General features: G+C 43.7%; 54 protein-coding genes, 1 other RNA gene and 1 riboswitch (1 of these 56 running past the window's edge). Of the genes, 27 read left to right on the top strand and 28 right to left on the bottom strand.

Annotated features, from left to right (window positions below; genetic code table 11):
* The 6 genes from prsK to NH399_RS18310 form a co-directional block, all read left to right on the top strand.
* Window positions 1-583 carry the 3' portion of an XrtA/PEP-CTERM system histidine kinase PrsK gene (gene prsK / locus NH399_RS18335; protein WP_253042638.1) on the top strand. Its footprint begins 1508 nt before the window's first position, so only the last 583 of its 2091 coding nucleotides appear in the window; the start codon falls outside the window, past its left edge; it ends in the stop codon at window positions 581-583.
* A gap of 10 nt (window positions 584-593) precedes the next feature.
* Window positions 594-1955: a PEP-CTERM-box response regulator transcription factor gene (gene prsR, locus NH399_RS18330; RefSeq protein ID WP_253042637.1), complete on the top strand. Its 1362-nt coding sequence runs from the start codon at window positions 594-596 to the stop codon at window positions 1953-1955.
* A 19-nt stretch (window positions 1956-1974) separates the two neighbouring features.
* Window positions 1975-4755: an XrtA/PEP-CTERM system TPR-repeat protein PrsT gene (gene prsT, locus NH399_RS18325; protein WP_253042636.1), complete on the top strand. Its 2781-nt coding sequence runs from the start codon at window positions 1975-1977 to the stop codon at window positions 4753-4755.
* Window positions 4756-4904: 149 nt separating this feature from the next.
* Window positions 4905-7658, top strand: coding sequence for an XrtA/PEP-CTERM system TPR-repeat protein PrsT (gene prsT / locus NH399_RS18320; RefSeq protein WP_253042635.1), 2754 nt, complete (start codon window positions 4905-4907; stop codon window positions 7656-7658).
* A gap of 511 nt (window positions 7659-8169) precedes the next feature.
* Window positions 8170-8928, top strand: coding sequence for a PEP-CTERM sorting domain-containing protein (locus tag NH399_RS18315; RefSeq protein ID WP_253042634.1), 759 nt, complete (start codon window positions 8170-8172; stop codon window positions 8926-8928).
* A 310-nt stretch (window positions 8929-9238) separates the two neighbouring features.
* Entirely contained in the window at window positions 9239-10000 is a 762-nt protein-coding gene (locus tag NH399_RS18310; RefSeq protein ID WP_253042633.1) for a PEP-CTERM sorting domain-containing protein, read from the top strand.
* 63 nt (window positions 10001-10063) lie between these two features.
* Here the strand turns inward: NH399_RS18310 and rpiA are convergent, their stop codons facing one another.
* The 3 genes from rpiA to NH399_RS18295 form a co-directional block, all read right to left on the bottom strand.
* Window positions 10064-10723: a ribose-5-phosphate isomerase RpiA gene (rpiA, locus tag NH399_RS18305; protein ID WP_253042632.1), complete on the bottom strand. Its 660-nt coding sequence runs from the start codon at window positions 10721-10723 to the stop codon at window positions 10064-10066.
* 118 nt (window positions 10724-10841) lie between these two features.
* On the bottom strand, window positions 10842-13385 hold the full coding sequence (locus NH399_RS18300) for a PKD domain-containing protein (protein ID WP_253042631.1): 2544 nt from the start codon (window positions 13383-13385) through the stop codon (window positions 10842-10844).
* Between the two features lie 175 nt (window positions 13386-13560).
* The gene (locus NH399_RS18295) at window positions 13561-14031 is read right to left on the bottom strand and encodes an EVE domain-containing protein (protein ID WP_253042630.1); all 471 of its coding nucleotides are present in this window, start codon (window positions 14029-14031) and stop codon (window positions 13561-13563) included.
* A 289-nt stretch (window positions 14032-14320) separates the two neighbouring features.
* On the opposite strand from NH399_RS18295, the gene NH399_RS18290 reads away from it, so the two are divergent.
* Window positions 14321-14476 carry a hypothetical protein gene (locus NH399_RS18290; protein WP_253042629.1) on the top strand — a complete coding sequence of 52 codons (156 nt, stop codon included), beginning with the start codon at window positions 14321-14323 and terminating at the stop codon, window positions 14474-14476.
* A gap of 110 nt (window positions 14477-14586) precedes the next feature.
* Here NH399_RS18290 and NH399_RS18285 read toward each other — a convergent pair whose 3' ends face one another.
* From NH399_RS18285 to NH399_RS18270, 4 genes are all read right to left on the bottom strand, one after another.
* The gene (locus NH399_RS18285) at window positions 14587-15195 is read right to left on the bottom strand and encodes a 5-formyltetrahydrofolate cyclo-ligase (RefSeq protein ID WP_256489689.1); all 609 of its coding nucleotides are present in this window, start codon (window positions 15193-15195) and stop codon (window positions 14587-14589) included.
* Window positions 15196-15216: 21 nt separating this feature from the next.
* Window positions 15217-15400, bottom strand: a non-coding RNA gene (ssrS, locus tag NH399_RS18280) — 6S RNA.
* Between the two features lie 9 nt (window positions 15401-15409).
* Window positions 15410-15724, bottom strand: coding sequence for a cell division protein ZapA (locus NH399_RS18275; protein ID WP_253042627.1), 315 nt, complete (start codon window positions 15722-15724; stop codon window positions 15410-15412).
* Complete coding sequence (locus tag NH399_RS18270) at window positions 15721-15927, bottom strand: TIGR02449 family protein (protein ID WP_253042626.1); 207 nt, start codon at window positions 15925-15927, stop codon at window positions 15721-15723. Before NH399_RS18270 ends, NH399_RS18275 begins: the two co-directional genes overlap by 4 nt.
* Window positions 15928-16058: 131 nt before the next feature.
* On the opposite strand from NH399_RS18270, the gene NH399_RS18265 reads away from it, so the two are divergent.
* The 6 genes from NH399_RS18265 to NH399_RS18240 all read left to right on the top strand — a co-directional run bounded on the left by NH399_RS18265 (window position 16059) and on the right by NH399_RS18240 (window position 23531).
* Window positions 16059-16643 (top strand): UPF0149 family protein, encoded by a 585-nt coding sequence (locus tag NH399_RS18265; protein WP_253042625.1) that lies wholly within the window; start codon window positions 16059-16061, stop codon window positions 16641-16643.
* 70 nt (window positions 16644-16713) lie between these two features.
* The gene (gene pepP, locus NH399_RS18260; RefSeq protein ID WP_253042624.1) at window positions 16714-18024 is read left to right on the top strand and encodes a Xaa-Pro aminopeptidase; all 1311 of its coding nucleotides are present in this window, start codon (window positions 16714-16716) and stop codon (window positions 18022-18024) included.
* Window positions 18025-18038: 14 nt separating this feature from the next.
* Window positions 18039-19298 carry a 2-octaprenyl-6-methoxyphenyl hydroxylase gene (gene ubiH / locus NH399_RS18255; RefSeq protein WP_253042623.1) on the top strand — a complete coding sequence of 420 codons (1260 nt, stop codon included), beginning with the start codon at window positions 18039-18041 and terminating at the stop codon, window positions 19296-19298.
* On the top strand, window positions 19291-20505 hold the full coding sequence (locus NH399_RS18250; RefSeq protein WP_253042622.1) for a UbiH/UbiF/VisC/COQ6 family ubiquinone biosynthesis hydroxylase: 1215 nt from the start codon (window positions 19291-19293) through the stop codon (window positions 20503-20505). Before ubiH ends, NH399_RS18250 begins: the two co-directional genes overlap by 8 nt.
* Window positions 20506-20655: 150 nt before the next feature.
* Window positions 20656-21654 (top strand): Fe(3+) ABC transporter substrate-binding protein, encoded by a 999-nt coding sequence (locus NH399_RS18245; protein WP_253042621.1) that lies wholly within the window; start codon window positions 20656-20658, stop codon window positions 21652-21654.
* A 233-nt stretch (window positions 21655-21887) separates the two neighbouring features.
* On the top strand, window positions 21888-23531 hold the full coding sequence (locus NH399_RS18240; RefSeq protein WP_253042620.1) for an iron ABC transporter permease: 1644 nt from the start codon (window positions 21888-21890) through the stop codon (window positions 23529-23531).
* On the opposite strand, the gene envZ is transcribed toward NH399_RS18240, so the two are convergent.
* Window positions 23528-24817 carry a two-component system sensor histidine kinase EnvZ gene (envZ, locus tag NH399_RS18235; protein ID WP_253042619.1) on the bottom strand — a complete coding sequence of 430 codons (1290 nt, stop codon included), beginning with the start codon at window positions 24815-24817 and terminating at the stop codon, window positions 23528-23530. The two genes, NH399_RS18240 and envZ, sit on opposite strands and share 4 nt — an antisense overlap.
* Before the next feature lie 61 nt (window positions 24818-24878).
* Window positions 24879-25598 carry a two-component system response regulator OmpR gene (ompR, locus tag NH399_RS18230; protein WP_305885103.1) on the bottom strand — a complete coding sequence of 240 codons (720 nt, stop codon included), beginning with the start codon at window positions 25596-25598 and terminating at the stop codon, window positions 24879-24881.
* Between the two features lie 483 nt (window positions 25599-26081).
* On the opposite strand from ompR, the gene NH399_RS18225 reads away from it, so the two are divergent.
* On the top strand, window positions 26082-28415 hold the full coding sequence (locus tag NH399_RS18225) for a Tex family protein (protein WP_253042618.1): 2334 nt from the start codon (window positions 26082-26084) through the stop codon (window positions 28413-28415).
* Between the two features lie 565 nt (window positions 28416-28980).
* On the opposite strand, the gene NH399_RS18220 is transcribed toward NH399_RS18225, so the two are convergent.
* Complete coding sequence (locus tag NH399_RS18220) at window positions 28981-29160, bottom strand: hypothetical protein (RefSeq protein WP_253042617.1); 180 nt, start codon at window positions 29158-29160, stop codon at window positions 28981-28983.
* 331 nt (window positions 29161-29491) lie between these two features.
* Here NH399_RS18220 and NH399_RS18215 point away from each other — a divergent pair, with 331 nt between their 5' ends.
* Both NH399_RS18215 and NH399_RS18210 read left to right on the top strand, forming a co-directional pair.
* Window positions 29492-30097: a Yip1 family protein gene (locus NH399_RS18215; RefSeq protein WP_253042616.1), complete on the top strand. Its 606-nt coding sequence runs from the start codon at window positions 29492-29494 to the stop codon at window positions 30095-30097.
* 144 nt (window positions 30098-30241) lie between these two features.
* A complete protein-coding gene (locus NH399_RS18210; protein ID WP_253042615.1) occupies window positions 30242-30769 on the top strand; it encodes a disulfide bond formation protein B in 528 nt (175 codons plus the stop codon).
* A gap of 10 nt (window positions 30770-30779) precedes the next feature.
* Here NH399_RS18210 and NH399_RS18205 read toward each other — a convergent pair whose 3' ends face one another.
* Complete coding sequence (locus tag NH399_RS18205) at window positions 30780-32726, bottom strand: PAS domain S-box protein (RefSeq protein ID WP_253042614.1); 1947 nt, start codon at window positions 32724-32726, stop codon at window positions 30780-30782.
* 383 nt (window positions 32727-33109) lie between these two features.
* Between NH399_RS18205 and rsd the strand changes: the two genes are divergently transcribed.
* Both rsd and NH399_RS18195 read left to right on the top strand, forming a co-directional pair.
* On the top strand, window positions 33110-33556 hold the full coding sequence (gene rsd / locus NH399_RS18200; protein WP_253042613.1) for a sigma D regulator: 447 nt from the start codon (window positions 33110-33112) through the stop codon (window positions 33554-33556).
* An 18-nt stretch (window positions 33557-33574) separates the two neighbouring features.
* Window positions 33575-33865, top strand: a complete 291-nt coding sequence (locus NH399_RS18195) for an antibiotic biosynthesis monooxygenase (protein WP_253042612.1) — start codon at window positions 33575-33577, stop codon at window positions 33863-33865.
* Between the two features lie 95 nt (window positions 33866-33960).
* Here NH399_RS18195 and fkpA read toward each other — a convergent pair whose 3' ends face one another.
* A complete protein-coding gene (fkpA, locus tag NH399_RS18190) occupies window positions 33961-34758 on the bottom strand; it encodes an FKBP-type peptidyl-prolyl cis-trans isomerase (RefSeq protein ID WP_253042611.1) in 798 nt (265 codons plus the stop codon).
* Between the two features lie 98 nt (window positions 34759-34856).
* Between fkpA and NH399_RS18185 the strand changes: the two genes are divergently transcribed.
* Entirely contained in the window at window positions 34857-35858 is a 1002-nt protein-coding gene (locus NH399_RS18185; RefSeq protein ID WP_253042610.1) for a WD40 repeat domain-containing protein, read from the top strand.
* 79 nt (window positions 35859-35937) lie between these two features.
* On the opposite strand, the gene NH399_RS18180 is transcribed toward NH399_RS18185, so the two are convergent.
* Window positions 35938-37581 carry a M28 family metallopeptidase gene (locus NH399_RS18180; RefSeq protein ID WP_253042609.1) on the bottom strand — a complete coding sequence of 548 codons (1644 nt, stop codon included), beginning with the start codon at window positions 37579-37581 and terminating at the stop codon, window positions 35938-35940.
* 187 nt (window positions 37582-37768) lie between these two features.
* On the opposite strand from NH399_RS18180, the gene NH399_RS18175 reads away from it, so the two are divergent.
* The 3 genes from NH399_RS18175 to NH399_RS18165 all read left to right on the top strand — a co-directional run bounded on the left by NH399_RS18175 (window position 37769) and on the right by NH399_RS18165 (window position 40324).
* Window positions 37769-39112: an adenosylmethionine--8-amino-7-oxononanoate transaminase gene (locus NH399_RS18175; RefSeq protein ID WP_253042608.1), complete on the top strand. Its 1344-nt coding sequence runs from the start codon at window positions 37769-37771 to the stop codon at window positions 39110-39112.
* The gene (locus NH399_RS18170; protein WP_253042607.1) at window positions 39112-39840 is read left to right on the top strand and encodes a 16S rRNA (uracil(1498)-N(3))-methyltransferase; all 729 of its coding nucleotides are present in this window, start codon (window positions 39112-39114) and stop codon (window positions 39838-39840) included. Before NH399_RS18175 ends, NH399_RS18170 begins: the two co-directional genes overlap by 1 nt.
* A 142-nt stretch (window positions 39841-39982) precedes the next feature.
* A complete protein-coding gene (locus NH399_RS18165; protein WP_253042606.1) occupies window positions 39983-40324 on the top strand; it encodes a hypothetical protein in 342 nt (113 codons plus the stop codon).
* A 165-nt stretch (window positions 40325-40489) separates the two neighbouring features.
* Here the strand turns inward: NH399_RS18165 and pdsO are convergent, their stop codons facing one another.
* Complete coding sequence (pdsO, locus tag NH399_RS18160; protein WP_253042605.1) at window positions 40490-41188, bottom strand: sortase-associated OmpA-like protein PdsO; 699 nt, start codon at window positions 41186-41188, stop codon at window positions 40490-40492.
* Window positions 41189-41478: 290 nt separating this feature from the next.
* On the opposite strand from pdsO, the gene NH399_RS18155 reads away from it, so the two are divergent.
* Window positions 41479-41847: a hypothetical protein gene (locus NH399_RS18155; RefSeq protein ID WP_253042604.1), complete on the top strand. Its 369-nt coding sequence runs from the start codon at window positions 41479-41481 to the stop codon at window positions 41845-41847.
* A gap of 8 nt (window positions 41848-41855) precedes the next feature.
* On the opposite strand, the gene NH399_RS18150 is transcribed toward NH399_RS18155, so the two are convergent.
* From NH399_RS18150 to NH399_RS18135, 4 genes are all read right to left on the bottom strand, one after another.
* A complete protein-coding gene (locus NH399_RS18150) occupies window positions 41856-42164 on the bottom strand; it encodes a DUF1272 domain-containing protein (RefSeq protein WP_253042603.1) in 309 nt (102 codons plus the stop codon).
* A 27-nt stretch (window positions 42165-42191) separates the two neighbouring features.
* Window positions 42192-43451 (bottom strand): HD-GYP domain-containing protein, encoded by a 1260-nt coding sequence (locus NH399_RS18145; protein WP_253042602.1) that lies wholly within the window; start codon window positions 43449-43451, stop codon window positions 42192-42194.
* A 116-nt stretch (window positions 43452-43567) separates the two neighbouring features.
* Window positions 43568-43655, bottom strand: a riboswitch (cyclic di-GMP riboswitch).
* Between the two features lie 142 nt (window positions 43656-43797).
* The gene (locus NH399_RS18140; RefSeq protein ID WP_253042601.1) at window positions 43798-44385 is read right to left on the bottom strand and encodes an FMN-binding negative transcriptional regulator; all 588 of its coding nucleotides are present in this window, start codon (window positions 44383-44385) and stop codon (window positions 43798-43800) included.
* Complete coding sequence (locus NH399_RS18135) at window positions 44382-45005, bottom strand: GNAT family N-acetyltransferase (protein WP_253042600.1); 624 nt, start codon at window positions 45003-45005, stop codon at window positions 44382-44384. Before NH399_RS18135 ends, NH399_RS18140 begins: the two co-directional genes overlap by 4 nt.
* Before the next feature lie 92 nt (window positions 45006-45097).
* Here NH399_RS18135 and NH399_RS18130 point away from each other — a divergent pair, with 92 nt between their 5' ends.
* Entirely contained in the window at window positions 45098-46549 is a 1452-nt protein-coding gene (locus NH399_RS18130) for a PLP-dependent aminotransferase family protein (protein WP_253042599.1), read from the top strand.
* Window positions 46550-46554: 5 nt separating this feature from the next.
* Here the strand turns inward: NH399_RS18130 and NH399_RS18125 are convergent, their stop codons facing one another.
* From NH399_RS18125 to NH399_RS18115, 3 genes are read right to left on the bottom strand one after another with little or no spacing between them, the layout of a single operon-like run.
* Window positions 46555-46986 (bottom strand): holin family protein, encoded by a 432-nt coding sequence (locus tag NH399_RS18125; RefSeq protein WP_253042598.1) that lies wholly within the window; start codon window positions 46984-46986, stop codon window positions 46555-46557.
* Between the two features lie 2 nt (window positions 46987-46988).
* A complete protein-coding gene (locus NH399_RS18120) occupies window positions 46989-47495 on the bottom strand; it encodes a glycoside hydrolase family 108 protein (protein WP_253042597.1) in 507 nt (168 codons plus the stop codon).
* A 21-nt stretch (window positions 47496-47516) separates the two neighbouring features.
* Window positions 47517-47831 carry a hypothetical protein gene (locus NH399_RS18115; RefSeq protein ID WP_253042596.1) on the bottom strand — a complete coding sequence of 105 codons (315 nt, stop codon included), beginning with the start codon at window positions 47829-47831 and terminating at the stop codon, window positions 47517-47519.
* Between NH399_RS18115 and NH399_RS25605 the strand changes: the two genes are divergently transcribed.
* Window positions 47816-48073 (top strand): response regulator transcription factor, encoded by a 258-nt coding sequence (locus NH399_RS25605; protein ID WP_371876096.1) that lies wholly within the window; start codon window positions 47816-47818, stop codon window positions 48071-48073. The two genes, NH399_RS18115 and NH399_RS25605, sit on opposite strands and share 16 nt — an antisense overlap.
* A gap of 3 nt (window positions 48074-48076) precedes the next feature.
* Here the strand turns inward: NH399_RS25605 and NH399_RS18105 are convergent, their stop codons facing one another.
* From NH399_RS18105 to NH399_RS18085, 5 genes are all read right to left on the bottom strand, one after another.
* Window positions 48077-48562 (bottom strand): hypothetical protein, encoded by a 486-nt coding sequence (locus tag NH399_RS18105; RefSeq protein ID WP_253042594.1) that lies wholly within the window; start codon window positions 48560-48562, stop codon window positions 48077-48079.
* 66 nt (window positions 48563-48628) lie between these two features.
* Window positions 48629-51739 (bottom strand): efflux RND transporter permease subunit, encoded by a 3111-nt coding sequence (locus tag NH399_RS18100; protein WP_253042593.1) that lies wholly within the window; start codon window positions 51737-51739, stop codon window positions 48629-48631.
* Entirely contained in the window at window positions 51736-53100 is a 1365-nt protein-coding gene (locus tag NH399_RS18095) for an efflux RND transporter periplasmic adaptor subunit (protein WP_253042592.1), read from the bottom strand. Before NH399_RS18095 ends, NH399_RS18100 begins: the two co-directional genes overlap by 4 nt.
* A complete protein-coding gene (locus NH399_RS18090; RefSeq protein WP_253042591.1) occupies window positions 53097-53735 on the bottom strand; it encodes a TetR/AcrR family transcriptional regulator in 639 nt (212 codons plus the stop codon). The genes NH399_RS18095 and NH399_RS18090 overlap by 4 nt, the downstream gene beginning before the upstream one ends.
* 111 nt (window positions 53736-53846) lie before the next feature.
* Window positions 53847-54527: a penicillin-insensitive murein endopeptidase gene (locus NH399_RS18085; RefSeq protein WP_253042590.1), complete on the bottom strand. Its 681-nt coding sequence runs from the start codon at window positions 54525-54527 to the stop codon at window positions 53847-53849.
* Window positions 54528-54719: 192 nt separating this feature from the next.
* Here NH399_RS18085 and NH399_RS18080 point away from each other — a divergent pair, with 192 nt between their 5' ends.
* On the top strand, window positions 54720-55274 hold the full coding sequence (locus tag NH399_RS18080) for a DNA-3-methyladenine glycosylase (protein WP_253042589.1): 555 nt from the start codon (window positions 54720-54722) through the stop codon (window positions 55272-55274).
* Window positions 55275-55276: 2 nt separating this feature from the next.
* Here the strand turns inward: NH399_RS18080 and NH399_RS18075 are convergent, their stop codons facing one another.
* Together NH399_RS18075 and NH399_RS18070 are read right to left on the bottom strand one after the other, a co-directional pair.
* Window positions 55277-55696, bottom strand: a complete 420-nt coding sequence (locus NH399_RS18075; RefSeq protein WP_253042588.1) for a hypothetical protein — start codon at window positions 55694-55696, stop codon at window positions 55277-55279.
* 646 nt (window positions 55697-56342) lie between these two features.
* On the bottom strand, window positions 56343-56903 hold the full coding sequence (locus tag NH399_RS18070) for a hypothetical protein (RefSeq protein ID WP_253042587.1): 561 nt from the start codon (window positions 56901-56903) through the stop codon (window positions 56343-56345).
* 160 nt (window positions 56904-57063) lie between these two features.
* Here NH399_RS18070 and NH399_RS18065 point away from each other — a divergent pair, with 160 nt between their 5' ends.
* Complete coding sequence (locus NH399_RS18065; protein WP_253042586.1) at window positions 57064-57306, top strand: hypothetical protein; 243 nt, start codon at window positions 57064-57066, stop codon at window positions 57304-57306.
* Window positions 57307-57671 lie beyond the last annotated feature (365 nt).

Below are 57671 nucleotides of genomic sequence, written 5' to 3'. Positions count from 1 at the left end.
ACATCGAGCCAACCCTGCATTTATTGACGATGCTTTTGGCACTGTCGAAAATGCAGTGCAAAAAATGCAACGAATGCTGGCTCATTTACGTAAAGATCGAGTCGATGCGATAACTACCGAAAGCATATTGGTGGCACCTGTTTTGGTTAATGTTTTGGATACTCGTAAAGTGCAGCTTCCGCACCCTCAAATCGTCGATTTTGACGAAAAGTTGAAAGTGCGAGCAGATAGTGAGAAGCTGGCTTCTGTACTAAATCATTTGATTCAGAACGCTCAAGAAGCAACCAATGACGATGGCGAGATAGAAATTAGAGTGACAGAAGAAAGCCATGATGTTTTAATCTCTATTAAAGATACTGGCTGTGGAATGAGCGAAGAGTTCATCAAAAATCGTCTCTTTAAGCCCTTTGATACCACGAAGGGGAATGCCGGCATGGGAATTGGTGTGTATCAAAGCAGAGAAACCATAGAAGGGTTTGGTGGCGCGCTGACAGTCAGCAGCAAAACCGGACAGGGGAGTCAGTTTATGGTGCGACTCACCAAAGCTGATCAAGAAACAACTAACAATAACAATACGGAATAAGGATTTGTCCGTGGAATCAACTGACAAACACATTTTGATCGTCGAAGATGATCCTGGGCTGCAAAGCCAGCTCAAATGGTGCTTCGATGATTTTGAAGTATTGGTCGCAGAAAATCGAAAAAATGCGATCTCTCATTTGCGCCGTTATGAGCCCGCCGTGGTTACGCTGGATTTAGGATTGCCTCCTGATCCTGCCAATGCCAGCGAAGGACTCGCTGCCCTACAAGAAATCTTAACATTAGCACCTCACACCAAAGTCATTGTTGTTACCGGAAATGATGATCGTGACAATGCATTGAAAGCCATTGCTCTGGGTGCCTATGATTTTTATCAAAAGCCTGTTGATCCAGAAATTCTCAATCTTATTGTAAAGCGTGCTTATGCGTTGGCTGAGTTGGAGCGTGAAAACCGAGTATTGAGCAAGCAGGTCAATGAATCACCTCTTGATGGTGTGATTGCCAATAGTCCTGCCATGATCCAGGTTTGCCGAATGGTTGAGCGTGTGGCACCTGCGGACGTCACAACCCTTTTACTTGGAGAAAGTGGTACGGGTAAAGAAGTGCTTGCAAAAGCGGTTCATGAATTAGGGCAGCGTTCAAAAAATAAACTGATTGCTATCAACTGTGCGGCTATCCCAGAGAACCTACTAGAAAGTGAACTTTTTGGTTACGAGAAAGGTGCTTTTACGGGAGCGGCTAAGCAGACCAAAGGAAAGATCGAGTATGCTCACAAAGGTACTTTATTCCTTGACGAAATTGGCGATCTGCCAATGGCGCTTCAAGCCAAATTATTACGATTTCTCCAAGAGCGTACGATAGAGCGAGTTGGTGGCCGAGAAGAAATTCCGGTGGACGTTCGTGTTATTTGTGCGACTCATCGCTCGTTACCTGAGATGGTCAAAGACGGTAGCTTCCGAGAAGATCTTTATTATCGGTTGAGCGAAATCACCATTGATATTCCTCCCCTCGCAGAGCGGGGCAGTGATGTTATTCTGTTAGCCAAAGCCTTTTTGTCTCGATTTAATAAAGAGCTTAAACGCAATATTAAAGGGTTTTCGACAGACGCGATTGAGGCGATGGAAAATTATCGCTGGCCGGGTAATGTGCGCGAACTTGAAAACAAAGTTAAGCGCTCCGTCATTATGGCAGACGATAGCCAAGTGACAGCAATGGATCTACAGCTCAATTTTACTGAGTCAGAAGATGTCATGCCTTTAAACTTACGTCAGGTGAGAGAAAAGGCAGAGACAGAAGCTATACTAAGAGCGATTACCATCAGTGACGGTAACATCTCCAAAGCAGCTGAAATGTTGGGGCTGACTCGACCGACGTTGTATTCACTTATGTCTAAATACCATATTGATCATCACTAACTATAAATAGGACGCGGCCATGAAGCGGAAGCAGTTAAACCTACTCGTTGCGACACTCTTGTCATCAGCCTTGACGGTACAGACTTCGTTTGCCAATGAGGCTCTAAAAAAAGCAGAAGACTTTTTAGCATCCAATGATCTAAAAGCAGCGGTTATCGAATTAAAAAATGCCATTCAGGAAGAACCCAAAAATGGTCACGCAAGATTTTTGTTAGGTGAAACCTACTTGCGGATGAACCAATGGGGAGCCGCAGAAAAAGAGCTGTTAAAAGCAGCAGAAAATGGTGTAGATAAATTAAAGTGGTTGCGTCCCTTGAGTCAGGTTTTTCATGCTCAAGGTAAAGTGAATGAAATAAAAGACTATATCAAAGCTGAAGATAAAGATTCACCAAAAGTTAAAGCCGAAGTGTTGGCCATTTTGGGTGCTGTTGACGATTTTAATCGTGATTTAGACAGCGCTGGTAAAAAGTTTTCTGAGGCTTTGAAACTCGACCCAGAAAACACTCAAGCCTATATCGGATTGGCAAGTTTGGCTTTCAGACAAAATAAGCTTGATGATGGTTTGATCCAGGTAGACAAAGCTCTGGCTCTTCAGTCTGATAATCAAGATGCTTTGCTACTTAAAGCACAGTTAAAAGCGGCAGGTAATAAAGTTGATGAAGCCATTGCCGTAATGCAATCAGCGATTGATGCTCATCCAAACTTTATCAAAGGACGCTTTTTGCGCGCTAACTTAAACTTGGCGCAAAAAGGCCTCGACGCGGCTAAAGTGGATGTTGATTATCTAAAACAAATATTACCCAATCATTTTCTTGTCGATGTTATTGAAGGCAAGTATTACCTGGTTAAAGAAGAGTTTGATAAGTCTAAAGAGATCTTAACGGCCGCATTAACAAAAACATCCAAGCCTCATCCTGAGCTGGAAAAAATGCTCGGTTTGATCGAAGTGTACGATAAAAACTGGCAGAAAGCAGAGTTCCATCTGAGCGCTGCAAAGCGTTTGAATCCCGGTGATTACAATATTTCTATTTTGTTGGCGAACCTTTATCGTACCAAGCTGAATAAGCCTGCTGAGGCGATAAAGCTTTATGAAATGTTAGCGAAGGTTATGCCTGGCTCACAGGATATTATTGTAAAGCTTGCTGATTCCTATAGCCGCAATGGCGAAACTGATAAAGCAACCGCTGTGCTAGAAAAGCAATTGAGCCAGTCAAATGATGACAGTGGTAAGTTGCAAACCATGCTGGCACAAACACGATTGACCACTGGTGATGTTGGTAAGGCTATCGAAATACTAGAGTCATCATCAGAGAAGGGTGAAGCATCTTTACAAAATGCCTGGTTGGGGATGTCTTACATCCGCGCAAAGAATTATGGTAAAGCCGAACAACTGCTTAACGAAGTTGTTGCAAAAAATCCTGATCAGGCATTGTTTAAAAATATTTTAGGTATTGCTTATCTGTCACAGCAGAAATACACCGATGGCCTCAAGCAGTTTGAAGCTTCGGTAAAGCTCAATCCTACCTATAAAGCCGCTCAGCTTAATATTGTGCGTACTTATATGACGCAAAAACAATATGATAAAGCGATTGCCTATCTCCATAAGGTTGATGATGTATTTGAGAAGAAAGACGCTCAAATATCTTATGGCCTGTTCCAGGCATATCTCACCAAAAAAGATATCGATACTGCTTCAACCTGGTTAGATACAACGCTAAAAAGAGATCCTGGCTTTGAAGCGGCGGTTATAGCGACTATCGACAAGCACTTGAGTAAGAATGACTTGTCTCAGGCAGTTGCTTTAGCGAACGAGTTTGTTGTTAACAAACCCGAGAGTGCAGAAGCTTTCTTCCAGTTGGGTCGAGTTTACCTGGCTTATCGAGATAATAGTGAGTTGAGTAAAGCCATTGAGGCTTTGCAAAAAGCAGCAAACTTAGGACCTAAAAACTTAAAGTATACGCGTATTTTAGCGAGTGCCTTCTTGCGCGAAGGTAACCGTTCTCGAGCACTAGATGCCTATGAGCGATTCTTGGTTCAGTCACCAGATAATGTTTTTGCTACAACCGCAAAGGTTCGACTATTAATTGCGGATAAAAAGTTTAATAAAGCGAACCGAGTTGTTGACAGTTTGTTACAAAAAGCGCCAACCAAAGCTATCGGTCTGGAGTTAAGTGGTGATGTATTATTGGCGCAGCAGAAAAAAGGTGAAGCCAAAGCAAAGTATCAAGCTTCTTTTAAAACGCAGCCGACGGCTCGTGTTGCTCAAAAATTGCATCGTGCTTATGTCGATTCTGCCGAAGTTAAGCAGGCCGAGTTGGTTCTTGATGAGTGGTTAAAGAGCAAGCCTGATGATATCAGTTCTCGCTTTATGCTTGCTGATTTTTATCAGCGTGAGAAAAAAGCGTCAAAAGCCATGAACCATTATCAAAAAATATTGGAGATACAACCGAAAAACGTATTTGCCATGAATAATCTGGCCTGGATGTACATGGAAGCAGGCGATAACAAAGCCGTTGCTTTAGCCGATAAAATTGCCGAAATGGGGCCAAAACGAGCTGATATTTTGGACACTGTTGGTTGGATATACGTCAAGTTTAAGCAACCTAAAAAAGGCCTTAAGTTATTAGAACAGGCTGTTGCTCTGGATGGCAACTTACGCGAAGTTCGCTATCATGCCGCAGTAGCGCATTTTGACTTGGGGCAAAAAAGCAAAGCCAAGTCGCTAATTGAAGAGCTTGTGAAGTCTGGAAAGCCCTTTATGGGGCAAGATGAAGCTAAAAAGCTACTGAAAAAACTATAGTACTACTAATTATTTGATGTTCTTTGTTATTACAGAGCTGTAGCAGAAAACTATCATTGATAATTTTTTGCTACGGCAAGGAACTGTAATAACTTTTTGGGGGATATGTTCCTCTTTTGTTTCCATTACTTTAAAGGGATGAGTCAGTTATGAAAAAGCAGCATAAGTTTATCGTTGCTTCAACTTTATCTATCGCACTTGGATTATCTGGGTGTAGCGATCAAGAACTTAGTATTGATGAGTTGAAAAGTAAGGCCGCAGAAGCCACAGCTGCAAAAGATTATAAAAGTGCAGTTATCTTTTATCGAAACCTCATTACCAAAGAAAATCTTGCCGAGTATCGTCTGCAACTTGCTGCCATTTATATGGACACATTTAACTATGCCGCCGCAGAAAAAGAATTAGAAAAGGCACGCGAGTTAAATGCTGCTGCAGCTCAATGGTTAGTTCCATTGTTAAAGAGTTGGTATGTTCAGAATGATACCGTAAAAATTCTTGCTAACTTTAAAGATTCAGACTTTAAATACGATGATCTAAAAGGTGACTTATCAGCTTTTAAAGCATTAGTTTATTTTAAGCGCAGAGAACTAGAAAAGGCAGCTCAGCAAATCACTGAATCATCGTCATTGTACGGAGATGGTCAAGTTTTGAAAATGGCTTTGGCGCAACAGCTGTTTTTGGATGGGAAAGCCGATGATGCCCTGACACTGTTAAACAAAATTGATAACCAATATCTTGATAGCGAAAAACGATTGCTTAAAGCGAGAATATTGAGCAACCAAAATAAACTTCGCGATGCTGAGAAAGAACTTGCAGCAGCTCATGAGCGCTATGTTTTTGATCCTCGCATTTTGGTTCGTCACACCAACATCTTGCTGGTGTTAAAAGATAATGAAGCCATCGAGAAAAACATCAAGGCATTGCAGCAACGCTTTCCTGGTAGTTTGCAAACCGTGTTGATGGATGCAAAATGGAAGTTTATTAATAATCAAAATGTTGAAGCCAGAGATTTGTTGCAAAAAGCGTTGGCGATCTCTCCTGAGCATCCTGAAGCGAACATGTTTATGGGCTTGGTTAGCGGTCGTTTAGAGCAATGGGACAAAGCGGCCAGCTACCTTGGCGAAACTCTAACGCGCTTCCCCGGTCACAAGAAAACAATTGAAGCTTTGGCTCAGGTTTATATGTTCGGCCTGAAGCAACCAGAAAAAGCCGTGCCAGTACTGGAGACTTACGCGCATCGCTTTAGCAATGACTTTACTTATCAATCGCATTTAATCGATGCGTTGATGGCCACGGCTCAGTATGACAAAGCCCTGAAATTGATTAATAGCCTACTTGAAAAGCGTCCTGATCTTAAGGCATTACAAGCCAGTAAAGCACTGGCTGTATTTCAATTAGGTGATCGTCAAAAAGCGGTTGATGCATTAAAAGGGATCTCGGGTTCAGGACTGGCATCTAATTTATTGTTGGTTAAGCTATACCTTCAGGATAATAAATTTGTAGAGGCCGATAAGCTGCTCAGAGAGTTAAAAGAAGGGAACCCAGATCATCCAATGGTGCTGGAGCTGGAAGCTAAATACGCACTGTCTGTCGGAAAAGAAGATAAAGCCTATCAATTGTTGGATCAAATTGTTACTCGCTTGCCAAAAACAAAAACGGCCTGGCAATTAATGGCAAAGATTCAGGTTGATGCCAAGAACCTGGAAGGTATTGATGATCTCATTAATCGTATGAGTCAAACATTCGAGAATGATACCGATGTATTGATGCTCAAATTAGAAAGTGCGCGTTTACGCAAAGATACTGCACAAGTTGGAGAGTTGCTGAATGCGATATGGGAAAAAGACAAAACTAAAGTGGCCGTGGGCCGTCGTTTGGTGAATAGCTATCTGGTGAGTGATCCTTATAAAGCAGAATCTGTTGCCAGAGAGATGCTAAAAAGTAACCCTAATAGTGCTGATGCCTTGTTCAATTTGGGTAAAGTAATGCTGCGGTTGCGCAACCTTGAGGAAGCTGTGCAGTACTTTATTCGGGCTAAAAATCTGGAAACCAATAATCCTGCACACTATCTGGCCTTGATTGAAACCTATTTGGCAAAAGATGAACCCAGTCGTGCTGATGACCTGTTTAATGAGGCTTTAATTAAGTTTGCCGATAACTCTATGGTTAAAAGCGCTTATGCAAAAGCATTGGCCCGTAAAGGAAAGTTTGACGAAGCTTACATTGTTGCGGCGACCTTGCCTGAGAAAAACTTATCGTTGCCTTTGATGGCGAATATTGCCTTATCAAGCAAAGATTTTGAGAAAGCGCTGGATTATGCTTCGCAGGCTCGTAAGTTAGGTGACTCAAAAGAGCTGGCTGTACTTACTAGCCGAATACTAAATGCCGATGGCCAGGCGCAAAAGGCGATAAAAAATCTAGAAGGCTGGATCACGAGCAACGAAGAAAATAGCGATATTAGTTTTCAGCTATCGAACTTGAGGCTTGAGCATAAGCAGCATAAAGAAGCGCTAAAAGGGTATCTGGAATTATTAAAGCAGCACCCTGAGAATATGGTATTGCTTAATAACATCACCTGGCTTTATGTTGAGTTAAAAGACCCAGAAGCACAAAAGTACGCGCAAAAGCTACGTGTGCTTAACCCTCAACCTCCTGTATTTATTGACACTATTGCTTGGTCTGAAATTTTATTTGGCGATCCAGCAAAAGGTGTGAGTGAGCTGGAGCAATTGTTTGCTCGTAAGATTTATTTTCCGGAAGCCAGCTACCACATGGCTATCGGTTACCTAAAGATCGGAAAGAGTGATCAGGCAAAAACCATTCTGGAAACGCTTAGCCGCAATAAAGGAAACACTCAAATTGCGCGTATGGCAAAAGATAAGTTAGCTGAATTATCTGGATAAGCACCCAAGTTACCCAGCCATGATAGCTGGGTAACTTTCTTTCACAGGCTATTGGATAAATTTTTGACAGGGGTTGTTAACGGTGATTATAAGGGAGCTCTCACTTTAAATTTAAAGCACATCGCCTTTGTGAGATAGCTATCGATTATGACCTATCTGTTGCTCAAATCTTTTCTTTTGATTTATTCACTGTATAAGAGGCCTACCTTTAATTGAGAGTGAATATTATTTTCTATCGTAAAAACAATAAGTTATGCTAAGCTACGAGAGCAAGCTACGAGAGCAAGCTATGAGCCGAGAGATAGTAAAGTAAGTCGTATTGGGAAATGAGTTAATTTAATGTCGATTAATTTTACAGGCATAGATTGAATTATGAACAGAGAAATAAAAAAGTCTTTAGAATCAATGGGTTGAATTGTTGGCACAGGCATTGCTTTATACTTGACTAACTAGACAACTGAGATGTTACGGTAAATATCGTAAACAGGGACAAACCAGGAGAAGCTCGGAAATGAAGAAATTAACGAAATTATTTATTGGAATGACTTTGGGTGCATTGTCTGCTATCCCAGCTAGCGCAACTCCAGTTTTTGGCGGTGGCTTGCAGGCTGGTTTAGATGCGGCTTCTCAGGACGGAACTTTCAGCCAGGACGTAAATGCTGATCAGTATAACCCTGACGAAATCTGGACACTGGACGCCGTTAGCTCTGGTAACGCAGTAATGATGTTTGAGTTTGCTGGTTTTGCTAACTCTAACACCATGGGTATCTACCAGATTGGTAACACTGGCGTAACGCTAGAATTATTCTCTGGTGCAGCTTCTCAAGGTTGGCATACAACTCTGTCTCAGACAGGTAACGTGTTCACTGCAACTTATTTCGATGAGAACGATGTTTTCATGGGACAAAGTTCAGCAGCATTAAACGCTAGTAACTTTGGTTTCTACCTAACCGCTGGCCAAAATACTTTCTACTCTCAAGCAGACTTGAACAGCGATGCAGCTGCTGACGGTACAACTGACCACTTGGTGACTTACCAAGGTGATAACTCTGAAATGATGGACCCAGACGGTGACGGCTTCTACGGTCAGTTCACTGACAACAACTTCATCTTGGCATGGGAAGATTTGGCATTAAACGCTTCTGACCGTGACTACTCAGACATGGTTGTTATGGTTGAGTCTTTCATTCCTGTTCCAGAGCCAGGCACTTTAGGTGTACTAGGTTTAGGTTTATTAGGTTTTGGTTTGGCACGTCGTAAGCGCGCTTAATCATTAAACTGAAAAGACGTATAAAAAAGCCTCTCGATTGAGAGGCTTTTTTGTTTTTTATTCATGAGCATTTTGGGAACTATGAAATCGATCAATATATCGGTATTAAAAATTGAGTAGCATATAAACAGGCGATGTCCACAAATTTTACATTGCTTATTGTTATAAAAACGGAATTCTTTAAAACATAATACAAATCATGGACTTATAAAATTGGCACGTCTTTTGCTTTCATGGATGGGAAAATTTTATTTTCAAATGAATTGACCTTCACTGGTCACAAGGAACTCAATCAGGAGAAGTACTTAAAATGAACAACTTAGCAAAATTATTTGTTGGAATGACGTTGGGTGCATTGTCTGCAATCCCAGCTAGCGCAACCCCTGTTTTAGGCAGCGGTCTGCAAAACGGTTTGAACGGTGCTGCTCAAGACGGTACTTTCAGCCAGGACGTAAATGCTGATCAGTATAACCCTGATGAAATCTGGACATTGGACGCTGTTAGTTCTGGTAACGCTGTAATGATGTTTGAGTTTGCTGGTTTTGCAAACGCTAACACTATGGGTATCTACCAGATTGGTAACACTGGCGTAACTCTAGAGTTATTCTCTGGTGCTGCTTCTCAAGGTTGGCACACTACTCTGTCTCAGACAGGTAACGTGTTCACTGCGACTTACTTCGACTCTAACGATGTTTACATGGGTCAAGCTTCAGCAACTTTGAACTCAAGCAACTTCGGTTTCTACCTGACTTCTGCTCAGAACAACACGTTCTACTCTCAGGCAGACTTGAACAGCGACGCAGCTGCTGACGGTACAACTGATCACCTGGTAACTTTCCAGGGCGACAACACTGAAATGATGGACCCAGACGGTGACGGCTTCTACGGTCAGTTCACTGACAACAACTTCATCTTGGCATGGGAAGATTTGGCATTAAACAACTCTGACCGTGACTACTCAGATATGGTTGTTATGGTTGAGTCTTTCATTCCTGTTCCAGAGCCAGGCACTTTAGGTGTTTTAGGTTTAGGTTTGATCGGTTTTGGTTTGGCACGTCGTAAGCGCGCTTAATCATTAAACTGAAAAGACACATAAAAAAGCCTCTCGATTGAGAGGCTTTTTTTTGTCTGGCGTTTAAGCTTCCATTGTTTTCAAGCCATCTTCAGTGGCCAAAATAAGCGTGTCGGCACTTCTCGCCGCGAATAAACCGTTAGTTACAACACCAACAATTTGATTTATCTTTTGTTCAAGCGCGATAGGCTCAATGATTTCCATGTTATGAACGTCGAGAATAATATTACCGTTATCTGTCTTAAAGCCTTCTCGATAGACAGGGTCGCCCCCCAATTTGACTAACTCTCTGGCAACATGGCTTCTGGCCATGGGTATGACTTCTACCGGCAGTGGGAAGTCTCCCAACTGTCTAACCAGTTTTGATTCATCGGCAATACAAACAAACTTATCTGCAACAGCAGTGATGATTTTCTCTCGAGTTAAAGCACCGCCACCGCCTTTAATAAGCTGTAACAAGTGGTTAGACTCGTCCGCACCATCAACATAGACAGGGATGCGATCGATACTGTTTAAGTCGAACACCGGAATTCCATGACTTTTAAGTCGCTCTGTTGACGCTTCTGAGCTGGATACTGCACCTTCAATAAGGTGCTTTTTGGCAGCTAAAGCATCAATAAAATAATTGACGGTTGAGCCTGTGCCTACACCTACTATTTCTTCTTCTACGATATATTTGACGGCTTCTTCGGCAGCCAATTTCTTTAATTCATCTTGTGTCATAGTGATTTCTCAATGATCCTGCTGGCAGTCATTCTATCAGACAAAAAAGAGGGCACCTTATGGTGCCCGTATTGGATGCTTCTATTATAAGCGGTTCGTCGGTTTTCGTAACCTCTTATTATCTTCGAGGTACGATAGCGTAGTTAGGATAAGCAGTATAGTCTGGCTTTACACTGCGGCTCTGGAATCGTTGCCAGGCTTCTTCTGCTCCATCTATACCAGAGTCCACAGCGGCAGCTAGCGCGATTTGCAGGTTGGATGGGAAGCCCGTGGGAGAGCTTGAATATCCAATCATTTCTTTAGCTTGCAAACCTAGTGCATCACCTTGAGCCTGACTCGCACATGCGGTACCTGCGTCATCAAAACCACCGCCCCAGGGAATCTCTTGTCCGTTGGTATTGGTGTACACATCAGCGATTTCATTAAACATCGCCTCGCCTTGGGCTGGCGCGATTAACACATGGTAAGCCGAAGCGAAAATCCAGCAGTAGCTATCGTTATTTTGAGTGCCGTAGCCCATACGCTGAACAGGAAACTTCGCTTTCCAATCAAGCAGAGGTCTTGCTTCAGTGTAATCAAGGTCAACCAATGAACCGATAGCCCAGGTGAAGAAATCATCCATCCAGGGAGAAGCCGTTGGATGAGAGTAGTTAGGGATCATGGCACCGTAAGAGTTAGGCTTAGCCGTAACATACAGCTCATGATAGTAATCCAGGTTGTTGGTCAGGATGGTGGAGAAGTAGTTTTTCATGGGGTGGTTGTCGGGCGTAATGAAAGCCGTTTGACCAAGGGTTCTCATTGACCATGCCTGCGCTCGGTCCTGCATATCGACACCAAAAAGACCTTTATCATGGCTTCGATAGTTGGGATTCATTTCGAGCAAATTGTAAGTCGACCAGAAGTGTAACTCTTCTAGATAGTAGTGATCTCCAGTGACAAGATAAGGAACGTAAGCCAATGATGGCTGGTGAGCGGTGTCTGCAGTGTAAGGCACAACGCAATCCTCGGGGCCTAATTCGCACAGAGCGGTATGCTCATTCAAACCCGTGTTAGGATTGTTCGACATGTTCACGTTCCAGAAAGACGACGCATAAGGATAGTCGACGATGGACAGTGGCAGTCCGGTATTTTTGTCGCGGTAGTGAATAGGCCAGGAAGCTGCCTGATTACCCATTCCTAATGCTGCAGTTTTGGCGCGGCGATCTTGGCTTAATAAGTAAGTGGCTGCCCAGCGAGGGAGTGGTCCTATATCAGGACGAGCGCCCGTAGTTGGCATTTTAGCATTGGCAAAACCTAAACCCATTGGTCCAATTTTGTTGTAGGTAAACTCGTTACCGCCAGTTCCCATGTGTACCAGATAACCATCGTCTGTCACTGCGATGTCAACGTTTTGGTCCTGCCATTCGGTGGCGTAGTATTCCAGTTGAGCAGGAGCAATGTTATCTATCAGTGCGGGATCATAGTTAGGAATCGCACCTGTTTTAATCAGGTATTGAGCATCATGGGCAATATGCAGTTGTGGAGCGGCTGAAGTCCAGAATTCTTTTCTCCAGCGAGTGCTGCGTAAGTGCTTCAAGTTATTTTCTGTGTGAACAACCTGATTGTTAATAGAAAAGGTGGCTGTGTAGGTGAAGTTTTGAGGGCTTGTTTGATAGGCCCAGTTGTTTTCTACCGCAGCACTGATCCAGATGTTATCTAGGTTACCGTATACTCGAATATTAAAGTTAGCAGCCAGGTGGGGGTGTTCAGAGTTACCATTTTTAAAGCTGCCATTCACGTACCACTCATTAGCGACTGGGCCTGCTAACCAAGCGTTGGCTTGTGCTTGCAACATAGTTTTAGCCGAAGCAGTATAAATCACACCATTAACATTGAGCTCGATGGTGGCGTCAAAGTTACTCGCCAGCAAGTCATTGAGGCCAGCTGAGGTAGCACTTGGGCTTGTGTTAACAGGAATGAGTTCGCCAGCCAAAGTGGTATTGGCACCGAGCTGTGGAATAACACCTGAGAAAATTGCATGACGCAGAGAGCCATCTTTATAGGTTGCTTTTGCATCCGTCTGAACGGCGATAATGTTGCTTTCATCTTCTAGCTGAAAAGCAAATTGTTGATTGTTTTGGTAGGTTCCTTTTTCAAACACATAAGCAAATGTGACGGGAACATTGGTTTGTTCAGAACCACTGATACTTTGAAACGAAACTTTTTGTCCTGTTGCGGGAGCAACAGCAGCGACAGTTCGGCTAACCTGGTTACTGTCTTCGGTTCCGTCATTAACGGTTAGTCGAAGCTCGTAGTTACCTGCGATATCGGGTGTAAATGAGGTATCTTCTTGATTGTTGCTGCTTAATGAAGCTGAGGAGCCGTCTGGTGCTACCAACTGCCAACTGTAGGTCAAACTGTCATTATCGGCATCGGAGCTGCCAGAGCCGCTGGCATTCACCACATTATTGATGATAACTGAATCTGTGACTGATATTGCTGCAACTGGGGCCGTATTAGTGTCACCACTGCCGCTTCCACTACCGTTGCCGTCTCCATTGCCATTACCATCCGATGGTTGTTCGCTTGCTGGGGCTTCGTCTGAGCCTCCACCTGAGCATCCAAAAATAAGAGCAGTACTGAGAATTACGACTGCTAATCTTGTAACACCATTCTTCAACATGACTAACCCCACTACGTCAGTGTGTATCTATAAATATAGCAAATGTGTTATCGGCCAAAGCTAAATATTTTGACTCTTGTTTCATTTGCTTGCGGGGTTATGCACAAAAAAAAATTAAATATCTCAAAAAACAGTGAATTAGCTCACAAAGCCCGTGTAGCAAGGGATCTAGGACTTAGCCTTTTCCTGATTCCATTGCCAGGATATGTTCCCACTGTTGCTCTGTTACAGGAACAATAGACAGACGACTGCCTTTTCTGGTGAGGGCGAAATCCCCTAGTTGAGATTCCTCTTTGAGTTCTTGTAAGGGGATTTCTCTTTTAAGATGACGCTTATATTTGACGTCGACCATAAACCATCGAGGATTATCAGGATCGCTTTTTGGGTCGTAATATTTTTCTTCGGGATCAAAGGCGGTTGTGTCTGGGTATCCTTCTTTGACTATTTCCATAATGCCGACAATTGCTGGAGGCTTACAGTTGGAGTGATAGAAAAAGGCCAGATCACCTTTTTTCATTTGATCACGCATCATATTTCTTACTTGATAGTTCCTAACACCATCCCACGGCTCTCGGCGTTTTGGGCGTGCTTTTAAATCATCAATGCTAAAGGCGTCGGGTTCCGATTTCATTAACCAGTAATTCATTAAGTGTTCTCTTTAGGCGATCATCTTCATAGCAGTATAGTGACTTGAAGCTCGAGATTCAGTAACCAATATTGCGAATACTGAGTAGATAAAAAAACTTGTCCATGAGCTTGATTTTTCACGAATCAGTGCTTGCATAACCGCCAGAGATAAGTGTAAAGTGGGGCTCGCCTGGTTACTCCTTAAACTATAACAATATGAGAATCGGCGATTTAAGGAAGACTGCTCAGTAGGGATACCGCTAACATAACAATAACAATGGGTTGTCCCATTTGGTTTGGAGAGCGCCATGAAACGCAAACCAGATGTTCTGGTCTTACTGGCTGCGTTGCTCGGGGTTGGAATTGCAGTGTCCAGTGTCGGTAACACGAAAGAGATTGACAATAGTGTTGCTCAACCACAACTAGCCCAAAGCACTCAGATAATAGATCAGCGACAAAAATAATAAGAAATAACCCCTACCTCAGGGTGGGGGAGTTTTCTTTTGTTCTCCAAAAAGTACTTTTTTCCTACGCTACTTTTAATCCTTGATGTCTCAATTAGTTTAAGCGCAATCTATCCAGCAAAAGAATAGAAATTATCCGGAGTTGCTACGGCATCTAACGGTAAGTCCCAGGCTTCCGTAGGCAGTGTTTCCACCTTTTGCTCTTCGAGCGCGATCCCTATAAATAAGGGACGATGTTTTTGCTGGCTAAGATGAGCGAAAGTACGATCATAAAATCCACCTCCCATCCCTAAGCGTCCCCCTGAAGTATCAAACGCAACGAGCGGAAACAGTACTATATCTAACTCGCTGACTCGACAGGCTTGATGATGGACTCCTGTAGGCTCATCAATGCCATAGCGATTAGGAGCAAGTGATGATTGTTCGGTGTAGGGCACAAACCAGAGTCTGTTGGGAGGCAGGGGTTTTAAGTGAGGTAAAAAGACCTGTTTTTGTAGTTGCCAGCAGAGAGTAATGATGTGGCAGAGTGATAGTTCGCCATCTTGAGCCAGATAACAGGCAACTCTTTCGGCTTGTTGAAAAGCTGTGGATAATTGAAGTTGTTGGGCAAGCCCCTTGGCATAGAGCTGATGCTCGTTACCTGACAAGGATTGTCGCAGTTGACGCATCTGTCGCCTAAGCTGAGCTTTTTGCTGGGAATGGGTGGCCGAATCTGACATAAATTAAGAGGTATTTATACTGCGCTACCCGGATAAGCCGCTTCAGGTAAAGGCCCAGAACCCGAAGTTCCAGGTGGGATTCATGGTAACAGATCAGGCTTCCCGGTACATGCCGGACTTGCACACCACTGAAAACAGCTAGAAACCCTGAGATAGTATTATCGGCTCAAGGACGTTCTCTGAATAACGAAAAATCCAGGTAACACATTAAGTGCTATGTTAACTCCATCTGGCTATCAGAAGCTAGTGCCTCTTCTATTTTTGTTGTTAGCGCACTGATTTTTTGAGTGTCGCCATTGTCTTGCGTTAGAGGAGCGTTGTGCATTAACTCATAAGCGAGATTAAGTGCTGCCATTACGGCGATTCTTTCGGTGCCAACAACTCGACCACTGTTGCGAATTTCTTTCATTCTTTGGTTAAGTAACTGTGAGGCTTCGCGCAGTCGATCTTCTTCTTCTGGAGGTGTACTAAATTGATAGTCGCGCTCCAGAATACGAATATTAACACTGTTAGTGGTTGGATCTGTCACGGGGTCTCCATGGTGCGTAAGCGGTGAACAATGGTTTCGATCTTTTCGGTCGCTAATTTATTTTTTTCGAGCAGGCGCGCTCGATCAGCGATCAGCTCTTCTTGCTTAACGCGAAGCTGTCGGTTTTCACTCTGCAACTGATGAAAGCGCTCCAGCAGTTGTTCAACACGGCTTTCAAGTTGAATTATTTCTGAATTTTCCATAGCAAGCTATTGTTTTTTATACTGGTTCAAATATAGAGCGCCGCGCTTTCCGGGTCAATGATATAATCACCCCCAACGTGCCGATTTGATGGCAAATTTATCAAGAGCAGCCTACATAAAGAGATAGTTACATGGCCAGTGATAGTATATTAACATTTGATGATCTTGAAGAAGTTCTTACCTCTAATGACTCCGAAACAACTGCCAGTGAGCTTCAGGGAATGGTCTGTGGACTGTTTTCTGGCGGCATGCCAGCGCAAAGTGACGATTGGAAAGCACTTGTTATTCAACAAGTTAATGAGCATGAGCCTCTGGTAGATGGTTCTATGGAACGCTTGAACGCATTGGTTCAGGACGTTGTTGCAATGCTGTTTCAAGATATTTTTAATCTGGATCTACTACTGCCAACGGATGATTGTCCTTTGATCGATCGTCTAGAAGCTTTAAGTCAGTGGTGTCAGGGATTTTTATTAGGGTATGGGTTGCAGATTGGCGACAAGCAGCCAGACAGCGAAGATCTTCAAGAAGCCGTTAAAGATCTCTCCGAAATTGCCATGGTAGATCTTGATATCGAAGAAGATGAAGAAATGGAGCAGGCTTTTTTCACGGTTTATGAACATGTTAGAGTAGCCGCTCAAGTGATTTTTGTTGAGACCAATACGCCTCAACAAAAGCCAGAGGATGATCTGCCAACCTCTCAGGATACCGTGCACTAGTGCTATCGAAATGAATCGATGCTGCACTTTTGTTATTTCGCGCTACTGACTTTTCTGTAGGAGTTTTTTCATGATAAGTCGTCAGGAGTTTGCCCGTCGTCGCGCCCATCTTATGCAAAGTATGGGGCCTAACAGTATTGCTATCATTGCTTCATCTCAGGAGCAGGTGCGCAGTCGCGATGTGGATTATTTGTTTCGTCAAGACAGCGATTTTCATTATCTTTCTGGCTTCCCGGAGCCGAATGCCATTATGGCTTTGATCCCTGGTCGTGAGCACGGCGAGTTCGTGATGTTTTGTAACGAGAAAGATCTCGAAATGGAAACCTGGCATGGACGTCGTTATGGAACCGAAGGGGCCTGCGCTACGTTTGAAGCGGATGATGCCTTTCCAATTGATGATATTGACGACATTCTCCCTGGCATGATGGAAGGGCGCGACCGAATATTCTACGAGCTGGGTAAACGGCCTGAGTTTGATCGACGGGTGATCGATTGGGTTAATAAAATTCGCACTCAGGTAAAAAAAGGCGCGCAGCCTCCAGGCGAGTTTGTTGATCTACGTCATGCGCTTCATGACATGCGTCTGTTTAAATCCAGTGCTGAGGTCAAGCTGATGCGTCAGGTGACTGAGATTGCTGCGGATGCTCATTGCCACGCAATGAAAGTCTGCGAACCGGGTATGACAGAGCTGGATATAGAAGCTGAGCTACACCACCAGTTTGCTCGCCGTGGGGCGCGTTTTCCAGCTTATCCATCGATAGTTGCCAGTGGTGATAATGCGTGCATTCTGCATTACACCGAGAATCATTCTAAGCTGAAAAACGGCGACTTATTATTGATTGATGCTGGGGCTGAGTTACATAACTATGCCTCCGACATTACTCGAACTTTTCCTATTAATGGCAAATTTTCTCGTGCGCAAAAGCGAGTTTACGAGATTGTCCTCAAAGCACAGCTGGCAGCCATTGAAGAAGTAAAGCCAGGTAATCACTGGATGCAGCCTCATAACAAAGCCGTTGAAGTATTAACGGTAGGTATGGTGGAGCTTGGGTTGCTCAAAGGTGAGCTCGATAAGCTCATCGAAGCAGAAGCCTACAAACGATTTTATATGCACAAAACGGGACATTGGATTGGGCTGGATGTTCACGACGTGGGTGATTATCAAATTGATGGTGAGCCACGAGTACTGGAACCCGGCATGGTAATGACCGTTGAGCCTGGTATGTATATTCCTGCAGACAGCCAGGGAGTTGATAAGTCTCTATTGGGCATTGGAGTGAGAATTGAAGACGATGTATTGGTGACTCCCGATGGCCATGAAGTTTTGTCATCTGGAGTGCCTAAATCTGTTGAAGAAATCGAACAACTCATGAGTGCATAAGCCGAGAAGATACGATGCAGTCACATTATGATGTGGTGATTATTGGTGGTGGTATGGTTGGAGCCAGCATGGCGCTGGCACTGTCGGTATTGCCTTTGTCTATTGCTGTAGTAGAAGCATTTCCACCACAAGGTCAGCAACAGCCTAGCTTTGATGACCGTTCGGTGGCGCTCTCGTCTGGCTCTGTGCGCATCTTGCAGACGATGGGGTGCTGGGATGCATTACAGCCAGGCTGTGCGGCCATCGAGCACATTCACATCTCTGAACGTGGGCAAGCGGGTTTATGCCGTTTACATGCCAGTGATTATGATTTGAAAGCGCTAGGTTATGTGGTTGAAAATCGTTTTGCTGGTGAGGTTTTTTATCAGCGTATTGCCCGTCAGCCACAGATTGAGTTAATTTCTCCGGCAAAGCTGATTTCTATTCAGCAAGATGCTCATCAGGTAACGCTGGGGTTAGAGACTGCTGACGGTCATAAAAAACTAAGTGCCCATTTAATGGTCGCAGCCGACGGTACCCAGTCAAACAGCGCTCAGTTGTTAGATTTGGTATATCAACAAACTCAGTATGAACCAATGGCGCTGATCAGTAATATTGCTACCAGTGTGCCTCACAAGAACTGGGCGTTTGAGCGTTTTACTCCTTTCGGGCCACTGGCTCTATTGCCACTAACGCGTAATCGTATGTCCTTGGTCTGGTCTATTGATGCTGCAGATAAAGAATCCTTGCTAAGCATGTCTGATAAGGAAGTCTGCGCACAACTCCAGCAGAGCTTTGGTTATCGACTGGGTAAGATCCAACGTATCGGTCAGCGACATATTTATCCGTTGAGCTTAAAACAGTTACAGCAGGGTGTGGTGGGACGTGTTGTCTTTGTGGGCAATGCTTTGCATACGACTCACCCTGTAGCCGGACAAGGGTTTAATCTGGGGTTACGTGATGTCGCTGCGCTCGCTGAGTACATTGCAAAAGCGCACTATCAAAATCTAGATATCGGTGCTCAGGCGCATTTGCAGGCTTATTGGCAAAGTCGCCAGCCAGATATTCAGCAAACCTTGGCGGCCACGCACAGTCTGGCAGTTGGCTTTAGCCATCGTCATCCGTTAGCCATTGCTTTACGGAATGCAGCCTTGAAGGGCTTAGATATTTTCTCACCCGCTAAATCACTTTTTGCGCAGCAGGCAATGGGATTGCGTCATGATCTTCCCTTGTTAGCGCGAGGAGTTCCGCTCGAGCGAATTCAACAAAAAACTAAGGGAGTGGCTTATGGCTGAAAAAGTCGATATTGCCATTGTAGGCGCGGGTATGGTGGGGCTGGCTCTGGCCGCACTACTAAAGCAGCAGGGATTATCTATAACGCTCATCGATGCGCAGGATTTTCCGGCTCCGTCTGTTGACGGAAAATACGATAGCCGCGTCAGTGCTATCGCGCGTTCCAGTGAAAACATACTGCGCAATGTTGGCGCCTGGCAGCATTTGCCTCCTGGTCGCTGTACACCTTATGACGCTATGCGTGTGTGGGAGCAAAATGGCAGTGCCGAATTGCGCTTCAGTGCGCAGGAGCTAGCAGAGCCAGATCTTGGGTATATTGTTGAAAACTCGGTACTCCGACAGGCGCTAGTGAGCAGTATTGGTGATGAGCCCAATGTGCGTTTTCGTATGGCAACAAAGCTTGAAGAAGTCGAGTGGCAACCTCAGAAGGTCAAGCTGGTTTTGGCAAATGGTGAACGTATTGAAGCAAAATTGCTGGTGGGTGCCGATGGTGCACTCTCAAAAATTCGTCAGATGGGCGGATTCGAAACCGATGAGCTGAATTACCACCAATTAGCTTTGGTGGCGAACCTTCGCTGCGAAAACCATCATGAGCTAACGGCTTGGCAACGTTTTTTGCCTTCTGGCCCCATTGCTTTTTTACCGCTACCAGAAGCTAATTTATGCTCCATCGTATGGTCACTGGACAAAGAAATAGCGACTGAGATTTTGGCCGCTGAGCCTGAGGTGCAACAAAGTCGAATTGCTGCCGCCTTTGATTACCGGTTGGGAGCCGTCGAGCTGACGACGCCTTTGGCAGGGTTTCCATTAGTTGCTCGTCACGCCGAGCGTTACCTTGATCATCGAGTCGCCTTGATCGGTGATGCGGCTCATACGATTCATCCTCTGGCAGGGCAAGGTGTGAACTTAGGCTTTCTTGATGCGGCAGAGCTAGCTCAAGAGATTGTCAGTGCACATAAACAGCAAAGAGACATTGGTGATATTCGCTTTCTTCGTGCGTTCGAACGACGCAGAAAAACTCATAACCACCTGATCCAAAAGTCCATGACAGCACTCAATTGGGTATATGGCCAAAGTTTCCCTGCATTGGTGGTGGCACGTAATCTGGGGGTGAATCTATTGAATCAGCACCCTTTAGCGAAGGCTGAATTTATGCGCAGAGCGATGGGGATCAAAGGACATATTCCAGAGTTGGCCAAAGCTCAATAATCAAAAACAGTAGAAATTGAGAGGCAAAAATGTGCTTTTGAGCTAATTTTGTTGTCAGTTTATCGAATTTTATGATTTGGTTATTGAAGTTAAAAATAAGAATTATTATCATTTACTAAATTGTCGTTATAGAACAACGTAAGGATCCCCATGAAATTTCTCGCCAAATGTTTAGCTCTGGCCACTTTTGCCACTGCGATTCCGTCTCTTTCTGCGGAAGAAGTCTATGTTTACTCATCTCGTAAAGAGCACTTAATCAAGCCTTTGTTTGATATGTATGAGAAGAAAACGGGCGTAAAAGTTAAGTATGTTACCGACAAAGCTGCCCCTCTGATTGCGCGTCTAAAAGCAGAAGGCAAGCGTACTCCTGCCGACATGTTGATTACTGTTGATGCGGGTAACCTTTGGTTTGCAACACAGGAAGGTGTTTTAAAGAGCTTGGACTCTAAAGTGCTGGAAGAAAACGTACCTGCGCACTTACGTGATCCTAAAAATCATTGGACTGGTTTGTCAGTACGAGCGCGTACCATTGTTTATAATCCTGAGCGAGTGAAGCCAACTGAGCTTTCTACTTATGAAAACCTGGCCGATGCACAATGGAAAGGGCGTCTTTGTTTACGTACTTCTAAGAAAGTGTATAACCAGTCGCTGGTAGCCACTATGATGGCTAATAAAGGTAAAGAAGCTACAGAGACCGTATTAAAAGGTTGGATCAAAAACTTGGCAGCTAAGCCATTTTCAAACGATACCAAAGTATTGAAAGCCGTTGCAGCGGGTCAGTGTGATGTGGGTATCGTCAACACTTATTACTTTGGCCGTCTGATGAAGAAAGAGCCTGGCCTTAAGTTAGCCTTGTTCTGGCCTAACCAGAAAGATCGTGGTGTTCACGTGAATATTTCTGGTGCGGGTATCACTAAACATGCGAAGCATCCTGAAGCGGCACAGAAGTTATTGGAATGGTTATCAAGCGCAGAAGCGCAAGAACAGTTTGCTGGTTTGAATATGGAATACCCAGTTAATCCTAAGGTTGAAGCCGTTAAGAGTGTTAAGCAGTGGGGCGACTTTAAAGGCGACGTTATCAATGTGAATGAAGCGGGTAGACTACAGAAGCATGCTGTGAAATTAATGGACACGGTAGGCTATCGTTAAGATTGGCCTGAGTGTTTTTAAGTGCTTACCAAAAGCCGGTCTTTTTCGAAAGTCCGGCTTTTGTTTTATTGAGTGCGCTTATACAATATATCCAAAGTATTTCAAAGTGCAGGTAGGCAGCTAGCAAGTGAATCCTTGCTGCACCTTGAAAGGTGACGGGTAGAAGAACGTTCGTTGCTATTCACTCTTGATGGAACTCTTCCAATCCATAGAATCACAAAGTAGGCTAACTTTTGACCCACCAACTGGTTGCAGAACAATTACCTAAGCCCCCTGCTCAATCTTCTGATAATAAACATCTGATGTTGTTGCGTGTGAGCCTATGGGGATTGGCCTTGTTTGTTGCCCTACCATTTATTTGGATTTTGATGTCCTGGCAACAGATCGATGCTGAGTTGTGGCAACATCTTACTGATACTTTGTTACTGGAGCTGGTGCTCAATACGCTTCAGTTGGTTGTTCTGGTTGGCTTTGGGGTCGTGTTGCTGGGCGTGGGATTGGCCTGGCTGACGACCATGTGTGAGTTTCCTGGCCGACGCTGGTTGGATTGGGCATTGATGCTACCATTGGCAATGCCTGCTTACGTTCTGGCATTTGTAGTACTGGGGTTTGTTGATTTTGGTGGGCCTTTGCATCAATGGACGGGAGATATCAACTGGTTACCTGATATTCGCAATGGTTTTGGTGTCAGTGTTGTCTTAACGTTGGTGCTGTATCCCTACGTCTACATGATGTCTCGTGCATCGTTTTTGCAACAGGGATTGACTCATTATGAAACCGCTCGCAGCTTGGGAATGGGCCCCTGGAAAGCCTTTTTTAAATTAGCATTGCCGATGAGTCGTCCAGCCATTGTGGCTGGAACCAGCCTTGCCTTGATGGAAACGTTAGCAGACTTTGGCGCTGTTTCGGTATTCAATTTTAATACTTTCACCACTGCAATTTATAAAGCCTGGTTTGACTTTTTTAGTTTACAAACGGCGGCACAATTAGCCAGTCTGTTAATGATCTTTGTTTTGTTTGCCTTGTTAAGTGAGCAACGGGTCAGACAAAAGTTGCGTTACTATCAAACTCATAAAACCAAACAGCAAGGGCGTATTCAGCTCACTCATCGTTCACGCTGGCTGGCTTTTGGTTTTGCTTTTACTGTTTTTTTGCTCGCATTTTTATTGCCTTCTATCCAGCTCCTTGTATGGGCACTATCAAGTCTCGATGACTGGAACTCGAACTACTGGGAGTTGGTCGAGCATACTTTATTGTTAGGTGGCGGTGCAGGCGTTGTGACGGTTACGGCCGCTTTTCTGGCGGCATTAGCCCGGCATCTTTGTAAAGACAGCAGCATGAATCGACTGACCTCGTTTATTCGATTGGGATACGCTCTGCCGGGTTCGGTGCTGGCGGTTGGCATTATGCTGAGTTTGACCTTTATTGATAACCACCTGATTTATCCTCTGTTCGAAACGCTTGAGTGGGAGGCCCCATTATTGTCGTCTGGTGTTGCCGCTTTGTTGTTTGCCTATCTGGTGCGTTTTATCTCGGTGGCTTATGGGCCAATTGATTCCAGTTTCGAGAAAATGACACCTACACTGGCCGAGGTCGCGCGCAGCTTGGGAGCTTCGCAGCGCCAGGTGGTCACGCGTGTTTATTTGCCATTACTCAAGCCAGGTCTATTGACCGGATTATTACTGGTGCTGGTTGATGTGATGAAAGAGATGCCGGCCACTTTGTTGCTCAGGCCGTTTGGCTGGGATACCTTGGCCGTTAAGATTTTTGAAATGACCTCTGAAGGCGAGTGGGCGCGTGCTTCACTGCCTGCGATAACGCTGGTGCTCGTTGGATTGGTCCCGGTTATTCTACTCGTTCGCAAAACCGCTCGTTAAAGGGTTGGTGTTGGAAACACCAGTCTGGCTTCGAGTCCACCTTGTTGCCTGTTTCGCAGTAAAATTTCACCATCATGCAGCTCAACGATGCGCTTGACGATAGCAAGCCCGAGCCCTGAACCTCGTCCGGTTCTGGCTTCTTCTCCACGGGTAAAAGGCTGAAACAGTCGCTCCATATCTAAGTCGGGGATCCCCGTTCCGTTATCCTGAATAGAAATGACAACAGAGTCATCTTCGGTAAAGCTGTAGATCTCAACAGGAGGTTCGCCGTAGCGGAAGCTGTTCTCTATTAAATTGCCAATCAGTCGTTTCATGGCTAAGGGCTTAACTGGAAGCAATGGAATTTCTTGCAGATGGGTGCGCACATCCCGTTGGTGCAGTTGATTGAGTTCGGCAATCTGTTCAATCAGTTCATTCAGATCAATGTTGATATTGGCTTCGTCGCGTCCGTCACGAACAAATGAAATGAACTGGTCGATGATGGCATCCATGTCTTCGGTGTCCGAGATAATGCCGTTTTTTGTTTCCTCTTCTGCTTCTCCCAAAAATTCGGAGGCCAGGCGAATGCGGGTTATCGGTGTTCGCAAATCGTGTGAAATACCAGCCAGTAGCAAGGTTCGATCTTCTTCGAGCTGATGAACATCTCGCGCCATTTGATTAAATGCTTTGGTCACAGCACGCAGCTCGACAGCTCCCTGTTCTTTAAGCTGGCCTGGGTAGTCGCCACGGCCAATTTCTCGCGCAGCTAGCTCTAGTCGTTTTAAGGGGCGGTGTAACTGTTTGGCAAAAAGCCAGCCACCTAGCAGACTTAATACAAAAATAATCAGTAGATAGACTACCGGCGTAAAATAATTTAAGTAGTCGATGCGTACCGAGGGAATACGGATCCAGATGTCTTTTTGCTTGGGATGCAAAATCCAATAGTAGGCCATATCGGATTCTTCAATACGTAACTCAGAGCCCTCGCCCAGATGTTGAGCTAGCTGGTGAGACAAGCTGGCGTAATACAACGCATTATCAAGACCAGCCCCTTGCGCTTCTTTAAATTCATGAGCCGTGATCCCAGTGATTTCTTCAAAGGTGTGGCGCACTGAATCGGGCACATTATCTTGCTCGTGCAAGACAATGGTATTGATCTGATTGGCTAACTGTCGCATCAAGATTTCATTGTTCGGCTGCACCACCATAAAGGCCGTTACAAACAGGTACACAATTAAGTTTATGAACAGTAAGCCTGCGATAAGCAGCGCTGTGCGCCCGAAGGCGCCCTGGGGGAAGATTCTCATGCGGTTACTCGATGAACATCAGTGAGGTAGGAATGCCAATGTCTAATGAATAAAAAACGCTTTACTCGTTGCCGTCTGGAACAAATACATAACCTACACCCCATACTGTCTGAATGTAGCGAGGTTTGGCGGGATCGTCTTCTATCATACGTCTTAGACGTGAAACCTGGACATCGATACTGCGTTCTAGTGCGCTGTAATCTCGGCCGCGAGCCAGATTCATCAATTTGTCTCTTGAGAGGGGTTGGCGCGCGTGTGTGACGAGTGCTTTGAGCACTGCGAATTCGCCACTGGTTAATCCCATCACTTGCTCGCCACGGCTCATTTCTCGAGTCGCCAGATTGAGTTTGAAGTCACCAAACTCAATGTGTTTTTCTTCAGAGCTGGGAGCGCCTGGCACTTCTTTAGATTGACGTCGCAATACGGCTTTGACCCTTGCCAGAAGCTCTCGCGGATTAAATGGCTTAGCCAGATAATCATCGGCACCCAACTCTAAGCCGATGATGCGATCTACTTCGTCTCCTTTTGCCGTTAACATAACGATAGGAATCGAGTTGTCGTTAGAACGCAAACGACGACAGATAGACAGGCCATCTTCACCGGGTAGCATTAAGTCGAGTACGATCAGGTGGTAGTTTTCGCGTTCTAAAAAGCGATCCATCTGTTCGGCATTGGCCGCTGTTCTGACAATAAACCCTTGTTCTTTCAGGTAGCGTTCCAGCAAACTGCGTAAGCGCAAGTCGTCATCTACTACCAGTATTTTGGGGGTTTCTTCGCTCATGGCATCCATCCTGCTTTTGTGTTTTTTCTTTAAGGGCATGTTCAAAACGAGTTTTATTAGTCGCAAACAGCGATGATTTAAACGATATTCTTAGTGTAACCCTCATACAACTAAGAGCATCGCATAGGTTTGCGCCTTATGTCTCAAGTTATGACAAAAGTCTGAACCGCCCTGTGGCCAGCTTTTGTTAATGCTATCAATGTTTTATCCTCGTCCACAATCTTCTAAGTGTAAACAATTATTCAGCAAATTGCTTATATCGCGCAGCAGGTCTCCCCATTGTAACGCCCATTCGTTATAATCGCGCCACTTTGAACAAAACTCATCTAATGCCTGTCGCCATAAAAATGCTGCATTTTGTTAACACCAACTCACTGACCCTCTTGTTGAGCCTTGGTTCCTTGAACTGTGTGTTGATGGCATTTTTTGATGGCTCTGGTTATTAAATCTCCACTTTAGGAAATTGGTTACAGGATTCTGCTCATGTTCGATATTTCAAAACAGATCGCTGATGAATTAAGCGTTAAATCTCAACAGGTGAAAGCCGCCGTTGACCTATTGGATGAAGGGGCAACCGTACCTTTCGTAGCTCGTTATCGTAAAGAAGTGACGGGCGGTTTGGACGATACGCAACTGCGAACTCTGGAAGAGCGCCTTAACTATTTACGTGAGCTTGAAGACCGCCGAGCGGTTATTCTTAAAAGTATCACGGATCAAGAAAAACTTACGGATGAATTAGAAGCATCCATTAAAGCGGCGGCAACCAAGACAGAATTAGAAGATTTATACCTGCCTTACAAACCTAAGCGTCGCACCAAGGCTCAAATCGCGCGCGAAGCGGGCCTGGAACCTCTGGCTTTAGCGCTGCTGGAAGATGCGAATCTGGTACCTGAGCAACAGGCAGAAGGATATCTAAACGAAGAGCATAATATTGGCGATACCAAAGCCGCTCTTGATGGTGCACGTCAGATCTTGATGGAGAAGTTTTCTGAAGATGCTCTTTTGCTAGGCAAACTGCGCGATTACCTTTGGGATAACGGCTTTATTCGTTCTTCTGTGGTTGAAGGTAAAGAGCAGGAAGGGCGCAAATTCTCTGATTACTTTGAGTATTCTGAAGCACTCAACAAGATCCCGTCTCATCGCGCCCTGGCCATTTTGCGTGGACGTAACGAAGGTGTTTTATCCATTCAGTTAGTACCCAGTGCTGAGTTATTGGAAGATGAGAAAGCTTCAAACCCTTGCCAGTATATGATCGCTGAACATTTTAATATTAAAAACGAAAATCGCGCTGCCGACAGCTGGTTACAGTTGGTGGTTCAGTGGACCTGGCGCATTAAGTTGCACATGCATTTTGAAACCGAGCTGGTTGGTCGCATTCGTGAAAATTCAGAAAATGATGCCATCAATGTATTTGCCAACAACCTACGTGATCTCTTGATGGCTGCACCAGCAGGCTCAAAAGTGACTATGGGTCTCGATCCGGGTTTACGTACGGGTGTTAAAGTGGTGGTGGTTGATGACACCGGTAAATTGCTGACTCATACCACTATCTTTCCACACGCGCCGCAGAATCAATGGGATCAGTCGTTGCGTAAACTAAAAACCTTGTGCGAGATGCACAAAGTAAATTTGGTCAGTATCGGTAACGGTACGGCATCGCGCGAAACCGATAAGCTGGTGACAGAGTTACAGAAGTCTTCACCAGAGCTTAAGTTGGAGCGCATTATGGTCAGCGAAGCGGGTGCATCGGTTTATTCTGCATCAGAGCTGGCAGCACTTGAGTTCCCTGATCTGGATGTTAGCTTCCGTGGTGCGGTATCGATTGCACGACGTTTGCAGGATCCTTTGGCCGAACTGGTTAAGATTGAACCTAAGTCGATTGGTGTAGGCCAGTACCAGCACGATGTGAGTCAGAGCCAGCTATCTCGCACGTTGGGTGCAGTGGTTGAAGATTGTGTAAATGCGGTGGGTGTTGATTTAAACATGGCATCGGGTCCTTTGTTGGCGCGAGTATCAGGCCTTAACAAAACGCTGGCTGCGAATATTGTGCGTCATCGTGAAGAGCATGGCCGCTTCAAGAATCGTAAGCAGTTACTTGATGTAGAGCGTCTGGGGCCGAAAGCGTTTGAGCAGGCTGCGGGTTTCTTGCGAATCATCGATGGTGATAATGCATTGGATGCGTCGACGGTTCACCCAGAAGCCTACCCTGTGGTTGAGAACATCCTTGAGTCTTTGAATAACAAGCCCGTTAAAGACGTAATGGGTAATACCGATGTGATTCGTAAACTGATGCCAGAGAAATTTGTCACTGAGCAGTTTGGTGTACCTACCATAACCGATATCTTGAAAGAGTTGGAAAAGCCAGGCCGCGATCCTCGTGGTGAGTTCAAAATGGCGCGCTTTAAAGAAGGCGTAGAAACCATGGCTGACCTGAAAGAAGGCATGGAGCTGGAAGGGGCTGTGACCAACGTGACGGACTTTGGTGCCTTTGTTGATATTGGTGTGCATCAGGATGGTTTGGTGCATATCTCTGTGATGTCAAAGAACTTTATTAGCAACCCACGTGAGGTGGTAAAAGCGGGTGATATCGTTCGTGTTCACGTAACCGAAGTGGATTTGCAGCGTAAGCGTATTGGCTTATCGATGATTGGTCCTAATCCTGATCAGCAGGGTGGCGGACAAAAAGCGTCTCAGAAGCCTTCAGGCGGAGGACGTCGTCATCAAGGTGGCGGCAAGCAGCGTTCGCAAAAAAGTAACTCAGGTCCATCGGGTGCATTGGGTATGGCGTTGGCGGATGCTTTGAAAAAATCCAAGTAATGCTTGAGCAATACCCTTAGGCTTTGTCCTGATACTAAAGGCTGACTTTTGTTATAAGAGTCAGCCTTTTTTGTTATTTCACGATTAAATACGAAATGTCCTGCGGTTCGCATCTCTTTTGTAAATATTATATTTGTGAGATTTTTATACAATAGTTTAAAAAGACTTGAAGTGCTGTAAGCTCTTTTGGTGTAAGGAAAAACTAGTGAAATAGTGCTTTGTTTTTGTGCACCTGCACATAGAAAGGTGTAAAAAAATATTTGCAACTCATAATGCGGTTTGTTATAACGTTTTTGCGCTAGCGAATATAAAGAAGCCCAGAGGAACTGGGCCCTGCAGACTGGAAAACCTTTACAAGCCTCACATTATGTGGGGCTTTTTTATTGCCTGTAAAAAAGTAATAAAAAACATAAAAAAAGAGCCGCAGCACCGGGAAAAGCCACGACTCTATTATTAGGACACTGCAACCTGAAAAAAGGTTTCTTAAATCTTCAGTTTTTTGTTGGTCCTGCTTTCGTTACTCACTGCAAAACAGGGAAGACTTTTGCTAAGCACAACTCTGTGGTTATGATTGCTCGGCTTTCTTGAGTCGATTCTTTATGCGCCATCCGCTGATAAGCAATGCGTTAATCAGAAAAAATACCGCTGGTATCCAGCGCAAGTCAGATTCAATAAGAAAAATCAGTCCCAGTCCTAATACAAGATATATCGCGGGAAGCAGTTCATAGAAAACTCTGTTCAACATTCCGCTTATCTCCTTAAGCATGTTGGAAAATATTCCGTACCCATTTGTGCAAGTATAAGTATCAAATTTATGGCATTGAGTAAACTGCTTTGAGATAGATCAAGGCGAAATTCTCGCACTAGAGTAAAATTATTGTTATAACGAAGTATCAGTTCGGTGATATCGCGTTCGCAACTGGTTGTATTAACAGCTTTTTTGAACGTTTGTTGAGCAGTGGCGAAGACATAGAACAAGATGTTTGATAAGCATTTTGCGGTCCTGGTTTGTGGCGAGTTTTTAGAGGAGCGCAAAGTATCTAATGACCAACCGTTAAAAGTTGTGGGGGCGTGTTATGTCAATCAAGAATACCTTTGGTTTGCTTTATAATCCTGAGGCGCAATGGCAAAAAATATCCGATAAGAATCAGTCTATTGCCAAAACCTATTTTTCATTTCTTATCTTCATGGCGGCAATTCCACCTTCTGCGGCTTTTGTCGGTAGCACCTATGTGGGTTGGAGTATTGGCTTTGGCGAAGTCTCAAGGCTCACCACAGACAGTGCCATGATGCTGTCGATTGCCGCTTATTTTGCTATCTTGGTTGCCATTTTTGTTCTCTCGCTATTTATTCAATGGATGGCCAAAACCTATGGCGCTGATCCCTCATTAAAACGCTGTGTGAACTTGGCGGCTTATACTTGCACGCCGCTGTTCCTGGTTGGCATTTTTGGTGCCTACCCTATCTTGTGGCTGGATATGCTGCTGTCATTGGTGGCGATTGCCTGGGCCGTCTATTTGCTTTACTTAGGTGTGCCCATTTTGATGGGAATAGAAAAAGAGCGCGGATTTTTGTTTGCTAGTTCGATTCTTACGGTGTGTATGGTGATATTGGTTGGAATGCTAGCGGTCACCGTTGTGTTTTGGGGTTCTGGATTGACGCCTGTGTTTACGGGAGCTTAATCTTCCGCTCATCTGGAAAAAGGGGGGACTTGTCCTCCCCATTAAACTTTTATTTTTGGCGCTGGTCTTATTCCCCTAGTTAATCATCAGAGTGCTTTGCTATCATCCAGCGCTCCATTCATTGAGAAAATAAATAATATGATAATGTCTGATACTTTTTTGCGGGCACTTAATTCCCGTGGCTTTAGCTTTCTGGTGGCGTTTATATGTCACGATCTATTAGTTGCAGCCTATTATTTTCAATATGTCGAGGGGATGGAGCCTTGCCCACTGTGCATCTTTCAGCGGGTGATGGTGTTTTTTGTCGGTATTATTTTCTTGGCCAAAGCCTTACATGGTCCTCAACTTAGCAGTAAGTTTCAGTGGCTTTATTATAGTTTGAGTTCTATTTTTGCTGGGCTGGGCGCTTTTATTGCTGGCCGTCATGTGTATTTAAAATCGCTGCCTGAAGATCAGGTACCTGCTTGTGGTCCGGCTTTGGATTACTTGATGGAAGCCTTGCCGTTTCTAGAAGTGATTCAAGAAGTGCTGCACGGTTCGGGTCAGTGTGCGAAAGGTGATTGGACGCTAATGGGATTATCTATGCCTGGCTGGATGCTAGTAATTTTCAGCGGCTTTTTATTGCTCTCATTATTTGGACTCTACACTCGTTGGACACAGCGCAACGCTTAAACGAAAAGGGTTATTCGGAATTCAGGGGCAGTTCAATTTGCCCCACCTGGCCATCAACGGTTTTCTCTTCGAGCGCTACGGCGTCTCCCTGTATTGGTAAATAGATGCTAAAGCTGGTGCCGTGGCCCGGAGCTGACTTTAGCATCATCTGGCCACCAAGTTGCTCGGTGATAATAAAGTAGGAGACCGAAAGGCCCAGTCCTGTACCTGCACCTTCTTCTTTGGTTGTAAAAAACGGCTCAAAGACTCGTCGACGAATATGCTCGTCCATGCCTGGGCCATTATCTGTTATGTCTACCCGTATCGCTTGACCTTCTAGGCGCGTTTTTAATGTAATGGTGGGGGAGGCGACTTCTGGGTGTTGAGCCATCGCTTGGGCAGCGTTAATTAGCAGGTTAAGGAAAACTTGCTCCAATTGATTTTTTTGCGCCAGCACAGGGGGCAGATGTTCTTGATAGTCGCAATGGATATGTATGTTGCGAAAGTCGAATTTCTTCTTCTGGTTATAGTCTTTGGCGGCCAGCCGACGGGCAGACTCTAACGAGTGGGTCACATCGATGGCGGCATTTTGTCCCTGTGATGGGCGTGAGAAACTCAGCATGTCGCCTACGATATGAGCCGCACGTTCACCGGCTTCTCGAATCGCGTCGATAAACAGCGGTATTTTTTGCTCTGCAAGATATTGCTCGAGTAGATTGAGATCCAGATTGAGCTGTTTGGCCACTTTTTGATTGCGAGGAAACTCTACAGACAGGCGTCGCTGGATGTTTTGCGAGGACTGTAAAATAGCGCCTAAAGGATTATTGATTTCATGGGCCATCCCCGCGGCCAATCCTCCCAGAGACAGCATTTTTTCGGTTTGAACCAGCATTTCATCGATACGTACTTTCTCGGTAATGTCATCAATGCGGATCACCACTCCTGGAGAGCCTGAGCGCTTGGTGGGGGTTAATGGGTAGAGCATTACTTCAAACTGCTTGAGTTGCTGATTGAGTTCTAATGACAGGCGGCGTGTAATGGCTTTTCGGCCATAGTCGCTGCGCTTAGTCAGATTGACGATAGCACTCCTGAATGATGGCAGAATTTGAGTGATAAAATTTCCGATGGCATCCACCGCTCTGATATTGAGAATTCTCTCGGCTTCCTGATTCCATTGCGTGACGCGAAAGTTGGCATCCAGTGCGATGATGATGGAGGGCATGGAATTCACCAGGTTTTCGAGCAGGTGGCGCATTTCATGGACTGAACGTTCGGCCTGCTCACGAATGCGCATTTCTTCGACCAGTTCTTCTGTACGCTCCTGTACGCGGTTTTCTAATCGATTTCTTACTCGTTCCAATGCTTCCTTAGAGGCATAAAGCTCTTGTTCTGCTTTACGTCGTCGAGTGATGTCTCTGGCAATCTCAAAGTAGTGAGGTTCATCAAGCCAGCCTGCCATTGTAATATGACTTTCTATAGGGATATTAGCGCCGTCTTTACTTCGATACTGACTCTCAAAAGAAATGGATTGTCCCTGGTATAAGCGTCGATGCAGATCGGGATGACGACGCATATAGCAGTCGATGTCTAAATCCCAGGTTGAAGCATTCAATAACTCTTCTTTGCTATATCCCAAAATTTCTACAGCACGTTGATTGGCATCGATGATAGTGCCATCGGGTCGCATGATAAAAATCATATCTGCTGCGTGATCCATTAATTCAGCAACATTTTTACGGGTATCGCTGCGTCGACGTTCAACTTGATTGATGCGCAGCAACAGTTGATAGAGTGGATATGAAATGATGATGATGGTTGATGCCGCAATGGTCGACTCGGTAATTAATTGCGTTAGGTTTACATCACCATCCAGATAAATATCGAAAGCAAGTGTTGCGGCCACAGGCAACAATAACGCAACAAAGAGCAATAAAAATGTATTGGCTTGAAGAGAGTTATATTTATTACTTTTCGCCATAACTGATGCGTGCTATTCCCTTTAACAACGAGTTTTTAAATATGAAGCCGACTGTTTTAGACCAATCCTCTTAAGCTTTTGTTTTTCAGCTATAGTTAGATTGGTAGGCAATCATTGTTCAAGTATTTGCTCTTTAAGAGCTTGCTTGTATAAGTATTTGAAATTCCTCTAATACTTATTTTACAAGATTAGACCAGTTCTTGTCTCACAGCAAAAGCTTTCCGTAAGGGCTTTGTTGTGTTAAAAAGAAAGAGAACGAAAAATCAGGGGTGGGTGTTTGTGTCATGAGAATATCATGACAAAGTTTCATTAGCTTTAATGAAAAAATGAAATTCCTGGCACATTACTCGGTGGGATACAGACACAGCATCCGAGGAGTGAATATGCTGACATCTGGTGAACAAGAAAAAGATGTAAATACAACGAGTCTCATTGAAAACTGGTTAGCTGAGAGGAATGAGCTATTAGTGCTATTTTGCCGTCTCAGTGGAAAACGCAAAGAGCAGGTACTGCCTGATGGGGAACAAATTAATCAGTTTTGTGATGTACTGGTAGATTATGTTTCTGCTGGTCATTTTGAAGTATACGAACAGATAGTATCGGCCTGTGATACAAATGGACAAGAAAGTCTCAGTTTACTGGAACAGCTTGTTCCTAAAATCAGTTTAACAACGGATATCGTTGTTGACTTTAATGATAAATATTCCTCAATTAAAAGTGATGATTCTTTTGAACAACTGGATTCTGATCTGTCGCGTTTGGGCGAGGCTATTGCTCATCGTGTAGAGCTAGAAGACGAGCTTATTGATACCTTAACCAGTAAACATTAATTGGGGTTGTTAGTATTTATGATTCGAGTGATTATTGAACGAGAGTTAAAAGCAGAGTGTCTCGAAGATTACTTTGCACTGATTTTAAAAGCGAAAAGAGATGCTGGCCACAAACAAGGATTTTTAGGTGGTGAGCTATATCAAGACATCAATGAACCCAACCGTTTAACCATCATTGCCAGCTGGCAAGATATTGACTCATGGCGAAAGTGGACTGATAGCGAAGAACGTGTGTCTTTGTTGGAGTCTATGAAACCATTATTAAGTCGTGACGAGAGAGTCAGTGTCTTAGAAAGTAAAGCGTTTTAGGAATAAGATGAGCTTTATTTTAGGTCGAAAAGTTTGAGTCGCCGTTTATTGTTATTTTTAAAACAGCGACTCAAAAAAATCTTATCAACGAGTGATTAAGATTCTTTCTTTTCTTCTTCTTTAGCTGCTGGGAAGATATCGAGCAGTTCTACATCAAAGATCAGAACAGAGTTAGCCGGGATCGTTGGTAGTTGACGTTCGCCGTAAGCCAGTTCTGATGGAATGTAAAAGCGGAACTTAGAGCCTTTGCTCATTAACTGTAAGCCTTCTGTCCAACCCTTGATTACACCGTTAAGTGCAAACTCTGCTGGTTGGCCACGCTTTACTGAGCTATCAAACTCTGCGCCATCGATAAGTGTACCAACGTAATGCACTTTTACACGGTCAACAGCAACAGGGAAAGTTTTTCCATCACCTTTTTGAACGACTTCGTATTGCAAGCCAGATTCTGTAACTTTAACACCATCTTTTTTTGAGTTGGTTTCTAAGAACGCAAGACCTGTCGCTTTAGCTTCTGCTGATGCTTTTTCTTGTTTTTCTTTTGCTTGAGCTTGTAGCTTCTGCTGGTAGCTGGTAAGTAGAGTTTGAATTTCTTCCTGACTCATTGTGGACTTGCCATCAACGCCTTCAACAAATCCTTTTTTTAACAACTCTAAGTTAATGCCCAGTTCTTCAAATTCGTTGCCGCTGTCTTTCATTCGGCTGCCCTGGAATGCACCAATCGCGTAGCTTACTTTTTCCATTTCGTTAGCAAACTCAGTTGCTTTCGCGTCGGTTTTTGCCGCTTGTTCTGTGGTCGCTTTGGCTGCTTTTGCAGGCTCTTCTTTGGCTTGCTGCTGGTTACAGCCCACGATAAGAGCACCGGCAACAGCGATAGAAATTAGTTTTTTCACGGTTTATCCCCTAAAGTTTATAGATGAAAAATAAAAGCCTCAGTCTAACGACTAATGAGGCAAAACCCAACCTCTAAGTGAAGGGAACTGTGTGAATAATGAATCTGGTTCGCAAAATATGTGCTGCTTTTTTATCCATTAGCCTTTTTATTATCGCGGGTTGCGAGAATACGCCAGAATCGGTAGCTGATTGGAAGCATGCCGCTGTGGGGTTATTAGATGCTTCTATCTCTGAAGATGGCCGCTTTGCGGTCATTGGTTCGGTGAATCACGGTATCGGTTATTGGAATCTTGAGACCAACGAGCTGTTGTATGAGTGGCGTCATAATGATAATCCGGAAGATGGCATTTTAGCTAGCGATATTTCACCCGATGGGAGTAGGGTCATTACCGCTGATCGACAGAACTTTGTTATCTGGAGTACGGTAACAGGCAAACCTTATGGTTACTGGCAGGCACCTGCAAAAATATACTCTGTGGCTATTTCCCGAAAAGGGCGTTATGTGTTGTTAGGATTACAAAATGGTAACGCCATTCATATTGATATGACTACCGGGCGGCGGCTGGTCTTCACTGGCCATCGGGATGAAGCCGTTTCTTCTGTTGATTTGTCTGCGAATGGAGAGTGGGCATTCACTGGAAGCCACGATTATCGTGCTATTTTGTGGAATACGCGCAGCGGCAAACCTAAATATATTTTTGAGCATGACTCTCGTGTCACTCAGGTTGCATTGGATCGCAAAGGGCTGCAAGCGTTTACTTCTGGCACTCGAGGTAATGCCTTTGTCTGGGACTTAACAACGGGAGGACAACGATCGCGGCTTGCTTTAAAGCCTAGAGAGTATGTGATCAGCGCTGCACGGTTTTCGCCGGATGGAAAGTGGGTCGCAACCGGTGCACCGGGACGAGACATTATCTTGTGGTCAACGCAATCGGGCGCGAAGTTAAAACAATGGAAAGCAAAAACGCGCAATCAATGGAAGCCCAGTGGCGCTATTGTGTATGCCATTGCTTTTGATGCTGAGGGTAAGCATGTGATTACTGAGGCATCGTCAGGTTTTGGCCAAAAGTGGGCCGTGTTACCTTTGAGTCAACCATAAGGAAGTTATATAACTTCCTTATGGTTAGGGGCTGTTGACTTTTCGTTAATAGCCTCTGCCAAAGCAGTAGTAAATATTCTTAGCGACCAAAAACGTCGCCAAAAAAATCACCCTCTTTCCACTTAGGTGTTGTTTTTGAGTTGGCTATTTCTTGTCCTATCAGATAGTTGACTAGGGTAAAACGTACTCCCGAGTTGTAATCAATAGGAAGGTTGGCCTGATCACTAGGCTGGTGATAATGCTCATGAAGAAACTCGCGGAAAATTTTCTCACCGTCTCGTTCACTATCTAAAGACTTAAAGCCTGGCATTAAAAATATGGCGGGTACGCCTTGCTTTACAAAAGAGTAATGATCTGAGCGCACAAAAATATTTTGCTCGGGCATTGGATCAGGCGACATCTGCAAGCCTGTTTTTTCTGCTGCTCTTTGTACATACTCACCCAGTGTCGAATGCTCTGCGCCAAAGGCGATGACATCACCAATGGGATAGAGAATCAATGGCATATCAAGGTTTATCACACTGACTATCTTGTCTATGGCAACGGTTGGATGATGAGCATAATAGTTTGAACCTAACAGGCCCTTTTCTTCGGCGGTGACGGCAACAAATACAATAGAGCGTTTAGGTGGGTTTTTAGCAAATACACGAGCGGTTTCCAGCATAATAGAAATACCCGCTGCATTATCGATTGCGCCGTTGTGAATGCGGTCTTCTCCATGACCATAGATGCCAACATGATCCAGATGAGCACTATAGAGGATATATTCGTTTTTTAATTCTGGATCTGTGCCTTCTACAATACCCACCACATTGGGGCTATGTAGGGTATCGTGCTGGGCCTGTGAGCTAAGTGTTGCTGACATTCCTAAAGAAAACTTTTCCATTGGGTTCTTTTGACGGCTTTGCTCTATCAACTGGTCATAATCCTTGCCAGCGAAGGCGATGACTTTTTTGGCGCTGGCGATATTCAGCAAGGCACTATTTTTTATTTGATGTTGAGTATCACCAGGTTGATTGTTGTTATCGAGCCAAACGTACGACGGTTTGTGAATGGTTTTCAGTACTCGCTGATAACTGTAGCGTTTTTCGCTGTTGGGTGTTTGTAGATAAATAATCCCTATCGCGCCATTTTTTGCAGCAGCTTTGGTTCTCTCATAGCGTGACGCGAAATGAGCGCCTTCTTCGCTCGGAAAGTGACTCGGTTTGCCACTTAAAATCACCACAATTTTATTGGTTACATCAAGTTGTTCATAGTCATCATAATTTAACTGTGGAGCCGAGATGCCATACCCAGCAAAAATCAGCTCTGCCGAAATAGAGGTTTCAGTGCTGATGCTACTGACGCCACTGATAAAATCATTGGGAAAACTTAGTGATAAAGTTCTGTCGCCTTGGGTAAAACTTAGGGAAGTTGAGTCTTTGACCCGCTGTTTTTGACGTAGCGGAACGGATTGAAAATAGCTGTCATCCCCACCCGCAGCAGTGAGTCCATATTGAGCAAAGTGGGATGCTACATAGTGGGCGGCAATATCGTATCCACGACTGCCCGTTTCACGGCCTTCCAGCAGATCGCTGGCTAAAAAGTCTATGTGAGCTTTTAGTGCCCCTTTGGAAAACTCGGGTTGTTCTTTAGTCGGTTCTGGTGCTGTTGTTTGAGAGCTTGGTGTGGGCTGACAACCACTTAAAAGTAACGCAAAGCTAAATAATAAAAGACTTTTCAAGTTCATCTGCTGTTGATAAAAGGAATTCAGAGTCACAGATTAACGGCTGCGATATAAATTGCTACCGCTTATTCGTAACAATGTTTTAAAAGCCCTGCAATACTGGGACTCGCTGACGTGCAGTGCGAAATACTTTGGGTATAATAGGTGATAATTGATGAGCCTACTTCACTTCAGGACTTTCTAAATGACATCGTTAAAACAGCGCGACCTATCGGTTTTATGGCATCCTTGTACCCAAATGAAGGATCATGAAACCTATCCTCTTATCCCTATCAAAGGAGGTAAGGGAGTTTATTTAGAAGATTTTGAAGGAAATCAATATATTGACGCCATTAGCTCCTGGTGGGTTAATTCTCTTGGTCATGGACAACCAGATATCGTTGCGGCGATTCAACAACAGGCTGCACAGCTTGAGCATGTTATTTTTGCTGGGTTTTCTCACGAGCCTGCAGTGCAACTAGCTGAATCCTTAGTCGAGATTACTCCTTCGGGACTGGATCGGGTCTTCTATGGGGAGAATGGCTCTTCAGCGGTTGAAATTGCGTTAAAAATGAGTTTTCACTATTGGTTAAATAAAGGCCAACCAAAGAAGAAAAAATTTGTCGGACTTAAGAATGGTTACCATGGTGAGACGGTTGGAGCTCTTGCTGTTGGGGATGTTTCTTTGTACAAAGAAACCTACGCACCGCTGTTGTTTGAGACTCTGATGGCACCCTCTCCCGATTGTTTCTATCGCGAACAGGGCGAGAGCTGGGAAGCTTATTCTTTGCGCCAGTTTGCCAAAATGGAAGCTTTGCTCGAAGAACATCATGAAGAAGTCGCCGCCGTTATCCTTGAGCCGTTAATACAATGTGCGGGCAATATGCGCATGTATCATCCTGTTTATTTAAAGAAAGTGCGCGAACTGTGCGACCGATTGAATGTTCATCTGATTGCTGACGAAATTGCGGTGGGATTTGGTCGTACCGGAAAAATGTTTGCCTGCGAACATGCACAGATCTCTCCCGACTTTATGTGTTTATCCAAAGCACTGACCAGCGGCTTTTTGCCTTTGTCGGCGGTCATCACAACCAATGAGATTTATCAGGCGTTTTATGATGATTATGAAACTCTAAGAGGTTTTTTACATTCCCACAGTTTTACTGGCAACCCGATTGCTTGTGCTGCTGCTTTGGCGACCATCAAAGTGATGAAAGAGCAACAGATACCAGAGTCGAATAAACCGCTTATCAATAAACTCACGCAAATAGGCGAGAAGCTGTCGGAACACCCTCATGTAGGTGATGTCCGCCAAACAGGTATGGTTCTGGCCGTTGAGATGATGAAAGATCCCAAATCCCGTACAGAGTTTGACTGGCTGGAACGCCGTGGAATGAAAGTTTATCAACATGCTTTGTCGCAGGGAGCCATTTTAAGACCATTGGGTAATGTGGTGTACTTTATGCCGCCTTATGTGATCACCGAAGAAGAAATTGAACGATTAGGTGATATTGCCTGGCAAGGTATTACTAAGGCAACGGAGGCATAATGCGTTACAACCGAGTTTATGTTGATGAGCCTTTAGCTGTTGGGCAGGCGATAAAACTACCACCGGACCAGGCGCGTCATCTTGCGACTGTATTGCGAATGGCCGTAAGAGAAAAGGTGGTGCTGTTTAATGGTGATGGATTTGAATATTTTGCAGTGATCGAAGAAATCCAGAAAAAATCCATGACGCTTGCTATTGAAAAAAGCGAAGAGAAAAATAATGAGTCGCCGTTGAACTTGCACCTCATTCAGGGCATTTCTCGCGGTGATAAAATGGATCTTACCATACAAAAAGCGGTTGAACTGGGCGTTCAGCAGATCACGCCCTTACTAAGTGAGCGCTGCGGTGTTAAGTTAAACAGCGAACGAATGGAAAAGAAACTCCAGCACTGGCGTAAAATTATTACCAGTGCCTGTGAGCAGTGTGGGCGTAACTCAATTCCCGTTTTAAACTCTCCTGTACCAGTTTTGCAGTTGCACGAAATCATGAATATTGATGCTTCTTATCTATTGCTTGATCCCCATAAAGGGCAGTCAGTGCGAAGTCTATCGGCACAAGATGCATTTAGCCTTGTTATTGGTCCAGAAGGAGGACTAACGGATTTAGAAAATCAATATATCCAACAGCACGGAGGCACCGCCATTCAATTAGGGCCTCGAGTTCTGAGAACCGAAACTGCTGGATTAACCGCAATTAGTTTGCTGCAGGGATTATTTGGGGACTTTTGATTTCCTGCAGAATGAGGATTGGATGGGGTGAACCAAAAGGATATAATTCTCCCCGTTTTTGGCATGGACAGCCATTGAGTTCTATTACTAATAATAGAGCTAGACTTTCTTTTATTCTTCTAACTGTTAATAGGAAAACATTATGAAATCTTTTATTCGAGGTTTGTTGCTGGCGTCTGTGTCTAGCTTTGCATTGGCTGGTAATCATGGGCCTTGTAAAATCAAAAACATGCAACAGACAGATTCTGCTGCGAAATTTGTTATGGTCACAATGGCTTGTGATGGTACTGATTTAGCAACCAGCTGTACTAACATACAGAAAGACAAAGTCATTTATGACGCGACAACAGAGGTTGGCAAGGTTAGAACTTCGTTGTTGTTATCAGCTTTTGCTGCACAAAAAGAGGTACAAGTCTCTACTTGGGGGGCGTGTCCAACTGAAGTAAATAGTGTGCCACTGATTTACAGTATTATTGCGTATTAAAAAGAGCACAGCTTCCACTGTGCCAAAGGTTGGAGAGTCATTGAAGAGTCACTTGCTATGACGTTTAAGAAACTTAAAAAAAGTGGTGGTGATGTCTCCAATCTATTTCCCTAAGAGGATTGAGCCTCCTTGCTCAAAAGCCATCACCTTGATTCATCCTAACGACTAGTTTTGTGCCACACTGGTGTCGGTATCCGCAGAGAAGCGAATGCTCACACGACGTTCTTGTGCATAGCCATCCACATCGCCTTTCGAAACGCTTGAAGTGGATTCACCATAAGCGGTAGTGATGATGCGGTGAGCAGCAATGCCTTGCTCCATCAAACGCTGACGGACTTCACTCACTCGAGACTCCGATAAAGCTTGATTGTAAGCTTCATCACCTCGTGGGTCGGCATAGCCGTCCAGGTTAATGGTCAATGTTGGGTACTGTTGTAAAAAGTCAGCCAGTCGGTCGATACGCTGAGTGGCTTCGGTGTTCAGTGTGCTGGATGCGGTACGGAACATCAGGTCCATTTGCAGACTCTCAGAGCCATTGAGTGTTGGGCTTTGTTGAGCGGTTAAGTAAGCCTGATGCTTTAAGGTATCGATTTCAGCCTGTAGCGCTTGTTGTTGGCTGTGTGCATCAGACAGTTGCGTCTTCATGCCATCAACCTGATTGGCGGTATTGACTTCATCGCCTAACAACCCACCGATGGCTGCTCCGATTAAGAAGCCGATGGGGCCACCTGCGGCTGCACCCACCAGAGCGCCGCTGGCGACACCGACGTCTTGTTCGGTGCTGGATTTCTTGGCAGCGAAAGCGGATGTGCTGTGAGACAAAGTGGCAGCGATGATGGTAGAGATGATGATGGCTTTTTTCATGATGTAATCCTCGATGTTTGGGTTTTAAAATCGCCCTCCGTAGCGTTTCTTGATTCCAATCTACGGGGATGCTTGTTGTACCTCGTTGTGTGTTGTTGCCGGGGTACGGGAATTATTAAACCAAGAGGAGGGGGCTTAAAGATGGGTAGAAACGGGCAAACCAGCGGGTAAATGTGGCCAAATTCGGGCAGTGTTTGAAAAGTCACACATCGAAGTTCTCATTGAAACTTTCATTTCGCAGGTGTTACTTAACTCTATGATGTTGAACATTTGTAAATTGAGTTGTTGATATGTTTGGTATGTTAAAGAAGGCGCAGCTAGGAGATTTGCCGGGACGATGGATGCGCGTAAATGATTCGTTCGCTGGTTGTATTATTGAAATCACTCATGGAACTTCGAAGTTACAGGGTAAACTTGTCGTTTGTCCTGGCACGATGCAGTCTTACGGCTGGCATGTTGGCCAACTTAAATGGCGCAACATAGTCCATACCAAGCGAAATCGTTTTATTTTGGAAGACTTATATTTAACCTACGACAAAAATACTCAAAGTCTTATCAACTCAACCTACCGAGCTACGGAGTTCAAGTTAGCGGACGCCGACACTATTCATATTTCTGAAGGGCATATACGCCAGGTTTGGCAGAGAGTGTCTCGTTAGTCAGTTTATTAGCGATCTTGCGGGGCAACTGCTTTTAGAGTTTTAGCTAAGGCTTGATGTTGCTCTAAGTTAACTGGACTAAAGACTTTTTTATCACTCGCAGGGTAGCGTGTGAGGTTGTTGCCATTCACTCTGTCATGAGCGGGCCGAATAGGACGAGGACAAAAGCCACCACCGCAATTCGGGCAAACATTCTGTAAAATATTTTCTACACACTCTCGACAAAAAGTGCACTCAAAGGAACAGATCATGGCTTCTGTCGATTCTGGAGGCAGGGCTTTGTCGCAATGTTCGCAACTGGGTTTAAGTTTTAACATTGCTGACCTCCAGAGAAATTATGATATTTAAAATAAGAACAGTCGCTTTTTTGTCAGTAGTTCGTCGACTTTTTCTGACATAGAAAGACTTAAGTCAATATTGGCAATTTCTTGCTTAATATTTAAATCTTTAAACTTTTTCTTAGCTAAGTCAACCAGTTCTGGTTTTTTGAGCTCAGATCCATCGGCTGCTCTTACTTTCGCAATTAAGGCTCTAATGCGTTTGTCTTTGGTTTGTTCGATGATGATGCCTTGTGAGTTGTCAGACAAGCTCACTTTGGTGCCAGTTGGATAGATGCCCACCGCCTGAATAAAAGATTCTACAAGACCCTGGTCAAACAGGTTGCCTTTGTTGCCATACAAGACAGCTAACGCCTCAGCGGTTGTGTAGTTGCCTACTTGCTCTATGGGGTTAATAATCAACTCAAAGGTTTCTGCAATGGATGCAATTTGTGCCAGAAAAGGAATTTTATCTCCCGTCTTTTGCTCTGGTACACCGCTGCCGTCGGCTCTTTCACCCATATTACGAATGATGGTTGATACTCTGGGGTTTAAGTTTGGAGAACGGAAGAGTTTGGTGAGCGTTTCTGGAAGATATTGCTGAAACTCTTTGCTGGGCTTAATGGGATTTAATTGAGTCCATACCGGCTTGGGTAATGCGATTTTGCCTACACAAGTTAACAATAGAGCTTCGCATAGAAGCACCAGCATTTCTTTGTTAACACCCAGGTGGCGGCCTAATAAAATGGCCCAAATGGCTGAATGCACGCAATGATCAAAAATACTTTTCTTTTTATTACGAGCCTTACATAGCCAAAGTAATGCGTCAGGGTTGCGGATCGCAGAGGCAATAATATCATCAGACAAGCGATGCAGTTCTTGCAGCGTAGCAGAACCCAGCTGATCAAGTTGCGGCTGCATTTTCTGCAACAAAGCAGAGGCGCGTAAAATAAGAGGAGATGCGCTTTGAACTTCTTGTTTAAGCGATTTGCTCTCGGTGTAAGTTTCGTTGCAGTACTGCTTGAGCCAACGAGGATTGACTTTGATTTCGCTTTGGCTACCTAATTGTGTTTGATAGGACGAAAACGAATACTCATAAGTCTTCTTTAGATCGATAAAAACGTGAGAGCAATAGCTGCACAGCTTCTGAATGTCGAGGTTATTTTTTATGAAAAAACCTTGCACCGGATAGTCGGTATCTACCCAGGGGATATCCAGGCGGGATACGTACATACCTTTTTGCAGATCATTTACATCGACTTTTCTTGTTTCAAGAAAAAATGCCATACAGACTCACTTTGTTAGTGTTGTTTTCGCTTTAAGTCACAATTGGCTAATTTTGGTAGGGCCAAAAACCGGTTTTTGGGAATCTAGAGTGACTAGGAGGCTGCTCAATGACGTGGTCCAGCAACTCCGCTATCAATAGGCACATACCCTTAGACCGGTAGTTTTGTGTCTTGAAGCTTTCACTTCAATTTACCCTTTGGTAACCAATCTTGATTATAAGTTTCGGCGAAACTCTTGTCTATAAGTCGAATTGATCAATATTCCCTTATTTCTACACGATCATGAAACTGTAACAAATTGAAAAGTAAGTAATTTATTACTTAGGTAATAACTTACTTTTTTTAAGTCAATTGGTTCCCATTAAGCTTGATAGCGTTTGATACCCTTTGTTTTTTAATGCCTTTTCAAGGATTTGTCGTGTTTTGGCTGTTTTATTTTGGCTAAGTTTAAATCTCGCTTGCCAATTTAGAATCGGTAACTTGATGAAAGTGATGGCTTTTAGCATGGCTTGCAATCTCTGTGGCGGTAAGCTTTCCTGGCGCCACTCAGGCTCAAATTGACGAACCATTTTTTCCATTAGCTCGTGTTTTAGTGCTGTGTCCGATAGGTATTCTGCTCTGGTTTGTATATGAACCCAGGCATAGTTCCAGGTGGGTTCCTTTTGTTCTTCTGCCCAGGTTGGTGAAATGTAAGCATGAGGACCGCTAAAAACGACGGAGACTGGTGTTCCTTCAGGCCAGTCGTCAAGCGGATTACTGGCATTTGCCAGGTGGCAATAGAGCGTATCGCTGTTGGCATCCAGATAAACTGGCAGATGGATGATGTTATCTAACGAGCTTGGTGAGGTCAGAAAGTGCAATTGAGCAAATGGATAATCGCGAACCAATTGCCAGGCCTGTTGTTTGGTGACTTTGTCTGACTGCTTGTGGGTCATGAGTATGACTCCATTTTGGTTTGTAATCGCGTTTTGACTTGTGGCCATTCGGTAGTGACGATACTAAACAGAGCGGTGCTGCGGATGCTGCCATCGGGCAAGATTCTGTTTTGACGTAGAATGCCTTCAAATTGGGCACCCAGTCGCGCAATGGCGTTGCGGGAACGTTCATTTTTTTCGTGAGTTCGAAACTCAACCCGTTGGGCACCAAGTTGTTCAAATGCATGACCCAATAGTAAGAATTTCGCATGGGTATTGACGAAACTGCGCTGGAATTCAGGTGTAATAAAAGTATGGCCAATTTCTAGCACACGATTGGCTCGGTCAATATTGAGGTATCGGCTGCTGCCAATGATCTGTCCACTTTCTTGGTTGAATAAAACAAAAGGAACATCTTCGCCTTTTTGCTCATTTTCTAAGGATTCTTGTATCCACGCTTTGGCTGTCTGGAGATTTTCGCAGAGGTTTTTAGGCAGCCATTGCCATATTTCTGAATAATTTCCAGCTCGATAAAATCCTTCCAGGTGCTCCATGGCCATAGGTTCCAGGCGAACTTTGCTGGTTTCCAAAGTGATGGGGGCTGGGTCAAAGGATGAACTTGTTAGTGGGGGCTGCTGCATTAGGGTTTCTCGTGATTGGCTTCTCATAGGAGTCATATTGAATTATTCTGGTTGTTTATAAATAACCAGAATTGAGTTATTTGATAGACCAGATGAAGTGGCTAAATTTAAACTACAATACGGACGACATGCCTTTGTATCTTGCGATCGCCAAGGCGGTTAGAGGAGCTATTCAGGAAGGTCAGCTACAGGCGGGTGATGCTTTGCCATCGTCTCGCCATTTGGCAGAGCAGTGTGGTTGCAATCGTCATACGGTGATGAACGCCTATCAAGAGCTGGTTGCAGAGGGGTGGATTGAGTCTCGGCAGAGATCTGGCTATCGAGTCGTGGAGGAGTTGCCTGTTGAATCCAGCTTAGGTACAGGTGCAGCCAAAGATTCCCCCGAGGCTTTTTCTTGGCGTATTCCTCGCCAAACTCAGAGTCTGCCTTTTCGAAAAGCAGTAACCTATTCGGTGAATTTTGCTGGGGGATGTCCAGATATTTCGCTATTTCCGTTTCAGACGTTTCGGGGGTATATGAATGAAGCCATGCTACGGCCTGATATCCAATCATTAAACTACGGTGATAATGCGGGGTATCTGCCTTTTATTGAACAGGTTGATATTTTTTTGCGCCGACGCCGTTCTGTTGTCGATAAAAAAATTGTTATTGTAAATGGTACTCAAGAAGCGCTTTATATTTTGGCGCAGTTGCTTTTGCAGCCTGGTGATCATGTTGCTGTCGAAGCGCTTGGTTATGCGCCAGCATGGAACGCATTTCGAAACGCTGGCGCTTCATTGGTTGGCATTGAACAGGATCACTTAGGTATTGTTCCCGAACATCTGGAAAAGGTGGCTCAACAAAAAACACTGCGCGCTTTGTATTTAACGCCTTTGCATCAATACCCGACCACGGTTTCTTTATCGGCTTCTCGCCGGCTCAAGATTTTAGATATTGCGCAGCGATATCATATCCCCATTATCGAAGATGATTACGATCATGAGTTCCACTATCGTTGTCAGCCAATCGCACCTATGGCAGCGAAAGATCCTGCTCAACAAATTATTTATCTTTCCAGTTTTTCTAAACTGATGTTTCCTGCGGCTCGTATTGGCTTTTTGGCACTTCCACCTGCGCTTTACGATTCGGTTGTGCAATATCGCAGTGTCATGAATCATAAAGCGAACGTGCCGATGCAGGATGCAGTCGCAAGATGGATGAAGAGTGGAGATTTTGAGCGCTACCTAAGAAAGTTAACTCGTACTTATGAACGACGACGTGATTTGATGGTGTCATTGCTCACTCAATATCAACAGAAAGGTATCGATTTATCATTTGAAAAACCAGATGGTGGTATGGCTTTGTGGGTTAAGACGTCTGGCCCTATTGACCAGGTGTTTGAGCTTTCAGAAAAGCAGGGTGTCTTTTTTCAACATGAGCGTCATTTTCATTTAGACAGTCGTAGCGATCAGAATCGGTATATGCGGCTGGGATTTGCTGGCGTGAACGAAGATAAGATGATGCAAGGGCTTTCATGCATTATGGAGCATCTCAAGCCCGTGTGAAGCGATCAGTTAGACTTGACCTTGTCGGTTTGAGTTTTCTTTAACTTATCGTAACTGCGCATACCTGCAATACCCAACATGCCTGAGACAACTACCCACAATATCTCTGCGTCTAAAGGCGGAGGAGGAGCAAGGGATTGTGATATCCAACCTTGAGCTTGCATGAAATACCAAAGCCAGATAAGTAGGGGATACAGCAAGAACTGATACGCAAGAGCTGCTCCTCCAACCCAACCAATAAAAGGACGCCATCCTGCGACAAATACACTGGAGTGTTGAGCTTCTGCTTTATTGATTTCATGCTGACTTTGGAGCAACCCTGTTTCTATCTGCTTTGTCTGAAGCTCAATTTTAAGACGTTCTTCATCAGAGGTAAAAAGGTCATCGGCTAGTTTAGAAACGCCATCGACAATGGTGCTTATGCCCGGTATGTTCATGATTATACTCCGAGGGTTCTATTTAACCATCCCAGCAAAAACTTTGACTGAGTCTTATCTCTATTACATATTTCGACATAGCGATGTACTTTTGCTAGTGCATAGTTAGAAAGAAACATGTCTGGTTCAATATGATTAATCGCTGCGATTGTTTTAGGGCCAACGATGCCATCGGGTGTAGCGCCGACGACTATTTGCATAAGCTTTATCGCCGTTCTTACACCAGCGTTGACAGCAAAGTCATAAAGTGTTTCCGCTACTTTCTGCGAATGTATGTCGTCACCTTTAATACTTTGCCAAAAGTTATCTCGATAAAACTGTTTTACCAGCGGTGTAAGTTGTTCTGCATTTGCTTTCGAACCTATAAGTTTCCATCCCTCCCAACTAGGATGATATCTTTGACTGATACCTGCATAAGTTAAGCCTCCTTTATCATGTGCAACATGATGAAGTTGATAGCCTCCTTCGTTGAGAAGGGTCTTTTCGTAGCAAGCCTGAAACTCTGCCATATTTGAAGTCCTGTAGTTATGCTATTTAAAGAAATTGTCGCTGCTTGTCTTTTCTAGAAACGATTTATCGATGCACATCGTGACGACTAATAGATAGTTTTTTAGCTGAAGTGCTTTAGTTGGGCTTAAATCAGAGCTATCAAAGAAGCTATTGTCATCCAGTAAGTCTTGTACTTTTCTGTTAGTAAGTAACTTATTGCTTATATGAATTGCAGGAAAGCACAGGGCTTTGGATTTACTTATGAAGTCCTCAAAGAAAGTGGCTTCTCGCGCATTCAAGTTATGGGTCGATGTATTTTCTGCCTCAATAAGTTGTTCCAGTGAATGTATGTTCATACTGGATAACTTTGTTTCCCAGGTTTTGCCTAAACTTTTTATTCGATACGCCGAATTTAACAACACGAGAAGAAGAGTGTCTTTGGTATATGGCTAAAGGCATGACGAATCCGGAGGTTTCGGAACTTATGTCAGTATCTAAAGATAGAGTAAAAGAACTGGTGAGCTCTATTTTGAAGAAACTAGAAGCCTCTAATCGTACGGAAGCGGTTCAAATTGCGACTCGGTGCGGTATTTTATGATGTTTATCGAGCGTAGTTTTTTGTTGGGGCTTTATTCGACAAGAAGCCTAGTGCTTTCCGAATATTATCTACCCAACTGAGCTCCTCTGGTTTCACTAAGATGAAGTGACATTGTTGAGATGCAAGCTCCATGGCGACACCTTCTGAATCGTCAATCAATACATCAATACCATACATATCAGGGTACTTTGAATAGCGAATGTTAGGGTAGTGTGCAATATCATGGGCATGGCGCTGGTGGTTGATGACGCCTTCGAGTGAAACACCCATGAGTCGAAACCACCACTTAATCGAAGCCTGTGGGCGTAAAGAAGTCGTGTAAATCCAAATAGAGTGTTCCTTTGATAATGATTTTAGCAATGGAATAGCGCCGCGTCTTAAAGGCTCCTTTGATATCAAACGGGGCAGGCCATTGTGAACAGTCGTTCCGCAAGAAAAACTTCGAGTGGTTGGAATTAAAGTATCATCGAGATCAAAGGCAATTTTCATATTCGATTTAATTTGGGCTGGTAGAATGAGTGGCCTGTCTAAGAAGCAGGCCACTGGTTGAGATCATCATGCTGGTTGAGTTTGCGCTTCTGACAAGGTATCGGTGCGTGCAACACCAAAGTCTTCTAAAATACTATAGAGACATGGAATAACAAAAAGTACCAGTAGAGTAGAGGTGGTTATACCAAACACAATACTAGTCGCCAATGGAATTAATACCTGAGCTTGTAAACTCGTTTCAAACAACAACGGTGTCATACCTGCTATGGTTGTAACGGATGTTAAAAAGACTGCTCGGAATCGATCGTAACTGGCTTTGGCCGCGGCGTCGTGAACGCTGAGTCCCTCTGATACCCGTCGTTTTACGAACTCTACCAGTAAGATGGAATCATTCACAACTATGCCCGCAAGAGATACAAATCCCAACATAGATGGCATGGTGATATCCAGTCCCATAAACAAATGGCCCCAGATAACTCCGACCAGTGCCAGAGGAATCGCTGCTAGCACAATAACTGGTTCGATATAACTTTTAAATTGAAAAGAAAGCAAAATAAATACACCGATAATTCCTAGCAAAAACGCACGCATCATAGATTGTTGTGTGACTCCGGCATTTTTAATTTCGCCTTCAAAACTATAATCAACAGAGGGGTACTTTTCTGCCATTGTTGGTATCCAACGCTTTTTAACATCGGCAAGAACTTCGTTGGTGTTATTTTCTGCTGAATCGATGTCACCAAAAACGCTGACGCTGCGTTGGTTATCGACTCGGCTAATGCGTGAAAATCCACGAGTGGGTTCGATATTGGCGACTGTTGCTAAGGGTATGACGGTGCCGTTGGAAGCAATGATTGGAAACGTATCAAAGTCCTCAAAACTGTCTCGAGACTCAGGATCTAACATAACGGTGACTTCATAGGTTTCAAGATCAACACTGGTTTCTACAACTTTAAGTCCCTGGAAGGCCGCTCGTACCTGATTAGCGATAGTGTCTGCATCAATGCCCAGGTTGTACGCGCCCTGTTTGAGCGTTAAGGTCAGCTCTGGTTTGCCTGGGCGTAGATCATCATTCACATTGCTCACACCTGGATATCCTGATAGCCAACGCTGCAAGTCGTACGAAGCTGCAGACAGTTGATCAAGATCTTTGCCGTACAGACGAACCTCAATAGCCCGGCCGCTAGGACCAATAGTTGGTTCTTTAAAAGTAATGCTTTGAGCCGAAGCGATGACACCAGTATTGGCTCGCCAGTCATTGATAAAATCTTGAATACGAGTGTTACGGCGCTCGGCAGTCAGCATGTCTATGTTGACCGTTGCTAGGTGAGGGCCGGATTCTTGAGCATCACTATTTTGATTATAACTAACGGTTACAGCCTTAATCAGTTGTTCTTTTTCTTGCTGACTGTATTTGTGTTTTGTTTGATCCAGTCCTTTAAGTATCTGCTCAATCACTGCTTCTGTTTTGTGCAGTGGTGTGCCTGCTGGCATGAGCACTCGAGCCTGAATTAAGTCGCCTTCGATTGAAGGAAAAGCCGAAAACTTAACAACTCCTGATGCCATAAGGCTGATCGAAAGGAAGAAGAAGGCGACAACAGAACCGATAAACGCGTATCGAAAATTGATGAGATTCTCTACCCAACTAAATACTCGTTGTCTTGCTTGTTCGAACTTTTCTTCGAAGCGTACCCGGAAAGGATGAGGTGTTTTATCTTTAGCATGTTCCAGTGAATGATAAAGATGACTCGGTAAAATCAAGAAAGCTTCGATGAGTGATACTGATATAACAGAAATTAACACAATCGGGATAACCTTTAATATCTGCCCGAGATCACCCTCAATAAAGACCAGGCCGATAAAAATACATAGGGTAGTCAAGAACGATGAAACAACACCGCGCAATACCATACTGGTTCCTTCTACAGCAGCCTGAAGAGCATTTTTCCCTTTCTTGAGTTGTGCGGCGATGGACTCTGCAATAACTATGGCATCATCCATTAAAATGCCTAGTGCAAGTAATAAAGCGACCATCGAAATCATGTTGATTGTAATACCTAACAGCGACATGACAAAAAAGCTTGCAAGAAAGGATACTGGTAACCCCATAACAACCCAGAAAGCATAACGGATATTGAAAAATAGCCACATCACAGCAAATACAAGCAGTAAACCCTGCCAGGCATTGGTCACCAGTAGCTGAATACGATCTTTAACAATACTGGTGGCATCCTGTGTTAATTCCAGATATACACCTTCGGGTAACTTGGCTTGTTTTTTTTCGATGACTTTTTCTACGGCTTCCAAGACTTGGAGACTGTCGTTAATTGAGTTTTTCTTAATTTTGATAATGGCAGCGGGTCTGCCGTTAAATTCAACTTTGTCTTCTGCTAACTCGAAAGTATCAATGATGGTGGCTATATCACCCAACCGCACTTCGTTACCTTGACTGCCTTTCATAATAACCAGATTAGAGAGTTCTCTGGCATTTTTTCGTTCATCATTAAAGCGCAGCTGTACATCGACAGAATCGGTTTCGATAGAACCTAAAGGCAGATTTAGATCCTGCTTGCTGATTAAGCCTGCCAATTGTTGCAAGCTTAAGTTATAGCGACGTAGGTTGTAGTTTGGTACCTGAATGAGTAACTGTCGCTCGGAGAAACCGGTAACTTCCACCAGGGGAATCAATGGATCTTTTAGCATTGTTTGCTTCATTTCTTCGGCTAAACTTTTCAATTCTACTCGTGGAATATCTGCCGTTAATGCAATCGAAATAACATTCTGTGTGCGTCCCAACTCATTCACTACGGCTGGCTCTGCTTGAGATGGAAAGTCATTAATACCATCAACAGCGGATTTAACATCGTCGAGAAATTGCGAGAAGTTTCCTTTCTCCAGCATTTTAACCGTCATAACACCCAGACTTTGACGCGCTTCACAGACTTTTTCTTCAATAAAACTGATGCCATCCAAGGCGTCTTCTAAAGGTAAACAAATATCTTGCTCAACGTCGAGAGGTGTTGCGCCTGGATAAACTACTCTTATTTCAGCTTTAAAAGCTTTTATTTCAGGAAACGTCTCGCGTTTAAGGCTAGGTAAAGTGACAATGCCAACGATCATCAATAATATCATGACCAAATTAGCTGCCGTTGGATGCGAGGCAAAAAAGCGAATCATTGCGCGGCCTCCACCCATTGTTGCATTGCTTGTTTTGCTACGAGATCTTCTTCTGTCGCCAATGGCATTCCGTTTACGGCAGGGAAGACATCGGAAGTAATGATTTTGTCATTTTCGCTAAGGATAGATTGCACTAACGCCAGTTCGCCTTGTAGTAAAACGTCGGATACATTCACTCGCTCTAGCTTTTGTTCGGTATTAACTCGATAAAACTGATTTTCGTGCAGGGCCGAACGAGGAGCGACCAGATATTCTCCTTGTGCACCTTTTAGTGTCACTTGCATATACATACCCTCAAGTAGAGGAGGGCGCTCACCCGGACGATTTTTTTGATAACTGTCTTCAACACTTACAATTACACCAATGGTGCGGCTGTTAGGATCCAGATTGTCTGAAATTCTCTCTACACGAGCCTGCCATCCTTGATAGGTTGAGCCTGCAATCTTCACTTCTGCCGACATCCCCAGTGAGGCTAGCAGCTCACTCATATTGGGAATGTTGGTCAAATCAACGTTAGCCAATTTTTCTTTGTCAAACTTATCGGCAATATGGCGAAATTGTTCAAATGGAAACTGCGCGTTGATAACCACCTTTTGCAGACTGATGGCATCAAACATTTGTGCGCCAGTGGTTATGTACTGTTCTTGCTCTGTATACACTTGACTTATTCTGCCATTAAAAGGCAAATAAACTTGTGTCCGTTCAAGATCTCTTTGGCTTTGAGTGACCTTGGCTTCTGAAATAGCAATCTGGGCCTTGAGTACTTCGATATTCGACGGTTGAGTAGCTAGTTTATTTTCTAGTTGTTGAACTTCCTGCTTTTGTTGCAAGTAGTTTTGTTTCTCGTTGTTAAGATTGGAGCGAGAGACAGATCCTGACTTGCTTAGTTTTTCCAGGCGCTTAAGTTCTTTTTCTCTTACTTTCAATTTTTCTTTTGCTAACTCTAGTTCGAGCTGAGTGTTTTCAACATTCAACTCCATCTCTTTTAAATTAGCCTGGTTGGCCAATAGATCGGCCTGGGCCTGTTTTAAAGCGAGTTGATAATCTTTGTCGTCAATTTTCATGACCAGGGTTCCAGCTTTTAGAATGGCTCCCTTTTTTAGTTCTGGGTGGACGAAAGTAATTCGGCCAGTGACTTCTGCTTTGGCCGCCAGTTTGTAGTCGGGCGTAACGCTGCCATATCCGATAATGGTTGGGCGCAGTGACTGTTTAGTAAGCGTGATGGTTTTAACCGGCTTGGCTTTTTGATCTGGAGGGGTATGGACTTTCTCCGGCTGTAGTTTAACCAACAGAATCATCAAAAAAACACCCAGACCAGCAATTACAGGTAGGGCAAATCGTCGTTTTAACAGGTCTTTCATGTTTGTGGTTCCTTGGTACATCCGGAGACAAAGAGTTGATAAAGGTGTTCGGCCCACGCAGGAGACGTAATGTCATCTTGTGACATCTGCCAGGCTTGTTCGCGTACATCAGGTACAGTAAACGGGAAGATAATCATGCTCATTAATGACAAGGCTGCAAACTTGGGATTTAGGTCTGAGCGCATGAGTCCTTTGTCTATCTGGGCTTGAATTAAGCGTGGTAAGCGTTGGGCCATCTTTTTGGGAAATCGTTCAATAAAAGCGACTTTTAATGGAGAGTCTTCACGCAATATCTCATCGTGAATTAGGCGCATCATGCCCGTATTTTTGCCAATCATATTAAGAGTGCTATAGATAAATTCTCGTACAGGATTCTCCAGGGCGACGGCATTCTCGACCAGATTAAAGTGCTCCACAGAGAGTTCTTCGAACATGGCGAGAAATAAATTCTCTTTATTTTCAAAGTAGTAGCGGATCATTGCTGAGTTAACATCAGCCCGCTCTGCTATTTCTCTGATGGTGACACTGCGGTAGCTTTTTTCACTCAGTAGCTCAATGGCTGCGGCTATCAGCTTTTGTTTTTGATGAGCCTGCTTGGTGGGATCGGCGGGTCTACCTCTTGGAGGAGTCATCATTTAGCTCTATTTAATTAATCAATTGAGTAATTAAATAGTAATCACATAGAAAAAGCAATAGTATTGGCGAAAAAAAGCTCAATAGAAGAGTGAGCGACTCAGAGCAACGGTTTATTGCTTCAAAGGTTTACAGGGGATAGAAAAATCGACATGGTAGTGTTCATCATGACGTACCCAGGATGGTTTTTTAGAAAACGTCAGATGTTTTTTTAAGTAGTCGGATTGCTGAGTGTTAAATAAATCCGGTTGCAATTTAGGAGCAAAGATAACTCGCCAAATCTTTATACCATGCTTTTTAGATTGTCGATCAAGCTCTGCCAGATGAGCCGCTAAGGCTTCATAATCTATTGTTAAATTTTCATAGCGACCATTTTGGTCCAGCTCAATATTGTAGCCCCATTTGTTGCCTATATGGGTTGGAAGATGTTGTGACTTTCCATGCTGATCAATCATTGGCGTCATAAAGTCGATAGATAAACCGTTTTGGTGGGTTTTATGAGGTTTAAAGCGGCCTCCATTTTCGAAGCCAGTTTCTGCATACTTAAATATTTTATCAGAATAGGACTGCTCCAGCGCTTTGTAACTTTCGATAAATACTTTATGGACTTTGGAGTGTACGTAGGTTCTTCCTAATGTATGAGCCAGGCTGCTGTAACTGACAAAGTTTTTACCACTAACCGGCAATTGAACACCATTGTCTAGCTTTCCTTTTTTGGTACTTCCATAGCAAGTGCTTTCTTTTGACCATGCTTGAAAACAGAAAAAAATGGAAAGTAATAGAAAATATTTCATGACATGCTCTTTTGTTTGAGGTCTGTTCATTTTAACGATATTGTTGCTTTCTTAAAAGATAGAGTCATACTCAAGATCTGAATGACTTCGCTTACGAGATGAATATTGACTAGCAAAAGAGGTTCGCAACGAATAACCTGCCGAAGGCATGTATTAGCAGGAGAAAAGTTTCTCTCTGAACATGATTCAAGAATGCGTTCGCTGATCAAAAAGCATGGACGCAGTCAGATTCAGCCTTGGCTCTACGATCCTTTTGATCGTCTTATATCGTCCATTGCTTCTCAGCAATTATCGACAAAAGCAGCAGCAACAATTAACTCACGTATTTATCAACGCTTGGGAGTTGACTGTTTTACCCCTAAAGCGATCCTTTCTCTTAAAAAAGAAGACCTACGGCAGTGTGGTTTATCTAATGCTAAAGCTGACTATTGTCTGGGTATTGCAAAGGCAGCAGCGGATAAAAGTATTCATTTTAAAACACTTCATTCGTTGCCTTATGAGGAACTTGCGGAACAGTTAACGCAGCTTAAAGGCGTTGGTATTTGGACGGTAGAAATGCTGGCCATATTTGCACTCGGGTATCGTGATATATGGAGTTATGGTGATCTCGGGCTTAAAAAAGGCATTAAGATTTTGCATCAATTACCGGAGCTGCCCGATAAGGATACCTTTGAACAACTAGGAGAGAAATGGCGGCCTTATCGGTCAATAGCTAGCTGGTATTTATGGCGTGTTGCCGAGTCTTAGAACTAGTAACTGTGATCAGTAAATATACTTAGTATAGGAAACTTATGTTTGCCGAAAAACAAAGTCACAGTTAGATTTTCATGACCATCAAGTCTTTGTCTCAAGCTTTTGGGAGTGCGTCGAGCACCATCGGCAAAGATTGCCATAACGTGATCTTTAGATAAAAAGCGTTGTCCACTGGATTCATTTTTAAATGTGATCGTTGCCCATCGTTCACCCGACTCGCTGCTCATGAGTACATAGGAGGCAATGGTAAAGTCACCTTGTTTGGGGTAGATATTGCCGTCATTTTCGAAGCGAAGGTTGCTATGAGGAATCGTTACAGAGTCGACAGACAAAGTATTTTTAGGCTTGTGGTTATTGCTGGCGAAAGTATGAAAAGAAAAAACAAGTGTGGTGATGAGTAATAGGTAAGACTTCATTGTTCTTATACTCGAAAATTATCCATGGAAATAGTTTAGGCAGTGTTAACTGAACTCAAGATTAACGAGATGAAGTCGAATAGGCAGATGTTGGGAGAGTGCGAAGCGAGTTGCTCTGTACTAATAGAATTTTATAAATCCCTCAATCTCTCTGGTTAGATATATAGTCACTTTTAAAGAAAGTAATCACTAACATCATATAAGCGCTCTAGACCTCTTATAGAGCTCGTATAGCCACGAGATCCTTAACACTTCCTTGCGATTCTACAAACTTCGTCTTCCGTTATCAATAAGTTCTATTAGTTTGATTTGCAAAAATTCTCTTATCAATATTGCCTTAAAGATGTTTTCAAAGCACAAGCTTGAGCATACGACCAACAATGACTCAGAACAAAATACAATTAGTGGTTACTGATAAGAGAGAATAAAGAGGAACCTATAACCAGTTCTGGTGGTTTCTCTGCTATTTCGATTTTACCATTAGCAATTCTAAAGGCGAGTCATTAGATGTTACTTGTAGCGATGTTATACGTTGTATGGCTAACAATGATTTAGGCATATCGCGAAGGCTGCGCGAAGAGCCTCAGAGGCCCACCGAGAGAGACAAGGCAGGCGTAAGTGTTGAGTATGATATGAATAAGATTGTCTATTTCGCAAACTCAATGTCATTGGATGCTGCTCTATCCTCAAGTTGACGTTTCAATTTTACAGCATCAGCTAGCGCTACGGCAGGTATAGTAAATACGATAGGAAGAGCAATTAACACTGCACTCAAAAATATACTACCTATTTGCATCCAAATGTTAGACATGTTCGGTATATTGTCTCCTATGTATAAGGATAGAACGAGCAAGATAACTGGTATTAATACGCAGTTCATGAAAAGCTCAAGTCTATCTAGCAGGGTGATTTTTATCTTAAGGTTTACTCCGTCATCTGTAGATAAGTAGCGCTTCATCCAACGAATTCTATGCCAACCTAATTCACATTCTTTCGATTCATAAAAAATAATTAATGCTTTCCTAAGTTTACTACTCACAATCATTTTTGTAACTGAATGAAAGCTATGAACTGCGAGAGCTTCTTTAACTATTTCTTCTTGATCCAAAGGAATAAGTTCATCTTTCATCATTGATATTAGTTGGTTAATGTTATCTATCTTTGTGCGAGTAATATGTTGATATATTAGAAACGGAAGTTTAAACATAATATTTTCCCTTCGTAGAATGGTTTGAATAGAAAATCATACTTTGTCATCGGAGAGCAAGTAGAAACTTTACTTATATGAAGCCTCTTGGAGATATTAGAGGTTCGTAAGATTTAGAAAAAGTAAAGAAGAAATAACTGAAAAGAGAAGAAATCTTGATTTGGTCGCATTGAAAACACGAGGCTGGAAGGACGATTATCTATTAGTGATTGGAACGGTTCCAATTATTTTATCGTTTATTCCAGACATGCAAATTTATGTTAAGCAAGGATTTGAAGCATTAAAAGAAACCCCTGAATGGTACTGGTATTTAATGGCGGGTTTGTTTGTTGATACGCTAGGCTTCCGTTCGCTGCTTCGTGGGATAATTGATAGCACGTTACAAAAGCGCTTTAAAAAGTAGCAAAATTATCAATAAGATAGGTACTACTAAGTGATATATCTCAATTATCGGTAGCTGCTCGCAGATATATCTCCTATGTGGATTTTTAATAAAATATTTACATATTTTCCTTTTTTAAACTCTATCCGTTCTGTAGCATTTCGGCCCAGCAATAAGACCGGATGTTTTATTGCGATTGGCATGACAACAGGAAGTCAAAGACATGAGCAAGGTTGCTAATTCTTACTACTTCTTGTTGTTTTTTTAAATGGAACTTCAGGAGAAAATTAAGAAATGAAGTTTTTTAATAGGAAAAATATATTAGCTTTATCATTAATTAGTTCGTTATCGGTTTTAAGTCTGCCTTCTGCGTTTGGTCAATCTAA

Source organism: Pleionea sp. CnH1-48, from assembly GCF_024124665.1.
Taxonomy (GTDB): domain Bacteria; phylum Pseudomonadota; class Gammaproteobacteria; order Enterobacterales; family Kangiellaceae; genus JAMXSB01.
The sequence above is the reverse complement of the archived record's forward strand: the minus strand, read 5'-3'. Positions and strand labels throughout refer to the sequence as shown.

Excerpts from the sequence above, each read along its gene's own strand:
- prsT (WP_253042636.1), top strand. The coding sequence starts at position 1,975 with ATGAAGCGGAAGCAGTTAAACCTACTCGTTGCGACACTCTTGTCATCA.
- prsT (WP_253042635.1), top strand. The coding sequence starts at position 4,905 with ATGAAAAAGCAGCATAAGTTTATCGTTGCTTCAACTTTATCTATCGCA.
- NH399_RS18315 (WP_253042634.1), top strand. The coding sequence starts at position 8,170 with ATGAAGAAATTAACGAAATTATTTATTGGAATGACTTTGGGTGCATTG.
- NH399_RS18310 (WP_253042633.1), top strand. The coding sequence starts at position 9,239 with ATGAACAACTTAGCAAAATTATTTGTTGGAATGACGTTGGGTGCATTG.
- rpiA (WP_253042632.1), bottom strand. The coding sequence starts at position 10,723 with ATGACACAAGATGAATTAAAGAAATTGGCTGCCGAAGAAGCCGTCAAA.
- NH399_RS18300 (WP_253042631.1), bottom strand. The coding sequence starts at position 13,385 with ATGTTGAAGAATGGTGTTACAAGATTAGCAGTCGTAATTCTCAGTACT.
- NH399_RS18295 (WP_253042630.1), bottom strand. The coding sequence starts at position 14,031 with ATGAATTACTGGTTAATGAAATCGGAACCCGACGCCTTTAGCATTGAT.
- NH399_RS18290 (WP_253042629.1), top strand. The coding sequence starts at position 14,321 with ATGAAACGCAAACCAGATGTTCTGGTCTTACTGGCTGCGTTGCTCGGG.
- NH399_RS18285 (WP_256489689.1), bottom strand. The coding sequence starts at position 15,195 with ATGTCAGATTCGGCCACCCATTCCCAGCAAAAAGCTCAGCTTAGGCGA.
- NH399_RS18270 (WP_253042626.1), bottom strand. The coding sequence starts at position 15,927 with ATGGAAAATTCAGAAATAATTCAACTTGAAAGCCGTGTTGAACAACTG.
- NH399_RS18265 (WP_253042625.1), top strand. The coding sequence starts at position 16,059 with ATGGCCAGTGATAGTATATTAACATTTGATGATCTTGAAGAAGTTCTT.
- pepP (WP_253042624.1), top strand. The coding sequence starts at position 16,714 with ATGATAAGTCGTCAGGAGTTTGCCCGTCGTCGCGCCCATCTTATGCAA.
- ubiH (WP_253042623.1), top strand. The coding sequence starts at position 18,039 with ATGCAGTCACATTATGATGTGGTGATTATTGGTGGTGGTATGGTTGGA.
- NH399_RS18250 (WP_253042622.1), top strand. The coding sequence starts at position 19,291 with ATGGCTGAAAAAGTCGATATTGCCATTGTAGGCGCGGGTATGGTGGGG.
- NH399_RS18245 (WP_253042621.1), top strand. The coding sequence starts at position 20,656 with ATGAAATTTCTCGCCAAATGTTTAGCTCTGGCCACTTTTGCCACTGCG.
- envZ (WP_253042619.1), bottom strand. The coding sequence starts at position 24,817 with ATGAGAATCTTCCCCCAGGGCGCCTTCGGGCGCACAGCGCTGCTTATC.
- ompR (WP_305885103.1), bottom strand. The coding sequence starts at position 25,598 with ATGAGCGAAGAAACCCCCAAAATACTGGTAGTAGATGACGACTTGCGC.
- NH399_RS18225 (WP_253042618.1), top strand. The coding sequence starts at position 26,082 with ATGTTCGATATTTCAAAACAGATCGCTGATGAATTAAGCGTTAAATCT.
- NH399_RS18220 (WP_253042617.1), bottom strand. The coding sequence starts at position 29,160 with ATGTTGAACAGAGTTTTCTATGAACTGCTTCCCGCGATATATCTTGTA.
- NH399_RS18215 (WP_253042616.1), top strand. The coding sequence starts at position 29,492 with ATGTCAATCAAGAATACCTTTGGTTTGCTTTATAATCCTGAGGCGCAA.
- NH399_RS18210 (WP_253042615.1), top strand. The coding sequence starts at position 30,242 with ATGTCTGATACTTTTTTGCGGGCACTTAATTCCCGTGGCTTTAGCTTT.
- NH399_RS18205 (WP_253042614.1), bottom strand. The coding sequence starts at position 32,726 with ATGGCGAAAAGTAATAAATATAACTCTCTTCAAGCCAATACATTTTTA.
- rsd (WP_253042613.1), top strand. The coding sequence starts at position 33,110 with ATGCTGACATCTGGTGAACAAGAAAAAGATGTAAATACAACGAGTCTC.
- NH399_RS18195 (WP_253042612.1), top strand. The coding sequence starts at position 33,575 with ATGATTCGAGTGATTATTGAACGAGAGTTAAAAGCAGAGTGTCTCGAA.
- NH399_RS18185 (WP_253042610.1), top strand. The coding sequence starts at position 34,857 with ATGAATCTGGTTCGCAAAATATGTGCTGCTTTTTTATCCATTAGCCTT.
- NH399_RS18175 (WP_253042608.1), top strand. The coding sequence starts at position 37,769 with ATGACATCGTTAAAACAGCGCGACCTATCGGTTTTATGGCATCCTTGT.
- NH399_RS18170 (WP_253042607.1), top strand. The coding sequence starts at position 39,112 with ATGCGTTACAACCGAGTTTATGTTGATGAGCCTTTAGCTGTTGGGCAG.
- NH399_RS18165 (WP_253042606.1), top strand. The coding sequence starts at position 39,983 with ATGAAATCTTTTATTCGAGGTTTGTTGCTGGCGTCTGTGTCTAGCTTT.
- pdsO (WP_253042605.1), bottom strand. The coding sequence starts at position 41,188 with ATGAAAAAAGCCATCATCATCTCTACCATCATCGCTGCCACTTTGTCT.
- NH399_RS18155 (WP_253042604.1), top strand. The coding sequence starts at position 41,479 with ATGTTTGGTATGTTAAAGAAGGCGCAGCTAGGAGATTTGCCGGGACGA.
- NH399_RS18150 (WP_253042603.1), bottom strand. The coding sequence starts at position 42,164 with ATGTTAAAACTTAAACCCAGTTGCGAACATTGCGACAAAGCCCTGCCT.
- NH399_RS18145 (WP_253042602.1), bottom strand. The coding sequence starts at position 43,451 with ATGGCATTTTTTCTTGAAACAAGAAAAGTCGATGTAAATGATCTGCAA.
- NH399_RS18140 (WP_253042601.1), bottom strand. The coding sequence starts at position 44,385 with ATGACCCACAAGCAGTCAGACAAAGTCACCAAACAACAGGCCTGGCAA.
- NH399_RS18135 (WP_253042600.1), bottom strand. The coding sequence starts at position 45,005 with ATGCAGCAGCCCCCACTAACAAGTTCATCCTTTGACCCAGCCCCCATC.
- NH399_RS18130 (WP_253042599.1), top strand. The coding sequence starts at position 45,098 with ATGAAGTGGCTAAATTTAAACTACAATACGGACGACATGCCTTTGTAT.
- NH399_RS18125 (WP_253042598.1), bottom strand. The coding sequence starts at position 46,986 with ATGAACATACCGGGCATAAGCACCATTGTCGATGGCGTTTCTAAACTA.
- NH399_RS18120 (WP_253042597.1), bottom strand. The coding sequence starts at position 47,495 with ATGGCAGAGTTTCAGGCTTGCTACGAAAAGACCCTTCTCAACGAAGGA.
- NH399_RS18115 (WP_253042596.1), bottom strand. The coding sequence starts at position 47,831 with ATGAACATACATTCACTGGAACAACTTATTGAGGCAGAAAATACATCG.
- NH399_RS18105 (WP_253042594.1), bottom strand. The coding sequence starts at position 48,562 with ATGAAAATTGCCTTTGATCTCGATGATACTTTAATTCCAACCACTCGA.
- NH399_RS18100 (WP_253042593.1), bottom strand. The coding sequence starts at position 51,739 with ATGATTCGCTTTTTTGCCTCGCATCCAACGGCAGCTAATTTGGTCATG.
- NH399_RS18095 (WP_253042592.1), bottom strand. The coding sequence starts at position 53,100 with ATGAAAGACCTGTTAAAACGACGATTTGCCCTACCTGTAATTGCTGGT.
- NH399_RS18090 (WP_253042591.1), bottom strand. The coding sequence starts at position 53,735 with ATGATGACTCCTCCAAGAGGTAGACCCGCCGATCCCACCAAGCAGGCT.
- NH399_RS18085 (WP_253042590.1), bottom strand. The coding sequence starts at position 54,527 with ATGAAATATTTTCTATTACTTTCCATTTTTTTCTGTTTTCAAGCATGG.
- NH399_RS18080 (WP_253042589.1), top strand. The coding sequence starts at position 54,720 with ATGCGTTCGCTGATCAAAAAGCATGGACGCAGTCAGATTCAGCCTTGG.
- NH399_RS18075 (WP_253042588.1), bottom strand. The coding sequence starts at position 55,696 with ATGAAGTCTTACCTATTACTCATCACCACACTTGTTTTTTCTTTTCAT.
- NH399_RS18070 (WP_253042587.1), bottom strand. The coding sequence starts at position 56,903 with ATGTTTAAACTTCCGTTTCTAATATATCAACATATTACTCGCACAAAG.